The sequence below is a fragment of the Novosphingobium tardum genome (assembly GCF_042652045.1).
GTDB classification, from domain to species: Bacteria; Pseudomonadota; Alphaproteobacteria; order Sphingomonadales; family Sphingomonadaceae; genus Novosphingobium; species Novosphingobium tardum.
The window spans coordinates 560,299-616,093 of sequence record NZ_JBHSDR010000003.1; the positions used below are offsets into that span (position 1 = coordinate 560,299).

Sequence of the window (55,795 nt, forward strand, 5' to 3'; positions counted from 1 at the left end):
TCACGTCGACGAGGAAGAAGTTCCACAGGCCTTGAAAGAAGTGGAAGAGGAACCCCGCGCGTCCATCCAGGAAGCCCAGCGCGAAGACGTAGCGATAGACGAAATAGCCGATGGCACGGACAAACAGCGGGGATGGCGAATAGACCATCTGCCGCAGGATTCGCTTACGGCGCACGTGCCGATTGAGCTGGCTGAGATCGATCTCGGCGGCCCGGTTCATTTCTCCCAGGATCGTCTGCACCATCTGCCGGGTGGTGTAGCCGTTGTGTTTGGCCGTCCACCAGCCGATGTCATTCAGGTTTTCGTCGATGATTGCGCCCTTTGCGATCTGCCGGGTCTCCCCCCGTTCCACGAGAACCTGCTCGTCCATCCACCGAGCCTCGATCCGCGCCATGCCGGTTCGCCACAGTCGGGTGAGGAAGACCTGGCCTATGCCGCCGAATCGCAACTGGCGTCCGGCAAAGACCACGCCGCGGCGAAGCGAAAAGGCGCTGATCTCAGCCGTAGCGGTCGTTGTCGCAGCGCGGATGGCATCAAGGCCAGCCGCATCCACGTATTCGTCGGCATCGATCCGCAGAATCCATCCCGTAGTGACGTTTGCCGCCTCCATCCCCCAGTTGAACTGCGCGGCATGGTTGACGAAAGGATGCACCAGCACCTCGGCGCCAAGATCCGAGGCGATTTCCCGCGTGCGATCGGTGGAAAAGCTGTCGATGATCAGCACGCGCTTCACGTGATTGCGAATTCGCTCGATGCACCGGGCGATGTGGATCTCTTCGTTGAAGGCGATGACGATTACCGTCACATCCATCGGCGGGAGGGCCGGCGAGACCGGACGAACGGTTGCCATTAACCGTTGGCCATCGGGCGCGCCAGCGCAACGCCAAGCGTTTTCTCGTAATGCAGAACGAGTCCGTCAATGCCCTCATCGGCGACGATCTGACGGGCTTCATGAATCTTCACGTCGATCAGCATGTAATACCAGAAGCCGTGAAGGAAGTGCCAGATCAGGCCCAGCTTCCCGTCAAGGAACCCCAGCAACACGAAGTACCGATAGAACCAGTAAAGCGCAGGGCGCAGGAAAAGCGGAAAACGCGCGTAGATGCGGTTGCGCAGAAAGCGTTTGAACCGCGCGCGCCGTGGCAACATGGCTCCTTTCGTGGCAACCTGGTGGTCGGGGCTGTGCTGCAACATCATGAAATCGATGACGTGGCGGCTTGCGTAACGGTTATGCTTGTCCGTCCACCAGCCGATCGAGTTCAGGTTTTCGTCGACGAGATTGCCGCGAGCACGGGTGATCTTGCCGCTCACCGTCGTTCGTTCGTCCATCCAGCGCTGTTCGACGCGGCCCTTGCCGGTCCGCCACAGCCGGAGAAGGTCAGTCGAATAGTAGCCTCCGAAGCGGAGGTGCTTGCCCTTGAAGATCACCTTGAGCCGCAGTTCCACTCCCGCGACGTCGTCGCTAAGCCGGGGCATGTCGCGATGCAGCCAACGTAGCGCTTCGTCATCGAGATATTCGTCGCAATCGAGCCGCAGCACCCACGCCGTGTCGATCTGAACGGCATCGAGCGCCCAGTTGAATTGCTGCGCCTGGTTGACGAAGGGATTTTGCAGGGTCTCGGCGCCCATCGCCTGGGCCCGGGCGATGGTGTCGTCGGTCGAAAAGCTATCGACGACGACCACGCGGCGAACATGGTCGCGTATGCGACCGATACAGCGTTCGACGTGGATCGCCTCGTTGAAGCTCAGCACGATTACGGTGATGTCGAGAGGCGCGGGAACGGACACGGATAGCTCAGACAAAGATTTCTGCGGCCTTCTCGACCGGGACGGAAAAGAAGTCCTCGCTTGGCGGATCGTCGCTGACTGCGATCCAGCTTCCGGCGTGATATTGACGGATCTCATAGTCCTGGTCCGCCAGCGCCCTAAACACGGACGGCCGGTTGTCGCGATGAACCTCGATATAGAGCGCGGGGCGGATATCGCCCAGCAGCCGCCGGGCGCCCTTCATAAACATTCCCTCGCCGCCCTCGAGATCGACCTTGACCACCGTTGGCGCTGGAAAGCTATCGAGCAGCCGGTCCGCCGAAAGCGTCGGCACCAGGCGAACCTCGCGACTTTCCCCGTGCTGGGTACTGATCTTGCCCTCGACAAGCCCGTTCGTGCTGCGCCCGCGACCAGCGATTGCGAAGCGGGCCACGCCTTCGGATTCGCCCACGGCACAGCAGAGAACCTCGATGGGCAGATCCGGATTGCGGCGCGCACTGTCGCGCAGCAGATCAGCAAGGAAGGCGTCGGCCTCGACCATCAGCACCGGCGCACGGGTGCGCGCCGCAGCGCATAGTCCGAATGCCCCGACATTGGCGCCAAGGTCCCACACGACGTCTCCCGGGCGGGCGAGCCGCTCGACCGCGAAGACCAGCGCACTTTCATCGCGCCAGGGATCGCGCCGCAGCCAGCGCAACGAGGCATCCGGCGAGACGACCAAGGGGCGGGCGGCGAACTCGCCGGGCAGATGCCGTACGAGGCGCCGGTTGCGCATGGCGAGTTCGGCAAGGCGACGCAGCGTAATCACGGCTCGATTCCCGCCATGAGCAGGGTGACGCGCGAGACCGCGGAGAGGGTGGCGTAAGCGATGGGCGGTGGTCCTCCGCTTTTGCAGGCATCGAGGAACCGGTCGACGAGGGCCCGCTGGCCCTTGTCCTGCTGCCGCGCCTTGGTCGTTTGAGTTCGCCCGCTGCGCGTGATGCGCAGTTCGCGGAAGTCGTCGAGCGAAATCACGAGATTCTGCCCGAAGGCCTCGATCCTCTCCTTGGGCACGGACGGGTCGCCCAGCGAGGTGTAGAGGATGTGGCCTGTCGACCCGTCGGCAAAACGCACGATGGCCTGGATCGCATCATCGTGTCCGGGGGTCGCCACCACCGTGACATCCAACGGATCGGCCCCGCACAGCGTGCTCAGGGCATCGACGAAATGGCACGCCTCCCCCGCAATCCGTCCCCCGCCTTCGCTCCCGTGCACCCAGCTTTCCGGCGGGATGTACCCCGCGTTGACCCGATAGTGCATCAGCAAGGGGCCGCCGGTGCTGGCCGCGGCTCCGCGCGCCGCAACCAGCAGCGGTGCGAACCGGCGGTTGAACCCGACCGTAAGGATCCCGTCCGACGCCTCGGCCGAGGCCATGACTTCCGCCAGCGATGCGTGATCGAGCGCCAAGGGCTTTTCCACGAAGACATTGCGTCCGGCCTCAAGCGCCGCCACGGCCAGGGCGGCGTGGGTATCGTGCCGGGTGGCGACGAACACCGTCGCGACGTCGGGATCTGCAAGTGCTGCCGCAGGATCGGTCGCTGCAACCGCAAAGCCGAACTTCTCGGCCGCATTGCGTGCCGAAAGCCCCGAGGCGGTAACGACGCTGTGCAGATGGGCCTTGCCGCTGGCAGTCACCGCCGGGAGAAGCACCGAGCGGGCATAGTTCCCCATGCCTATAAACCCGATGCCAGACCCCGGCACGGCGTCGCCTCCGGTGTGGGTCGGCGCTACGCGGATGGCGTGCTCTGGCGGCGACTCCTGCTGCGGATAATCAAGGAGGACCGCGAGGTATGGCTCACTCGAGGCGAGCAGGGCGTAGGCGTCCTCGGCCCGGTCGATCGGGAAGCGATGGGTAACGAGCTTCGCAGGGGTGACGCGGCCCTGGGCGATCAACTCGAGGAACGCTTCCATGTTGCGCTGCTCGGTCCAGCGGACATAGGGGAGAGGATAGTCGTGGCCGTCGTTCTCGTAGGCCGGATCGTACCGTCCAGGGCCGTATGACATCGACAGCCGCAGATCGAGTTCGCGCTTGTAAAAGGGCTCGCGGTCAAGCTCCAGGCCGACCATGCCGACCATCACCACGCGTCCCTTCATCCGGCTCAGTTCCGCCGCTTGGTTTACGGGCGCGGAGGACTTGCTGGACGCGGTGATGATCACGAAGTCGGCACCGACGCCGCGGGTCTCGTTCGCGACGAGAGCCGCCGGATCTTCGCTCGTGACAGCGTCGGCTCCCATTTCCAGCGCCAGCCTGGCCCGGTCCGGATGTGGGTCGTACCCGATCACACGGCATCCGTTCGCCTTGAGCAGCTGCACGGTAAGCTGGCCCAGCAGGCCGAGCCCGATCACCAGCGCCCGCTCGCCCAGCGTCGGCTGCGCTACCCTTACCCCCTGCATGGCGATTGCGCCAAGCGTAACGAAGGCGGCATCGTCATCGCTCACCCTGGCAGGGATCGGGACGGTCAGATGCTTTGGCACCGCATTGAACTGGGCATGATTGGCCACCGCCGCGCCGGCGCAAGCGACGCGTGTGCCGGGGGTGAAGTTGCCTGCGTCCCTGTTCGACTCCATGATGGTTCCGGCGAGGCTGTAGCCTAGCGGTATTGGCGTATCGAGCTTGGCAAAAACCTTGCGTGCGGTGTTCGCGACGCCTTCCTGCCGCGCCTTGGCAATCACCTTGCGGACAAGGTCCGGTCGAGCGCGAGCCTTGCCGGCCAGCGAACTTTTGGCCAGGTCGATGATCTGGCGCTCGGTGCCGGCCGAGATCAGCGAAACCTTGGTAGCGACCAGATTCTGGCCGGGCAGCGCCTGCGGCGCGGGGACATCGACGACCCGCATTGCGCCGGTCCGGTAGCTTTGTTCGACTTGTTGCATTTCGTGCCTCAGACCGCGGCGAAGCGGATAGTCAGGGATTGATGTCCGGCGGGCCAGCGAAAGACAATCCGGCGAGTTGGCAGGGCTATCCCCATGTCGGGCCACCACCAGGCATCTTCGACTTCTCCCGCGAGATCCGCTTCGCAGACCAGGCGCACGCGGCCCTTGCCAATCACCAGCCGGGAATCTTCATGCGAGCAAGCCCACGCCGGGTGAAGTAGGAAGCGGCTGGCCCAGGGGACGTTCGGTGCCCGGGACAAGCTGTCCTCGATCAGGACAGTTTCTGGCGTTGCGCGTAGTGTCCTTCGCACCCGGTTGCAATGGCCCGTTTCGGCGCCGCGAAATCCATCGTGGCTGACAGTGACGTTGAGGCCCGAGCCATTGGCATGGGCCTGCTCGACACAGGGGACCGGCCGCCAGCCGCACCGGAAGGCTCCAAAGAAGTCGGCCATCGGCTCGTTGTCGGGCGAAGTCACGTTGTGGCTTTGCGCCGCGCGGCTGGCATCGCGCCGTGAGCCCTCAACGTATTCGTAGACCCCTTGGTCGACGACAAGCCGGTCGAGGCCGAACGAAAGTTCGATGCTGCCGATATCGCCGTGTGCATGTGCGGGCAGGGCTTCTGCGCCGATCTCGCCGAACTTGATGAAGGTCGAAAAGCCCGGGCTCAGCAAGGCGCCGAAGCCGCCTTCGGGCAGGACGCAGCCGGACGAAAGGGCAGGTACGGGGTATGGCCAGCTCGCGGCCAGCTTCCCGGCGGCGTAGGCCATCGAAAGGCCGGCGTCGTTGAATTGCGCCGGTCGTCCGTCGGGATGGGTCAGGGCGCCTGCGACTGCGATCATTCGGGAGACAAGCGGTGCGAACTCCTGCCGCTCTGCCGCCGGGAGCACGGAGCAGCACTCGATAAGGTCGGCGGCCACCTGGTTGTGGTACGACGGGGATCGTTCGAAATGCACCCCGTCGGATAGGACCTGACGCCGCAGCTCGGCTCGCAGGATGCCGGTCGCCCGATTTTGCCAGCGGATGGCCACCGGGCCCTCGAAGCAGGCGGCGCCCCAGAGCAGCGCCTTGATGTTCTTGACCAGGTGGTTCCCGCCGAGGTCGGTTTCCGGAAACCGCGCCAGCCACCCTAGCTGCGCCGACAGCGAAAGCTCGATGCGGCACAAATCAGATGGGCAGACCGTCTCGCCATGGCGGCTGAGCCATTGCATCCAGCACACTACCCGCAACGAGAGAGCATAAGCGTTCCATCCGGCACGGTGGGCGCCCTTCGCGCCGGCCGGGTTGGCGGCGATCCAGGACAGGATCGCAGCCAGCCCGCAGTCGGGCGCGAGCACCTCCAGAAACTCCATGTAATGAAGATTCATCAGCCACAGCTGACCCAGGGCCGGGTCATCGGGGTGCCACGCGATGTCGGGACCGAAACTGCGGCTGGTTCCGAGGAAGGTGAAGTGCCAGCCATCCGGGCCGGAGCTGGCAGCGATAGAGCGGGGCGCAAACGCTGGCGCGGGCAGCTCCGCCGCCCGTCTGAGCCGCAATGCCGGCGGCGGCGCCGCGCGGCCTGCAATACCCGTCGCCTGTTCGATGCGGCGGACAATGCGCGTGGCGATCCGCCGCGGAGGGAGCCGCCGGGCGAAGGCAAAGCGCGGAAACGTCTGGTCCAGGCGGTCGAGGATCATGGCCGCAGCGCTGCGATCGCCGCAACCATTTCGCCGGCAAGCCGCGTCCGATCCAGCCGTTGCACCACGAAAGTGCGGCCGTTATCGCCAAGCCGGACTACGCGCTCCGGATCGCTGGCGAGCGTGCGCGCGGCTTCTGCCAGTTCCCCGGCGTCCTCGGGTCGGATCGCGATGCCGGCGTCAGCCTCTTCGAGGAGCGAGCGCGCCTCGCCGGCAACTCCGAGGACCACGGGGCGCGCCATGGCCATCGCCTCGATCATTTTGCTCGGCAGGACCGACAGGAAGGTTTCGCTATCCTTGAGGAGCACCAGAGCGGCATCGCTCGCGGCCCAGATTGCCGGCACGGCCTCGCGCCGCTGCTGTCCCAGCATTGTCAGGTTCGGCAAGTCGTTGCGCGCGGCAATTGCGGCGACACGCCCGCGGTCGGCGCCGTCGCCAACCAGCAGGAAGTGGATGCGCGGATCGTCGCGGCACAGTGCTGCCGCTTCCACCACGGTTTCGAGCCGGTGCGCCATCCCGTGGGTGCCGAGGTAAGTCAGCACGAATTTGCCATCGAGGCCATATTGCGCGCGAAATGCCGCGCCGGCTCCCGGTGCAGCGACCAGGCTTTGAGCGGTGACGCCATTGCGCACGACGATCGCCCTTTTTCCCGGTGCCTGCGCAAGCACGTGCGCCCGGTGGGCATCGGTCGTCACCACGAGCAGATCCGCGGCTCGATAAGCCGCGCGCTCCAGCAGTTCGAGGCCGCGAATGACCGGATTGCGCCGCATTGCACCCACCGCGACAATGCTTTCCGGCCACAGATCGCGAATCTCGAGCACCCACGGCCGGCGAGGTGATTTCAGCAGCCAGCCGGCCAATCCGCTGAAGAACTGCGGACTGGTCGAGATGACCACGTCGCTGGCAGGCAGCCGGCGCCGGGCGTGGGCGACCGCGGCAAAAAAGCTGACAAAGGCAAGGCTGCGCCCGACTATTCCGCGATTCGCCGCGATGAAGGTCTTCAGCCGGATCACCTCGATCCCGTCCACCGTCTCTCGCGCGAAGCGATTGACGTAGCCGGGGTAGACTCGTCCCCCGGGGTGGCTTGGCGCGGCGGTGACGATCGTGACTCGATGCCCCTGCGAAATCCAGGCGCGCGCATGTTCGATCGCGCGATTGGCGGGGGCGTTGCTTTCTGGCGGAAAGTAGTGGGTGACGAGGAGCAGGTGCATCTTCGCTCACCAGGACAGCCGCTCGGCCGCCATATAGTCGGCGAGCACCTGCCGCGCCCACCCCTCGGACAGCCGGGTGCCGGCCTTGCCGCCGATCCACCGTTCGACCGGGATCCCGAAGCCGGTCTTGGCGCGGTCTACGATCGCGGACGGCACGGGCAGGAGCGGCGCCCTGGCGAGCAACCGCTTGCCATCGCCGGGTCCGAATCGGGCCACGTGAGCGGCCATCGTGCGCGACAGTGCCACGTCGACCAGGGGGAGTCGGATCTCGAGAGAATGTGCCATTCCCGCCCAGTCGCTATCGCGGAGCAATTGGTTGCGCATGTAGAAACTGCTTTCCAGCGCGCTGATCGTCAGCGGCGTGCAGGGATGGGTAAATCCATCGGCCACCGCCGCGACCGGATCCAGCAGTCCAGCGCGCGAAAGACCGGCATCAATGACGTGCTGGGGAAGAACTGACCCAAGATCTCTCGGCAGCAGCATCGATCGCCGGGCGAGGTAGGCGCCGGGAAGGGTGCGCGCATAGTCCAGCACCTGCCCGCGCTTGCCCGGGAGCAGCCGTGACGAGGCCGCACGCGCCAATGCTCCCAGCAGCGGAATCCTGCCAAGGATGCGCGTCGCACGGTGCGTGCGCGGCACCGTCTGGAAGGTGGAATAGCCCGCCAGAAGCTCGTCGCCCCCCAGGCCGGACAGCACTACCTTCAGGCCGGCCCGGGCGGCGGCACGGCTGACGAACCAGCTGTTGACGCCGTCGATGCTTGGCTGGTCCATCGCCGCCTGGATTGCGGGCAGGCTGGCCCGGAAATCGTCGGCGTCGATGGTCTCGACGATATGCTCGGCGTGATAGCGATGGGCAATTTCCGCTGCCAGCGGTGCTTCGTCGCGGGCGGTGCCCTCAAATTCCGAAAAGCGCAGCGTGATCGCCTTTACGCGGTCCGCACCGGCATCTCGCATCAGGGCAAGGATCGCGCTCGAGTCCACCCCTGCCGACAGGAAACAGCCGACTTCGACATCGGCGAGAAGGTGATGTGATACGCTGTCGCGGAGCGCCGCCGCAGGATCGGCAGGCGCCGCCTCGGCCCCGCGCACCATGAGATCGCCCAGGGTCAGGAATGGTTCGGGCGTTTGCGCGATGCCATCGGCATCGACCATCAGGCTGTGCCCAGCGGGCAGGGCGCAGATCCCCGCAACGATGGTCCGGGGCTCGGGCACCGCGCCCCACACCGCATAGCCGACCGCTGCGGCGGGATCGACGCGCCGGGACGAATCCGGATCTGCCAGGAGGGCACGCACCTGCGAAGCGAACGCGAAACCCCGGCCGGGCCCGGTACCCGTCGCCGGCCGATAGTAGAGCGGCTTTATCCCGTGGGTATCGCGCGCCAGAAGCAGTTCGTTACTGCGGCTGTCCCACAGCGCAAAAGCAAACATTCCGCGTAACTGGGCTAGCGCGCCCCGGCCATCGCGCAAATAGAGATTGAGGATGGTCTCGGTATCGCTGTCCGAATGAAACCGGAAGCCATCGCGAGCCAGCCCCTCCCGCAGTTCGGGATGATTATAGATTTCACCGTTGTAGACAATCGTCAGTACGCCCGTGCTGTCCGTCATGGGCTGATGCCCGGCCGGGCTCAGGTCGATGACAGACAACCGCCGATGGCCAAACTGGAGACGGCCATCGAGCAGCTCGGCAGCGCCGCAATCGTCAGGGCCGCGGCTTTGCATCCTGTCGCGCATGACGACCAGTCGTTCGCGCTCGCGCGCGCCTCCAGCGGAGGTGAAAAAACCGACAATCCCGCACATCGATCAGGCCGCCTGGTCGATGCGTCGCCGCGAAACAGCCGCATTGGCCAAGGTCAGGACGAAATGCCCGATTACCCCGAACGCAATCGGTCCCAGAACATCGGCAACGAAGAAACCGTCGAAGCGGGAGCCCATCCGCACGCCAAGCAGCACGATCGGGAAAAGGTGCCAGGCGGAATTGAGCTGAACCGAGAGGTTGTAGATCGACCATGTCGATACGACCGTGCCCAGCAGCATCGCGATCAGCACCACCCCCAGCCAGCCCCCGTTCCAGTAGGCTTCTGGAGCCAGTCCCGGCGCCAGGCTGTTGTTCCAGTTCCCGGTCATCTGATAAGACAGCTGCCGGGCGTCATCGGTGATGATCGGTTTGTCCGGCCACAACGCCCGCGGAACGAAGATCGCAGCAGCATTCTCGTAGGTCGATCCGCCCTGGCCCGTATCGCGAAGTGCAACGACGAACGAGCCGACGTTGACATAGCTGAAGCGCAAGGCCGCATAGTTCACATCCTCGTCTCCGGATGCCATTGCCCGGTCATCGAAGTATGTACCGAGCATTTCCAGGCGCTCGGACAACGGCGCGGGCGCGTCGATTCCGCCGTAGCGGACGCTCATCAGCATCCGCCCCTGGTCGACAAGCGGCGCCGAGAGGAAGAACAGTGCGACGATCGAGCTGGCCATGATGACCGCACGCCGCAAGGTGGGCCGCAGGTAGAAGTAGGCCAGGCAGAGCATGACCCAGGGCATGACCGTGGATGACTTGGAAAAGGCCAGCAAGCCAAGCAGAACGAAAAGGAGGCCGAACATTATCACGGGCAGAAGCAGCGGCGAACGCCGCCGCGCCAGCGAGACCGTCGTCAGGAACAGTCCGATCATCGAGGCCTGGGCGACTTCGCTCAGGAAGGCGGGGAAGGTCGTCCGGACATAGCCGAACTGGTACGGAATGATGAACATGAAGTTCGCCGCGGCCCCGAGCAGCAGGAACGAGAGGCCGATCACGCTCAGGTCCAGCGACGACTTGGGCAGGTCGAAAAGGCCCCTGCGCTCGCCGGTATAATCCGGCCGCGCCGTTACTATGCGCACGACAGCAAGCATCACCAGCGTGAACAGGACGAGGATGACGTTGTATTCAAGAATGTCGTGCGCATAGACCGTGAAGAACATCTCTGCGTAATCGCGGGAGGCGTCGTTGGCCACGATCAGCACGACCGTACCGAAGCCGCCATAGAAGAAGATCGCGGCCCGCAACCAGAGAAGGGGGGTCCAGACGGTCGCCACGCTGACCCGCAGCATCCCGATCGTCGCGCGGGCCATTGTGAACATCAGGACGACTGGCACGAGCACATTCATGATCGTCAGCCAGAGGCCTCCCAACAGGAGCGCAACCGCGCCCAGGGCGCTGGCCAGCAGGAGCAGCGCCAGCTCGTCGAACGAAGGTGCCAGCATTTGGTGCGCCGTGAGGGGCGCGGCCCGATTGGAGGTTCGGACCCCGCTAGCGGGGATAGAGAGGGTGGCCATCGCGCGGGGAGTTGCCATGTCGGTGCCCGGCTGGCAACGGAAACCTAACAGGGGCGCAATCTGGAGCAGATACGTAAATGTGCGGGATCGCAGGCACTTTGGGCCTCACCAAAGCCACAACTGGCGCCAGCGCCGAAGAGATGGCGGCCCTGCTGGCGCACCGCGGACCCGACGATCAGGGGGTGGTGACCGACGGTCCGGTAACCCTCATCCACCGCCGCTTGGCCATCGTCGACCTGAGCCGCGCCGGTCATCAGCCGATGAACGATGCCTCGGGGCGGTTCATTATGGTCTACAATGGCGAAATCTACAATCACCGCGAATTGCGCGCAGCCTATCTGCCGGGCCATGATTTTCGCGGAAGCAGCGACAGCGAGACGCTTCTCGAACTGTTTGCCTGCCAGGGGCCGGCCGCGTTCGGGCGCCTGAATGGCATATTCGCCGCTGCGATCTGGGACCGGCGCGACCGGCAACTGATGCTTGCCCGCGATGGCGCGGGCGTCAAGCCACTCTACATCTGGGCCGCGCCTGGGGGCGGGATTGCCTTTGCTTCGGAAATCAAGGCGCTTTGCGCCGCGCCGGAATTTGCCTCGGCCCTCGATCCGGTCGCTGCCGCGGCATATGCAACCTATCTCTGGTCCCCAGGCGAACGCACGATGTTTGCCGCAGTGCGCAAGTTCGAAGCGGGGCGCTGGCAGCGTTTCGATGCGGCAGGCCGCCTGCTGGGGGGCGAAAGCTTTTATAACCTCCCGCCCTATCGGCCGATTGCGATGACGCCCGAGGAAGCGGCCCGAGAAACCGCCGATGAGCTCGCGCGTGCGGTCGAACGCCAGATGCTCGCCGATGTCGAGGTCGGTGCCTTTCTCTCCGGTGGGCTGGATTCAAGCGCAATCGTCCACTTCGCCCGGAAGCATTCGGCGCGTCCCCTGCAATGTTTCACCTTGGCCTACCCCGATGGCCACGATGCCGAAATGGTCACCGACCTACCTTATGCGCGGCAGGCGGCGGCGCATCTTGGCGTATCGCTGCATGAGGCGGAGATCACGCCGCGCATGGCCGACGACCTGCCCCGCCTGGTCGAGATGCTGGACGAACCGCAGGCCGATCCTGCCGCGATGGGCAATTTCTATATCGCCGCTGCCGCGCGCGAACGCGGGATCAAGGTGCTGCTCGGCGGGTCGGGCGGAGACGATGTCTTCACCGGCTATCGCCGCCACAGCCAGTTCGCCCACGATGGTGCGCTCGGCGCTGTCCCCGGTGCCGTGCGCGCCATGCTGCTGCGGGTTGCCGGCTCGCTTGGCCGGGGCGAGAGGGCGCGCCGGATCCAGAAGGCGCTCCGGGCCATGCAGGGGGATGCGGATGCACGCCTGTGCCGTGCGTTCGAATGGCTCCCGGTCGAAACTGCCGCCGGCCTGCTCGCCCGGTCTCCTTCGCCTGCCGAAGTGACACGTCCCTTCACCAACGCCGTTGCCAGCAGCGGTTCTGCGCCGCAGGTGGAACGCATGCTGCGGCTCGAGCAGCAATTCTTCCTGCGCGACCACAACCTCAACTACGTGGACAAGACAGGCATGGCCGCCGGGGTCGAGATCCGCGTGCCGTTCCTCGATCCCGAGCTCATGGCGTTTGCGGCCACGATGCCCCTCGATTGCAAGATGCGCGCAGGCCAGACGAAATGGGCATTGCGCAAGGCGATGGAGCCCCATCTCCCGCGTGAGATCATTTATCGCCCCAAGACCGGCTTTGGCGTGCCTCTGCGCGCGTGGATGCGAGGTCCGTTGCGGGACATCGTCGGCGATCTGACTTCCCGGCAGACGGTTGCGCGGCGCGGCCTGTTCGAGCCGGGGGCGGTGGCGGCCCTCCGCGATGCGCACTTCGCCGGGAGGATCGACGCCGCCTACCCCTTGCTTGCCATCGTGATGATGGAGCTTTGGTGCCGCCGCTTCGCCGACCCCGCGCCAGCTCAGTTGGGCTGGCTGGCTTCCGCGTAGATCATCGAGCCCCGATGGGCGGCAAGCGCGATCTGGTGCTTGCGCGGAATCAGTGAAAGGAAAGGCCTGCGGACCTGCCGCGGCAGCATGACCACGTCGGCGTCCTGTCCGAAAACGCGAACTTCGACCTTGTCGAAGAATGCCAGCAACAGGTCAGACCATGCATCCCTGGTATAGAATCGCGCGGTGAATCCGTCCGCGTCCTTCCACAGCATGTCGTCGAGCGCGCGCCCCATCCAGAAGCCGGCGAGATAGCGGCGAACGATGGTGTAATACGCGCTCATCCCGCCCAGGTGATAGACCATGAGCTTGAGCCTCCCCTCGGGCTTCAGCAGACCATGAAGCCTGCGCACGATCCGCGCGGTGTGCGCACTGTGATGAATCACGCCCCACGACCAGACCAGATCGACGCTGCTCGCCGGGATCGTCTGGTCGACCGATTCCGCATCGAGCAGTTCGACCTCGGCCTTCAATCCGCGCAGTTCAAGGCGGCGGCGAGTAGCCTCGACCGAAGTCGGCGAGATGTCGAAACTGGTAAGGTGCGCGCCGGACCGGGCCAGAAGCTCACTATGGTAACCCATCCCGCAGCCGATTTCGATGACCCGCTTGCCGGCAAGCGAGGCGAGATCCATCAGGCCCGAAAACGGATTCTCCTCACCGGTGAAAAGGCGCGCGGCATGCAGAAAACGTGCGTCGCTGGCATCGAACCATTCAGCGCTGAACGGGTCGGCCGGGATCGGTGCCTTCCAGTCGTAACTCATCGTCTGGTCGGTCCACCAGCGCGTGTTGCCTTCCTGACGGCTTGCGCGCTCGAGCGCTTCGCGGCCTTTGATGCTGTATTCCACGAAAATTCCCCCGCGCGTCGTGACGAAAAACGCGTCTGTGGCAGTTTAACGACAACTTGCCTGAAATTCCAGAGTTCTAGCTGCCGGAAAAATCCCGAAACAACGCGCGTTAATCACCTTGACGGCGAAGGGAGTAGTCCGTGGGGCCGCGGCTCACGCCAGCGCGATGTCCGGTGCATCTTCCTGCTTCATGCCGACGACGTTATAGCCGCCATCGACATGGTGGATCTCGCCGGTCACGCCGCTGGCGAGATCGGAGAGCAGATAAAGCCCGGCGCCGCCGACGTCCTCGATTGTCACGTTGCGACGGAGCGGTGAGTTCAGCTCGTTCCACTTGAGTATGTAGCGGAAGTCGCCGATACCCGACGCGGCCAGCGTCTTGATCGGGCCGGCGCTGATCGCGTTCACGCGGATATTGCGGGGGCCTAGGTCGTTGGCGAGATACTTCACGCTGGTTTCCAGCGCCGCCTTCGCCACACCCATCACGTTATAGTGGGGGATGACCTTTTCCGCGCCGTAATAGCTCAGCGTAAGGATGCTGCCGCCTGCCTCCGGCATCATCGCCGCCGCGCGTTGGGTCACCGCCACCAGGCTGTAGGCGCTGATGTTCATCGTCATCAGGAAGTTGTCGAGGCTGGTGTCGAGATAGTGACCGCGCAGCTCGTTCTTGTCCGAGAAGCCGATCGCGTGGACCACGAAATCAAGGCTGTCCCAGCGCGCTTTCAGCGCGGCGAAAGCTGCATCGAGCTTGCCCATGTCGGAAACGTCGCAATCGATCAGGAAATCGCTGCCCAGGCTGGCCGCCAGCGGCCGCACGCGCTTTTCTAGCGCTTCGCCCTGGTACGAAAACGCAAGCTCGGCCCCCTGGGCGCGCAGTGCTTGGGCAATCCCCCAGGCCAGCGACTTGTCGTTCGCGAGACCCATAATGAGGCCTCGCTTGCCATTCATCAGTCCGCTCATTCGGGCGCTTCCCCGCTGTTGTTGTTGTGCGAAGCAACGGCGGCGCGCAGCTTGCGTTCGCGATTGTCGGCCTGTCCCAGCATGTCGCGTTCCTCCGGCGTTTCGGCCAGCGCGGCATTGAGTTCGGCCCCGATCACCATCCCTAAGCCGACGAGCCAGAAAAAGAAAAGTGCGATCATCACCCCTGCAAGGCTGCCGTAGGTCAGGTCGTAGTTGAAGAACGCGCGCAGCACCGCGGGGAGCGAGACGGTGACCGCCACCCACCAGAGTGTCACCAGGAGCGCGCCGGGCCACTTGGGATAGAGCCGCCTGCGATAGACGCCGGGGGTCAATGACAGGAACAGCAGGTAAATCGAGAGGTAGAGGCCGAGCGCGGGAATGAAGCGCGACAGCGCCAGCTTGCCGACAAGGTCGATCAGTTGCGGGAAGAACGCATCGATCACTTCCTGCGCGGTGCCGATCACGACCTGCAGCGCCAGGCTGAAAAGGAGCAGGAGGACGGCGGCCAGGATCACGCCGGTGGAGCCGATGCGATAATGCCAGAAGCCGTGTTCGAAAGTCGTCCCGTAGGCCCGGCGCAAGATGTCGCGGATCGTCTCGACCAGGCTGCCCACGGTCCACAGTCCCACCAGCCCGCCGATCCACAGCAGCCACCCGCTGCGCGCCTCGATCACGTTGCGCGCCACCGGCTCCAGCGCATTGGCGACGACCGGCGGCACCGCCAGCAGGAACGCGTTGATCGCGGCCGCCCGCTGCGATGCCTCGCCGATCAGGGAGAATGCTGCGGTCACCGTGATGAAGAACGGGAACAGCGAGAGGATCGCCATGTAGGCGAGGTTCCCGGCATGGATGAATCCGTCGTTGTAGGCGCCCGTCAGGACACGCTTGGCGATTTCGAAGAAGCGGCTCCCGGGACCGAGGCGCGAGCGCGCGCGCTCCTGCAACCCGGCGCGCCAGCGCAATGCGTCCTTGCGCCGCGCCTCGGGCGAAAGATCCGGGATATTGACCAGCGGCTTGGCGCCGGGGGGGAGTCCGGGCGGGCGGCGTATTTCGTGCGGATGTGCGGGCGCGGCGCCTGGTTCGGGGTCGGGCCCCACGTCAGACGCCGAGCTTGCTGCGCAGCGCGCGCGAATCGCTCCAGCCTTCGAGCCGGCGGGCCAAATCGGCATCGTCGGCCGGCAGCTCGATCTGCACCGTGACCAGCTGGTCGCCGCGGCCTCCCGCCTTGCTGGAGAATCCCTTTTCCTTGAGGCGCAACGTCTTTCCCGAGCTGGTGCCGGGTGCGATCGTCAGCATCACCGGCCCTTCGACGGTAGGGACGCGCACCTTGGCGCCGTTAACCGCCTCGTCGAGGGTGATCGGAAGGTCGAGCCGGATGTTGTCGCCGTCGCGGCGGAAGAACGGGTGCGGGCCAACCTCGATCGTGACGATCGCGTCGCCAGCGCCCCCGGGACCGGGCTCGCCCTTGCCGGAAAGGCGCATCTGGGTGCCCGATTCCACGCCGGCCGGTAGCTTGAGATCGATGGTCTTGCCGTCGCCCAGGGTGATCCGCTGGCTGGCACGCGTGGCCGCGTCGAGGAAGCTGACCTGGAGGCGGTAGGACACGTTCGCGCCGCGCGGTGGCGGTCCGGGGCGGCGTCCGCCGCCCATGCCGCCCGAAAAGCCGCCGGCGCCGCCGCGCCCACCAAACAGGCCCTCGAACAGGTCGCCGAGGTCCACCCCTTCGTCGGCGCGTCCGCCTCCCGGGAAGCCGCCACCGCCGAAACCGCCGCCATATCCGCCGCCGCGAGGGCCTCCGCCGCCATATCCGCCGCCCATGCCGAAAGGCATCGCGGGATTGCCGTCGGCGTCGATCTCGCCCCGGTCGAACTTGGCGCGCTGATCCTTGTCCGACAACAGGTCATAGGCCTTGGTGACGTCCGAGAACCTCTCCGTCGCCTTGGGATTTTCCTTGTTGCGATCGGGGTGCAGTTCCTTGGCCAGCTTGCGATAGGCGGACTTGATGTCCTTTTCGCTCGCGCCGCGTGCAACGCCAAGGGTGGTATATGGATCAGCCATGCGCCTTAGCTAGGCGCGGCATCTGCGCCGGGCAAGCGGGGCTGGATCAAAAGGGTTTGCTCGTCCCGCTGAACGAAGTCGACGCCACAAGTCAGCGAATCGCGGGGATGCCTCCCCACGTCCCATAAACCACAGCGACTCACCAGAATTTAACCATCGGACCGCCTTTTGACCCAAGCCGGCAAGCATCTCTGGCCGTCATACCCCGCTTCAACATAAGGCGATATCAATGCATTCTCGATTCTCAGTTTCCGCAATAGTTATTGCGGGCTGCGTGAGCTTCCTGCCGAAGGCTTATTCAGCAAGCCCAGAGTGCAATCCCGTGGCCGGAACTTCTCTCTGTTCAACCACAGAGGGCGTCGTCATCGTCGGGAACCTGGAAGTCGATGCGTCCATTTTTAACGAAACGGATCTCCCCGATGATGCAGTTGTGGTTACGTCGGGATCGGGCCATCTCGACCGCGGAGTGGTCATCAACGGCACCGGAAATTCGCTCAGCGCCCTTGATGTCACCAAAGATACCTTTTCTGGTTCCTTCGCTAGGTTTGTCGGTCCGGACGGACGGCCGATCACCCAGGTCGGAAGCGGCGGGCAAATCGAGACTGTCGCCTGGGTGACGATCTCGGGGGTTGTCAGCGAGGCGGGACCGAACCGCACGTTCCTGCCTCCCACCGACAGGCCGTACATGCTTGGCGTGTGGTCAGACGTCTACGGGCCCACGGCTGTCTTCAGATCCAACCAGTACGGCGGCCCGACCGGCGATTCCTGGCCAATTTCCGTCATCAGCGGCGCGGGTCGGGAGAAGCTGCGGATCGATGACGGCGGCAACATCTTGCTCGGCGATGTCTCGGGCAACACCGTGACGGGCGAGCGATTGCAGCTCAGCCTTGGTCGCAGGGGCGATACCGGCTTGCTGCTTCGAGCCAATGCGGGCGGCGCGCCGGCACATTTCCTAGTGGAGTCAGGAGGCTGGTACGGAGCGCTTAACGAAGTGGGCGAAGAAGTTCAGATCCTCAGACTTGGCGGCTCGAGCATAAAGCTGGGCAATGGTTCCGGCAGCATCGACCTTCTGTCCGACAGCGTCCGTCTGCAGGGTTCACTAGTGCTCGGTGCGGTCGGTGGGTCAGTAGCTGGGCAGGCAGGATCCATAGGATATTGCCGGGACTGCGGTCCTGGCGGGGCAGTCCTTTACTCCGACGGCTCTAAATGGGTGCAGCTTGGCGGCAACACGCCGGCCGGGCTAGCCGCGGTTGCAACCGGACCCGGCGTGGTTGCCGCCCAAGCGGCTGGAACGGCGGCGATAGCTGTCGGGAGCGCTGCCTCGGCCGCAAACGAGCATGCACTGGCCCTAGGGTCGAATGCGAACGCCAGCGGCTATGGAGCTTCGGCTGTTGGCATGGACAGCCAGTCAACCGGGTATCAGTCGGCAGCCATGGGTGTGCTGGCTCGGGCGCTTGGCGACCGTTCCGTCGCGATTGGGCGTGCAGCGGCCGCATCGGGCAATCAATCGACTGCCCTGGGTGCCCTTGCCAACGCCAGCGCGGCGAATGCGACTGCGGTCGGCGGCGAGGCGAAAGCCAATGCAGCAGGCGCGGCCGCTATTGGCGCGCGCGCTGCGGCCAGCGGCATAAATTCGGCTGCACTGGGCAGCTACACGCGCGCGGATCAGGCCGGTTCCACGGCGCTCGGAGCGGGTGCGGTCACAACCGCAGCCAACCAAGTCACCCTCGGCGGCGCCGGTAGTTCCGTGCGCCTTGGCGATCTCGCGGCGTCGACGGCGGCGCAGGCCGGTCCAACCTACGCCGTCACAGTCGATGCCCAAGGCACGCTGGGTCGTCAGCAAGTGATCACTACGGCGTCGCTAAACCGCGTACAGACAGAACTGGTCAGCGCGCTTGCAGTCACCGATCAGCAGTTCGCTGATCTCTCGGGCCGCGTGGACCTGCTGGGCGGGCGGCTGGATGCCATGGAGAAGGATGCGCGTGGCGGCATCGCGGCGGCAATGGCTCTCGGTGGGACGATGGTCGTGCCCGACAGTTCGGTCAGCTTGAGTTTTAATGTGGCAACGTACCGCGGCCAGCAGGGCTTCTCGGGTGCGCTGGTCGCCCGGGTTAGCCGAAAAGTGTATGTTTCGAGCGGGTTTGCCGGTTCAACAGCGGAAAGATCGACTGGCGGTCGGGTTGGGCTTGCGATCGGCTTCTGAGAATCAATCCGTGGGCGGGGCGTACGGCGTAAGCCGCCTACGCCTCGCTTCCCGCGCTCCCTCGCGTCGAGCTGGTGAAGAGCCCTTTCCCTCCTACTTCGACCACGGTTGCTCCAGTGGCCGACCACCGCGGTGCACCATCGCCAAGCGCCAGATAGAGCGCCTTGGCGTCGGTCGTGACCGGTCCGCGCGGACTGTCGAACGTCAGCCGGCGGCCCTCTTTGTTCAAGAGCACCAGTTCCCAGGCCTGCGGCCCGCCCAAGGTGACCACGGCAAGACCAGGCTCATCGCGCAGGACATGGATCGCCCTTGCTAGCGGGGCCGCTTGCAATCGCGGTGAGTGGGGCAGGAGGATACTGACGAACTGGAGCCTCGCACCCGGTTGGACAGCGCCATCCCAAGCGTATTGTATCTCCTGAAAGTGTTGCAGCGCGGCCTGCTGACTGTCTGGCGCATAGCCGGACGAATCTGCCGGCACCGTGCGCAGCAGGGTTTTTGGGCGTGGTGAATAATAAAGAAGAAGATTGCCCGGAGGATTGCCATACAGCCGCAGCTTAGCGTTGTACCAGTGTCCGGAAAACGAGGTATCCACCCAGTTGGAACCACGTTGCCGGCCGATGTCCTGTGTGTTCCATACCGGTCCGACCCGCGCGGTCATGCCCTCGGCAAAGGCCGTCTCGTCGCGGACCAGGACGAGTCGGTTTTTCACGAACAGAAATTCGCGGGTCTGCGTGGCGCGAAAACCCATGTAGTTACCGACTGAGATTTCGGCATGGGTGACCAGCGGATCGTCTCGCACGATCCGGGCTCGCGTGTCCATGCGATCATAGCCTGTCGGCAGGCGGCGATGATCTGGCGGACCCGCCTGGGTGACGCCGGCGATCGGCACGGCCCGTTGAATCGGGTCAATGCGCACCGCGTTTTCGCGTGACACTTCCTTTTCGGAAATCGCTTCCGCAAATGACGATCCCCACCGCTCGAAGCCTAAGATCGCGGTCGGATTAAGTGGGTCATGGCGGGCGAAGGCTTCGACCAGCATAAACATGTCGCCTTGGTTCCAGCCCGACCGCAGGATCAACTTGCTCGGCATCTGCCGGTTAGTCATTGCCATGCGCGCATCTAGATCTCCTGCGCCGGGATAGAGCGCGCGGACCTGCGGAAGATCGAGCCGAACGATTTCGGGCCGCTCGAGGATGCGCGAACCGGCCTCCGGCCTAACGGGCTCGACCGCGTCGTCGCACGCGATGGCTGCCATTGCGATTGCTTCGATCGACTGCCCTGCCCAGTGCTCCTGCCCCGGCGAAAAGCCGCCGTGTGCCAGCGCATAGTTCATCAGCTGGCCGGCGGCGAAGCGATAGCGGCCGTCGCCGGTTTCGCGCGCCGCGAGCTCCAGGGCCCAGATCCGTACCCCGGCGAGGCCGTCCCATCCAGCATGCGAGCCATAGGGTATCAGCGCACCGTCGGGGCTCGTTTCGAACAGCAGGCGGTCCCAAACGTTCGCGCGGACGCGCGGATCGGTGAATACCTCCCGGCGGTGGAGGACGTCTGCAGTCCGCAGGAAGATGGCGAGGCTGTCTGAAAAATAGGCGATGTCGTTGATGCCGACATCGCGATAGGCCCACCAGTCGTTCCAGCCCCGCTCGCCGGCCGCGCGCCATTGGGCAGCCTTGGGCGCGTTGGAATAGAGACTGCCGGCCAGTAGATTGTTCGTTGCATCAACCGCGCCGCGGTGTTGAGATCCTCGCCACGGCCCGTCGCCCGGCTTCAATCCGTAGGAATATCGGCGCAGTTTCAGCAGCATGTCGCGGAGCCATTGCTCGTCCTGAATGCCGACCTGGCCACGCTTGCGCAACTCGCGGAAATGTATTGCGAGGAGTGTCGCGCCTTCCATCGATTGGACGCCGCCCCGCTCCGCTATCTCCCGGTCGACCCACTCGCCATAGTGCCGCAGGGTGCGTTTGATCCCTTGCGCAAGAACCGGATTGCCGATCCGGCTGACTACTGCAAGCGCAGGGAGTGCGTGGCGAGGCCCATATTGGCCTTCGTCGGGCCCCGCCTCGAACCCGCGGGCTTTGGGCTCGAGGAATGCTAGGTAATCATCGCACGATACCCGGCGGTACGGTTCTTGCAGCGTACCGGTTCCGTCCGAAGCCAAACCAGGAAATGGCTCGGCATGAGCCGGATGCACACTAGCCCAAAGCAAACAGGCGCCGCCGAAGGACGCTCTTAGGAATCCAGGGATCATGGTTTAGGTGAACAAAGGCGAATGAACCAAGCCTGACGTTGGGGGCACACCGCTGGAAGATCGAAATCGCAGTGATGACGCAAGCCCCTTTGTTTGCCTGCCTACTCCTATTTTCTGTCCATCGCCCGCCACAGCCCCGAAGCCACCGTGCGAATGAGCTGGCTGACCACCTTGAGCGAGGTGGCTGCAGCCAATGACCAGCAGCGTTCGGCCATGTCCTCGAGCTCGGCGATGAGCGCGTGGAGCCGCTTGTAGACCTGGAGGTCGTCGAGCCGGTCGGCACGGAGGGCTGGGCGGGGCGGAGTGAACTTGTCAGGGCTGTGGGTCATCGGACGTCTCCGGGTAAAGCTGGCAGGAGCGATGGAGCGTGGGGGCCAGCGCGCGCCAGTGGGGCGAGCGCCGCGCGAACTCGGCGGCGAGCGCCTTGAGATCGAGGCCGTGGCGCCGCTCGAACGCGCGCTCGCCGATCCGGTGCTGCTCGCCGTGGTGCTCGCGGCACAGGCTCAGGGTCCAGCGGTCGGACGGCTTGAGTCCCGCGCCGCCATCGGTCCCGCAGCGGACGTGGGCGCACTCGACCGGGCCGCGGGTGCAACCGGGCACGCAGCAGCGGTGACGCCGCACCCAGGCGCGGTGTGCGGAGCACGCGCGCGCCTTGCCCGCCTCGCGCCCTGTGCGGGGCGGACGCAGCAGCGGCGGCAGGTGAACCCTAGCCACGCGCCCGGGCCTTGCCCTGCCGCGCCGCGCGCGGCTTGGCCGCCCGGGGCGCGGCAACCGGTGCAAGCGGAGCTGGCGGTGCCGGCCGGGAGAGCGCGGCGCGGCGCGCCGCGATCGCCTCGCCGAGCGCGGCGTAGAGCGCGGGGCGCTCGCGCGCCAGCGCGTGCAGCGCCGGACGGTGGCGCTCCTGCACCCGGTCGAGCGCCTCGGCGGTCTCGCACACCCTGATCATCTCGGTGAGGTCGTCGCGCCACTGCTCCCAGCCCTGGACCGGCTCGGGCGCGTGCCGGGGCTGGACCAGCCGGGGCGAGGCGGCGTCGGCATCGTCGCTGCCCGCCGGGATGCAGAACGCCTGGATCATCGCGTACTTGTAGGCCGCGGCCATCGCCTTGCTGGTGGCCTTGTCGCCGCTGTCGAGCGCCTCGCCGAACGCCTCGACCGTGTGGCGCGAGCCGTCCTCGACGCTGACGAGGTCGAACGCGCTGCGCAGCGCGACATGGACCAGCACCTCGCCTGCGCTCCCCGCACGGTCGGAGCTGACCCGCTCTAGCGCGCGCGGGAGCACGCACAGGCGGTGCGCCGCGAGCAGCGGGGCGAGCCGGGCGTAGACGTCGTCGATGCTGCGGTAAGCATAGCCATCGCCCACGTTGACATGGCGCTTGGCGATCCCCGCGGCGGCCAGCGCCGCGGTGACCGCGTTGATCGCGGCGTAGACCCGCGGCAGGGTCATGGCCCCACCGCGCGGATGGTGATCGCCCCGGCCTTGCTCCGCCTGGCCTCGATGCCATGTCCGAACGCGCGCGCGACGTCGTCCTCGACGAGGCTGCGCAGGCTCGTGCAGGCCGCGGCGTGGGCCTTGGCCGCGGCGCCGTGCGCCAGCCAGTCGGCGGCCGAGGCGGCCCACAGGTTGTGGCCCTCGAGGCAGACCTCGCGCACGCCCACCGGGCGCGGGGGCAGCGGGGCCGGCGCGGCGACGGGCGGCTCACCCGACTGGACGCAAGCCCAGAAGCGGGCCTCGGCCTCGAGCAGGTCCTGCTGGTAGAGCCAGTCGGCGGCGATCTCGAAGCACTCCCACTTGCCGTTGCCGAACAGGATAGAGAGCAACGCCCGCTGGCAGCCGGCGACCGCCATGTTGTGCTGGAGCTGGGGCATGTAGCGCTCGACCACCTCGGCGGGCTTGGCGAACCCGCTGGTATGCTTGGCCTCCCACACCGCGCCGAGCGGCTCGACGAAGCCGTCGAGGGTGCTGCTGCGCCACGGGTTGAGTGCGCAGCGCACCACCTCGCCGACCCGCGTCACAGGGTAGCCGCTGGCCTTCTCGTACCACGCCCGGTTGAACGGCTCTGTCCAGCAGCCGAGCATCACTGCCAGCTTGTCCGACAGGTCCTCGCCCTCGCACTCGCCGCGCTTCTCGCGCCACAGCTGGAGGATGCGTTCGTCCGAGCCCGACAGGATGGTGTTGGCATCGCTTCCGCCGATCCCCGCGCGCCGCGCGGCGCGCTCCGCCGGACCCAGCCCGAGGCTGGCCAGCGGCGGCCACGCCCACGGGCCATTACCCGCTTGGGTGTCGTCCCGGTCCGACCCGACCGACTCCTCGTTGCCAAAATAGTCGTCGCCAGCCACGTCCCGCGGCGGGTCCATGACAAGGCCCGCGGGGAACGGGGAATTAGATTTGCATATTGTCATCACATGGCCTCCTAAACATTGCGCTGCAGTGAGAATCGCAGCAACATTGCTCGCACCGGATTGCCAGGTGAATGGGTAAATAGTGTTCCTAGAGAGATATTTCGGGTCGCTAATGGTTTATTGAGACAATATATATGCCAACTACCCTACCGATGCCACGACTAGAAAATATCGGATTTTGAGATCCCGAAGATTAATTTGACCGAATGTTCCAGTCTTTAGGTTCTCGTCCGTCTTCTTCCAGCTTCAGGGTAAATTCGATCAGTGGATCGTCTGTGCCGCCGGCAAGGCTAGAATCCTCACACTCAAGAACATGCTTAAGCGCCGCAGGCTTACCGTTTGCCGCATCCTGAACCAACTTCGTCGCGATAATCTCCCTGACCGTCATTATCTGCTTGGTTTTCTTTCCGGGCATAGGGACTGCGACCTTACGATCCAACTTCAGCATAATTTCCTCACGAAGGCTCCGCGGACGGGTACGCCTGCCACCGGGGTTGCCCGACTGGCCCTTCTTGAACTGGCTCTTTTTTGGCGGCTTCCCGAAACCCACCTCGTAATCAACATCGTCCATCACACGCGCTCCCCCACACAAATTCCCAAACTGCTCAAGAATTTCTCCCGCGATGGTGCTCGCTTGGCCGCCCGGAACCTCGCCGCGCACAGCGGACGCCTCGCGCCTAGTTGAAGCGAAAACTAACCGCGGTATAAAGTCATGCTTACCCCCACCAGACGCACGCGGCGCCAACTCGCAACAGGCAACACCGCGGCGCAAAACGAGCGAACATCGAGGGGGGATTTTGGCTGGTCTGCTGCGGCAGACTGCCACCGATGTTCGCACAGCGTGATAGATCAAATCCTCGACCCCAGCAAGTACAAAAAGAGAACAATTCGGTCCGCTTTTCGTTTAGATACGCCGGAATACCCTCAGGATTGGACGCCCGGTCGTCAAATAACCCCAGAATCCCCAAGGCCATCCCGCAGCCGCTCGCCCCTTCACGCAAAGCGATTGCCAGATGATTTCCCTGAGAACAGGGAATCAGGGTGTTCCTTTGGCCAAGTAGCCCTAGTAGGCGAATTGGGCCGGTCATCAGGCGACGCTGGTTCGCTGGAGTTCATCATGACAACCCCCCAGGACGTTTCCGACGCCATCCCTGCCGACGATCCGCTTGCGCTGTTCGACCTTTGGTATGCCGAAGCGCGCCATTCCGAGCTGAACGATTCGAACGCTATGGCGCTGGCTACCGCCACCGCTTCGGGCGCTCCGTCCGTGCGCATGGTATTGCTGAAGGGACATGGCCCTGACGGGTTCGTTTTCTATACCAACCTCGACAGCCGCAAGGGCGGGGAACTGGCCGCAAACCCGCAGGCCGCTCTGCTCTTTCACTGGAAGTCGCTGCGTCGCCAGATCCGCATCGAGGGGCGGGTCGAAAGCGTCGACGCCGCGACCGCGGATGCCTATTTCGCCAGCCGCAGCCGCGATTCGCAGCTTGGCGCGGTGGCTTCTGACCAGTCGCGCCCGCTGCCATCGCGCGAGGTTTTCCTCGATCGGGTCGAGGCGGTGAGAAAGCGCTTCGACGGACGCGCGGTCGAACGTCCCCAACGGTGGTCGGGCTTTCGCGTGATCCCGGCGGCGATCGAGTTCTGGCAGGACCGCGAAGCCCGGTTGCACGAGCGGCGCCGATTCGTGCGCGACGCGAAGGGGGAGTGGTCAAGCTCCCTGCTTTATCCATGACGGCGGAGCACGGCCTCGACGCGCAGGCCTCGCTGAACCGCAGCGCGGCCATGGCCAGTTCGGCTGTCGCGCTGCTTCTGCTTGGGCTCAAGCTATGGGCTGTGTGGTCGACCGGGTCGGTCGCGATGCTCGGCAGCCTTGCCGACACGATGCTCGACCTGCTCGCCAGCCTGGCAACGCTCTACGGCGTGTGGCTCGCGTCGCAGCCGGCGGATCGCGAGCACCGCTTCGGCCACGGCAAGGCCGAGGCACTGACCGCGATGTTCCAGGTCGTCCTGATCTCGCTTTCCGCTCTGGGAATCGCGTGGCGGGCGGTGCAGCAGCTGATGGGCGGCGTGCGGACCGAGGATGCCGAGGCGGGCATTGCCGTGTCGCTCATCGCGATGGTCGCGACGATTGCGCTCCTGGCATGGCAGCGCCATGTCATTCGGCGAACGGGCAGCCTCGCGATCTCGACCGATCACGTCCATTACCAGTCCGACCTGCTGCTCAACCTCGCGGTGATCGCGGCGCTCGTTCTCGACCAGTACGTAGGGGTCAGCGGCGCCGACCCGGTGCTGGCGCTGGGCATTGCCGCATGGCTGGCGTGGGGTGCCTGGGGCGCCTCGCAGGCGGCGATCGAGCAGCTGATGGATCGCGAATGGCCCGAGGACAAGCGTGACCGGTTCCTTGCCGTCGTTGCCCAGCATCCCGAGCTGCGCGGGCTTCACGACCTGCGCACTCGGACCGCCGGGAACCGGGATTTCGTGCAGTTCCACGTCTGGGTCGACGGCCGGATGACCGTGACCGAGGCGCATCGCGTGATGGACGAGATCGAGGACAAGCTGATGGCCGAGTTCCCGGGGCTCGAAGTGCTGATTCACCCGGATCCCGAAGGGCTGGTCGACGAGGGGCCGATGGGCGCCGAGGACCTGCTCCTGGGGGCCGCACCAACAGTTGAACAGGAAGCGCTGTGACCAAGGTTCTCTACTGGCACGTGGATGCCTTCGCCGACCGTCCCTTTTCCGGCAACCAGGCCGCGGTGATGGTCCTGGACGCCTGGCCCGACGATGCGGTGCTGCAGGCGATCGGCGCGGAAAACCTGTTCGCCGAAACCGCGTTCCTCGTCAGGGACGAAAGCGGCGCGGCGGAGTGGGAGTTGCGCTGGTTCACCCCGGAATGCGAGGTTCGCCTGTGCGGACACGCGACGCTGGCCTCGGGCCACGTCTTGCTGTCCGGTGCGGCGGCACTGGACCAGGTGCGCTTTGCCACGCGCCAGGCGGGCGTGCTCGTCGTCCGGCGGGCCGAACGCGGATACGAGGTCGGCTTGCCCGCGATCCCGGTGGAGGAAGGCGAATTTGCCGAGGCGGTTGCAGCGCTCGGCAAGCGGCCGTCGCGCATTTGGCGCAGCCCCGACCGCTACAACGTCTTCATGTTCGCGAACGAGGATGAGATTCGCGCGCTTTCACCTGACATGCGGGCGCTGGCGACGCTGGGCGATCACCAGTTCATCTGCACTGCGCCCGGCGGGGCGACCGACGTGGTCAGCCGCGTGTTCGTGCCCGGCGCCGGGGTGGACGAGGACAGCGTGACTGGCTCGGCCCATGCGGCGCTTACCCCGCTGTGGGCCGCGCTGCTGGGCCGCGACAAATTTACCGCGTTCCAGGCTTCGGCTCGTGGCGGACGGCTGAGCTGCCGGCTCGACGGCGCGACCGCGTGGCTCGGCGGCGATTGCGTGACTGTGGTCGAAGGGACGTTCGCGCTCTAGCGCGCGGGGAACAGGTCAACCAGTTTCGCCAGCCCCGCGACCATTGGCGCGCGATCACCGTCGTTGGTCTTGCCCAGCCGCACGATCACCAGGTCCTGACGGGGCGAGACGATCACGTACTGGCCGAGATGGCCGACGCACGAAAACAGGCTGGCGGGGCCGTGACCCGGGAACAGCGTTCCCTCGGCGCCCTTGCTCGGCCTGTGATTGAGCCAGATCTGCGCCCCGTACGCGGCGTTGCGGGGGCTGGGATGGGTCATGAAATCTATCCAGCCGCGCGGGATCAACTGCGCACCGCGCACCGATCCGCCCGCGCGCAGAAACTCGCCGAACTTGGCCCAGTCGCGCGCGGTCCCGTGGATCAGGCTGCCGCCGATCAGGGTGCCGAAGCGGTCGTATTCGGGGACCATCGAATGCATGCCGATCGGCTCGAACAGGCGGGTGCGCAGGAACTCATCCATCGCGCGCCGGCGAATCGCCGGATTCTCGGCAAGCGCGGGGTTCTCGACCAGCGCGCGCGTGGCGATGTCGGCGAGGATCACCGTGGTCGCGGTCGAGTATTCGAACTTGGCGCCGGGCTCCGCCTCGAGCGGCTGCGCCTCGGCATAGGCGGCCATGTTGTCGCGCCCGTCGCGGAACAGCATCCGCACCTCGTCAGACGAGTAGATCGGGTCGCCCGCCTCGGTGTGATTGAGACCCGAGCGCATTTGCAGGAGCTGCTTTAGGGTGATCTCGCCGCGCGGATCGCCCGGGCGTTGCCAGGCGGGCACGGGCGCCGATTCGTTCAGCCGCAGCCTTCCGTCGGCGATCAGCATGCCGATCATAACGCCGGTGATGCTCTTTGCCATCGACCAGCTCACGAACCGGGTCTGCGGAGTGTAACCAGGTGCATAGCGTTCGGCGACCATGCGGCCGCCGTGCATCACGATCACTGCGCGTGTTTCGGCCATCGCGGGGTCGGTGAAAAGCCGGTTGACCGCACGGGCGAGCCGTTCGCGGCCCACCCCGGGGTCGGCCTTGACCGCGGCAAGTGCCGCCGGGCTCAACGGCGAATCGGACGCGGGCGCGGCGGAGTGGCTACAGCCCCAAAGCGCTGGCAGGAGCAACAGGGGCGCGATAAGGGGGGCGAGGAAGCGGGGCATGTGCGGTGCCCGCAACTCGCGCAACGGATGGGTAATGGCAACTGCAAACAGCCGCGCCGCGACTGCCGGTGCTCAACCGCCGGTCCGCCGCCGGGGCCGGCGCATCCGCTGGATCGTCCTCACCTTGGTGATTCTCGTGGTGACGTTGTTCGCGGCATTTCGCGCGCCGCTTGCCGGCTATGCGGGGGTCGGCACCGCCTACGCCGCGCGCGTCGGCTGTAGCTGCCGCTTCGTCGGCGGCCGGTCGCTGGAAGACTGCGCCAAGGATTTCGAGCCGGGCATGGAAATGGTGAGCCTGAGCGAGGATGGCGCTGCGCGCAGCGTGACCGCCAGCTTTCCGCTGATCCGAAGCGATACCGCGACTTTTCACGAAGGCTGGGGCTGCGTGCTGGAGCCCTGGCACTAGGCCAGGCTCGTCAGGCTGAGGTCGAATCGATCCAGCCGCCGCCGACCACGCGCTCGCCGGCGTAGATCACGGCCGCCTGGCCGGGGGCAACGCCGAACTCCGGCGCCGCGAAGCGTAACGTCACCGTCGCACCCTCGCCGAACGCGCCGTCGATCGTGACCGGAACGGGCTTTGCCAGCGAACGCACCTTGGCGGTGAGCGCTTCCGCCGGATTGAGTGGGCCGATGCGGTTGGTCTCGATCACCCGGGCCGAGGCGACGGCGAGCATGCGGCGCGGGCCGACCATCACCCTTGCCGAGGGCGCGTCGAGAGCGGTCACGTAGAGCGGCTCGGCCTGGCCGCCGATCTCCAGCCCACGGCGCTGGCCCACGGTGAAGTTGATCACTCCGCCGTGACGGCCCAGCACCTCGCCCGATTCGGCATGGACGACCTCGCCCGGCGCCGCGCCTTGGGGCCGGATCGCGCGCACGACCCGGGCGTAATCGCCGTCAGGCACGAAACAGATGTCCTGGCTGTCGGGCTTGGCCGCGACCCGCAAGTCCGCCGCGGCGGCGAGCGCCCGCACCGCCGGCTTGGGCATTCCGCCCAGCGGAAAGCGCAGGAAATCGAGCTGCGCCTCGGTCGTTCCATAAAGGAAGTAACTCTGGTCGCGGGCCGGGTCGAGCGCGCGGTGCAGTTCGGGGCCGGCCGGTCCGGCCACTCGGCGGACGTAGTGCCCCGTCGCCAGGCAGTCGGCGCCGAGTTCGCGAGCCATCGCCAGCAGGTCCGTGAACTTGGGTCCCATGTTGCAGCGGATGCACGGCACCGGCGTTCGCCCGGAAAGATAATCGTCGGCGAAGCGGTCGATCACCTCTTCGCGGAAGCTCGATGCGTGATCGAACACGTAGTGAGCGATGCCGAGACGGTCGGCGACGAGGCGCGCATCGCGGATGTCGTCGCCCGCGCAGCATGCGCCCTTGCGACCGGTGGCCTCACCGTGGTCGTAAAGCTGGAGCGTTATCCCGATGACATCGGCGCCCGAACGCGCGGCAAGGGCTGCCACGACCGAGCTGTCTACCCCTCCGGACATCGCCACGACGATCCGCCGATTCGCGATCGGCCCGTCCAGCTGGAACAGGCCGGCAGGGTCGATCGCGCCGATCGCGGCGTGGAGGTCGGGATGGTGAACGCTCATTGGCCGGCCCTATAGGCCAATTGCCGCCAAAGGGGGCGAAAATCTCGGTTTCGCGTGGATAAGGTTGCCTAACGCGAGGTGAAGGCCGGGTTTACCTTGCCTTATCCAAGTCGCGCTAGAACGCTTGGAATGAATATCGATCAAGCCTTACTGCGCCTGCCGCAGCCCGTGCCGGCAATGCCCGGCGACGACGAAGGGTTGCGCCCGGTGGACTGGTCGGCGCTTTGCGCCACCCTCACCGCGGCAAGCGACCTTCGCGCGGTCTGGAACACCGTGGTGCTCCAGCGTCCGCAACCTGGCCAGGCAAGCTTCGCTCCGGCCGACGTGGGCGCGATCCTCGCCGCATCCGCTCGCCGGCAGGATGGTAGACGGGAAATTAACCCTGAGCCTTCAACGAATGGAAAACCCTGGGCACGCATGGCTCGCACTGAAGCGGGACAATTCGAAGACCGCGCCGATTGCGATCGAGGACTGCAATGATCGAGAACCAGAAGATCAAGCCGGCCATGGTTATTGGGCCGCTCGGCGAACCGCTCACTCTCGATTCGCTGCCCGCGCCGGAAACGACGCGCTGGGTGGTTCGGCGCAAGGCCGAGGTCGTGGCCGCGGTCAACGGCGGCCTGCTGACGATCGACGAGGTGTGCGAGCGCTACAACCTCACGCTCGAGGAGTTCGCCTCGTGGCAGCGCGCGGTCGACCGCTCGGGGATGCAGGGCCTGCGGGTCACCCGGATACAGCATTACCGCGATCTCTACGAACGCCAGCTCAAATACTGACGCCGGCCGCGAAACGGCCTGGAGGGGCGCCCAGCCATCTGGCCGGGCGCCCTTTTTCGTTTGGCGGCGTTGAACCGGCCCGAGCGCGCGCGATTGCCAGCGCCCAACGCGGCGGCTATGTCGCATCGCAGGGGCGAGCGCTGTGGCGCGCGATGACGACTGCCGGCTTGCCGCCAGTGACTTGTCGATGTAATACACCTCGCGTCATATCGCCGTCAGGGCGACGAAAGAGCGGCGGCATGGGCTGTCGGGGCCAAGGCACGTGAAACCTATGAACGACGAAACCAAGATCGACGTAGCGACGGCGGAACCCGTGACGTCTTACGACGATCTCGATCTCGCGGGCGAAGCTGCGCCGCGCCGCCGGCGTTGGCCGGTCATCGCGGTAATCGGGCTGGCGCTGGCGATCGGGGCATGGCTTCTGCTGCGCCCGGGCAGCGATGCCGCGCCCGCCGACAAGGCCGATCAGTCGCCGACCGTCACCGTGGTCAGCCCCGGGCGCGGCACCGTTCAGGGCGTGATTTCGGCAACCGGGACCCTGGCGGCACGCCGCGAGATTCCGGTCGGATCGGTCGGCGAGGGCGGGCAGGTCGTCAGCGTGCTCGTCGATGCCGGCGACTGGGTTCGTCAGGGCGAAGTGCTGGCCGTGGTCGACCGCTCGGTCCAGAACCAGCAGGCCGCAAGCCAGTCTGCCCAGATTTCGGTCGCTCAGGCCGATGCCAACCTCGCCCAGGCTAACCTCGACCGGGCGCTCAAGCTCGTGGCCCGCGGCTTCATCTCCAAGGCCGACGTCGACCGGCTGACTGCGACGCGCGATGCCGCCGTCGCCCGGGTGCGCGTCGCGCGTGCCCAGCTTGGAGAATTGCAGGCGCGCGCCAACCGTCTCAGCATCGTGGCTCCCGCCGCGGGTCTTGTGCTCGAACGCAATACCGAGCCCGGCCAGGTGGTCGGCGCGGCCAGCGGCGTCCTGTTCCGCATCGCCAAGGGCGGCGAGATGGAGCTCATGGCGCAAGTCAGCGAAAGCGACCTCACCGCGCTTTCGGTAGGCGAAACCGCCAATGTGACGCCCGTGGGCACCGACAGGTCGTTCACCGGGCAGATCTGGCAACTTTCCCCGACCATCAATCCGCAGACCCGCCAGGGGATGGCGCGCATCGCGCTGGCCTATGACGCTGCGCTGCGCCCGGGCGGCTTCGCGTCTGCCAACATCGACAGTGGCACGGTGGTTGCGCCGCTGCTCCCCGAATCCGCCGTGCTGAGCGACGACAAGGGGACGTTCGTCTATATCGTCGGCGGCAACAACAAGGTCATCCGCCAGCCGGTGAAGACCGGTCTGGTCACGCGCGACGGCATCGCGATTACCTCGGGTCTCAGTGGCAACGAGCGGGTCGTGCTGCGTGCTGGCGGCTTCCTCGCTCCCGGCGACAAGGTCATTCCCAAGGCGGCGGCCTCGCAGCCCGCCGCGGGCTGATCGCGCCATGAATTTCCGCAACATCTCTGCCTGGTGCATCCGCAACCCGGTGGTTCCGATCGTCCTGTTCCTGGGCCTGACCCTGGCCGGGATCGTCGCCTTCATGCAGATGAAGATCCAGAACCAGCCGGACATCGAGTTCCCGATGGTGATCGTTACCATCTCGCAGCCCGGCGCCGCCCCGACCGAGATCGAGACCCAGATCACCCAGCGGATCGAATCCGCGGTGCGGGCGATCAGCGGCGTCGACACGATCAGTTCGACCGCGTCCGAAGGCAACAGCCAGACGATGGTACAGTTCCAGATCGGGCAGGACATCTCGGAAGCGGTCAACGAGGTGAAGAACGCGGTCGACCAGGCCCGCGGCGACCTTCCCGACGGCATCCTCGAACCGCAAGTGTTCAAGGCCCAGACCTCCTCCGATCCGATCGCCTATTTCGCCGCCGCCGCCGACGACATGACGATCGAGCAGCTGAGCTGGTTCATCGACGATGCCGTGGCGAAGCGCCTGCTGACCGTTCCAGGCATGGCCGAAGTCAACCGCTCGGGTGGCGTGAATCGCGAGATCGCCGTTACGCTGGACCCGGCGCGGATGCAGGCGCTGGGCGTGACCGCGAGCCAGATCAACGCCGCGCTGCGTTCGAGCAACCTCAATGCCGCTGGCGGCCGCGCGGAAGTTGCGGGATCGCGCCAATCAGTCCGCGTGCTCGGCAACGCCAAGACTGCGTTCGACCTGTCGCAGACCGATATCGCGCTCAGTGGCGGACGCACGGTCAAGCTGGCCGACGTTGCCGATGTGAAGGACAGCTTCTCCGAGATCACCAGCCTGGCAAAGGTCGACGGCAAGCAGGTCGTGACGTTCAGCATCGCCCGCGCCCGCGGCGAATCCGACGTGAGCGTTTATGACGCCGCCGTCGCGACGCTCGATAAGATCCAGAAGGAGCAGAACGGCCGGGTCCGCTTCACCCGCCTGTTCACCGAGGTCGACTACACCAAGGCGCAGTACGAGACATCGATGGAAGCGATGGTCGAGGGCGCGGTCCTGGCGGTCATCGTGGTGTTCTTCTTCCTGCGCGACTGGCGCGCGACGATCACCTCCGCGATCGCGATTCCGCTGTCGGCAATCCCGACCTTCTGGTTCATGGACCTGCTGGGCTTCACTCTCAACACGATGTCGCTTCTCGCCCTCGGGCTGGTCGCAGGTGTGCTGGTCGACGACGCGATCGTCGAAATCGAGAACATCGTCAGACACATGCGAATGGGCAAGACTGCCTACCAGGCGTCGATCGACGCGGCTGACGAGATCGGCCTTGCGGTCGTCGCGACCACTTTCTCGATCGTCGCGGTGTTTCTGCCGGTCGGCCTCATGCCTGGCGTCTCGGGCCAGTTCTTCAAGAATTTCGGCCTGACCGTCGTTGCCGCGGTGCTGATGAGCCTTGCAGTCGCGCGCATGATCACCCCGATGATCGCTGCCTATTTCCTCAAGGCCAAGGGTCACGCCGAACACGGCGAGGGGCCCTTGATGGACCGCTACATGGCGGTGCTGCGCTGGTCGGTCGATACGGACGCGGCCCGAGCCTATCGCGCGCAGCACCCGCGCCGCCGGTTCCGCGCGCGGCTGCGAGATCACCGGGTCTGGATGATGGGCGTCGGCCTCGGCGCCTTCGTGCTGACGCTGATACTGGGCGCCAACATTCCGATGCAGTTCTTCCCCGACAGCGACAGCGATTTCAGCCGCATACAGATCGAGATGGTGCCCGGCACCACGATCGCGCAGACCGAAGTCGTCGCCGACCGGGTGCAGAAGATCATCGCGGCGCAGCCCGAAGTGCGCAAGGCCCTGGAGCGCGTGGGCGAAGGCAACGCCCGCGTCTTCATCAACTTCAAGGACGATCGCGAACGCACGAGTATGGAGTTCGAGCGCGAGCTGACGCCCGTGCTGCAGAAGATCGCCGATGCCCGGGTCACCTTCCAGAGCGATCAGGGCGGCGGTCCCGGCGGCGGTTCCGGCCGGCCGATCAACGTGATGCTGTCGGGCTCCGACCCGGTCCTGCTCAACAAGACCGCGCAGACCCTGGTCCAGCAGATGAGCACGCTCAAGGAAGTCGTCGCGCCGCGCGTGTCGGCCGACATGCGGCGGCCCGAAATCGTGATCAAACCGCGGCTCGACCTTGCCGCCTCGCTGGGGGTAACGACCCAGGCGCTGAGCCAGGCGATCCGCATCGCCACGATCGGCGAGATCGACCAGAACAGCGCGAAGTTCTCGCTCTCCGACCGCCAGGTGCCGATCCGGGTGAAGCTGCCGGTTTCCTCGCGCCGCGACCTTTCGACCATCGCCAACCTGCCGGTACCCACCTCCGCCGGCGGGTCGGTGCCGCTGGGCCGGGTGGCCGAGATCGGCTTCGGCTCGGGACCCACCTCCATCCAGCGTTACAACCAGAACCGCCGTGTGTTCATCGGGGCCGATCTTGCGCCCGGCGTGGTCAAGGGCACCGCCGACAAGGCCATCGCGGCGCTGCCGATCATGAAGAATCTTCCACAGGGCGTGTCCGACGAAAAGGCCGGGCAGGACAAGTGGCAGCAGGAGATGCTGTACAACTTCATGGTCGCGCTCGCCGCGGGCGTGCTGCTCGTCTTCTCGGTCCTCGTGCTCCTCTATCGCCGCTTCGTGTCGCCGCTGGTCAACATGGGCTCGCTCTTCCTTGCCCCGCTGGGCGGATTGATCGCGCTGATAGTTACCGGCCAGGCGCTGTCGCTCCCGGTGTTCATCGGCGTCCTCATGCTGTTCGGCATCGTTGCGAAGAACTCGATTTTGCTGATCGACTTCGCGATCGAGGAAATGGCGACGGGCCGCGACAAGGCCGGCGCCATTCTCGAGGCCGGCCACAAGCGCGCCCAGCCGATCGTCATGACCACCGTGGCGATGGTGGCGGGCATGGTCCCGACCGCTCTTTCGCTGGGCGGTGACGGTGCCTTCCGCGCGCCGATGGGCACCGTGGTGATCGGCGGCCTGATCCTTTCGACGATGCTGACGCTCCTGATCGTCCCCGCCGGCTTCAGCCTGGCCGACGGGATCGAGAAGCGCCTGGGGCCGTGGCTGGGCCGCAAGGTCCTCAGCTACGATCCGTCGCATGCGCTGGGCGGCGCCGCTCCGGTTCAGGGCCCCGCAGCGGCCAGCGTCGCGGTTCCCGCACGCAACAGGGGTGACGTCGGCGATCATGGTGAGGTAATGCCCGCGGAGTGAACGCTCCGGCCCTATCGTCGCAACGGCCGTCCGGCCGGGTCGCCATGCCCCGTCGGCTTACCCAGGCCCTGGTTCCGGTCGATCGCGCGCGGCGCATGCGTTTCGTGGCGACCGGACTGCTCGGCGCAATGGCCGTGCTCTTCCTCATCGCCCGGGCCTTTCGCGACATTCATCCGGCAATGGGCTATGTCCTTGCCTTTGCCGAGGCCGGAATGGTCGGCGGGATGGCCGACTGGTTCGCGGTCACCGCCCTGTTCCGCCACCCGCTCGGGATTCCGATCCCGCACACCGCGATCATCCCGGTGAACAAGGATCGCATCGCCGACACCATGGCGGCGTTCCTGCAGGACAATTTCCTGACGCCGCCCGTGATCGCGCGGCGCATCCGCACGATGAACGTCGCCGCCGCGCTCGGGGGATTCCTGGCCGACCCGCGCGACGGTTCGCCCGAGGGCGAGCAAGGCTCGCGCCTGCGCGCCGGCGTCGCCAACCTCGTCGGCGACGTGCTCGAATCGCTCGACCAGGAGAAGCTCGGTGGGCTGGCCAAAGGTGCGCTGCGCACCCAGCTCGAGAAGCTCGACCTTGCCCCGCTTCTGGGACAGCTCCTTGGCGCGGCGATCGCCGACAAGCGGCACATGCCGCTGTTCGAGGATTTCATCCGCTGGGCCGGCGGCGTCCTGGAAGAAAACGAGGAGCTCATCCGCGGGATGATTCACCAGCGCGCGAACGCGATCCTGCGCTGGACCAAGCTCGACGAGACACTCGCCAACGCGATCCTCGACGGGCTCTACAAGCTGTTGGCCGAGACCGTGGTGGTGCCCGATCATCCGGTCAGGCGGAAGGTCGAGGAGGGGCTCGAAAAACTGGCGCAGGACCTTGCCCACGACCCCGAGATGCAGCGCAAGGTCAACAACCTGAAGCTCGAAATCCTCGCCAACCCCGCATTCGCCCGCTGGCTCGACGGGATCTGGGAGCGTGGGCGTGCGGCCCTGCTGCGGGCTGCGCGTAACCCGGAAGGCGCGTTGTCGGGCCAGTTGGGTGAGAGCCTGGCCGAACTGGGCGGGGCGCTGCAGCGCGATGCGCGGCTGCAACTCCTCGTCAACCGCTTCGCCCGGCGTACGCTCGTCGGCACGGCGACGCGCTATGGCGGACAGATCGTGCGGCTGGTGTCCGAGACCGTCCGGCGCTGGGACGCGCGCACCGTGACCGACCGCATCGAGGGCGCGGTAGGGCGCGACCTCCAGTTCATCCGCGTCAATGGCACGCTCGTCGGCGGACTGGTCGGCGTCCTCATCCACCTTGTCGACAACCTGATCTAGCGATGGACACGTCCGGCCCGCTGCTCGTCACCGAGCGTCTCGAACTGTGGCGGCCCCGCGTCGGCGACCACGAGGGCTTGCACGATCTGCTCCAGCCAGAGGAGACGCGGCGCTTTCTCGGGGGGATGGGGGCGGACCGCGCCGACAGTTTCGCCCGGCTTCTGCGCAACGCCGGAAGCTGGCAGCTTTACGGCTATGGAAGCGTCATCATCCGCCTGCGCGGAAAGCAGCCGATAGTGGGGATCTGCGGCGTGTTCCATTCGTGGCGCGGGTTCGGCCAGGGGATGGACGATGTGCCCGAGGCGGGATGGATCGTGGGCCGCGACCATTGGGGCCAGGGCATCGCTGGAGAGGCGATGCACGGCATTCTCGACTGGTTCGACAAGTCGCCTCACGCCGGGCGCGTCGCGTGCATGATCGAGGAGGGCAACGCCCCGTCGCAGGCGCTGGCTAGGACGCTGGGCTTCGTGGAATACGACCGGCACTATATGGAGGCCGACGCCGTCCTCGTACTTTACGAGCGCGGAAAACCAGACGTGTAGGTCGCGAGGGGAGCGCGCGCCTTCGGCGAGCGCTCCCGAGTACGGATATCAGAGCTTGCTGGTCAGTTCGGGCACCAGCGTGAACAGATCGCCCACGAGGCCGAGATCGGCGACCTGGAAGATGGGGGCGTCCTCGTCCTTGTTGATCGCGATGATGGTCTTGGAGTCCTTCATTCCGGCAAGGTGCTGGATCGCGCCGGAGATGCCTATCGCGAGATAGACCTCGGGGGCGACGATCTTGCCCGTCTGTCCGACCTGGTAATCGTTGGGAACATAGCCAGCATCGACCGCGGCGCGGCTGGCGCCGACGCCGGCGCCGAGCTTGTCGGCGAGTGGGATGATCACTTCCTGGAACTTCTCCGCGCTGCCCAGCGCGCGGCCGCCCGAGACGATGATCTTGGCGCTGGTGAGTTCGGGACGCTCGGACTTCGCGATCTCGCTGCTGACGAAGCGCGAGATGCCGGCATCGCCCGGTCCCGATACGGCCTCGACCGCGGCGGAACCGCCGGTTGCGGCAGCCTTTGCGAAAGCCGTCCCGCGAACGGTGATGACGAGCTTGGCATCGCTCGATTCGACGGTCGCAATCGCATTGCCGGCATAGATCGGACGGGTGAAGGTCTTCTCGCCCTCCACCGACAGGATGTCCGAAATCTGCATCACGTCGAGCAGCGCGGCAACGCGCGGCGCAACGTTCTTGCCGGTGGTCGTGGCGGGCGCGAGGAACGCGTCATAGTCGGCCATCAGGCCCGCGATCAGCGGGGCGACGTTTTCGGCCAGGGCATTGGCATAGGCGGCATCGTCGGCCTTCAGCACCTTGCTCACGCCAGCGATCTGCGCCGCGGCCTGCGCTGCGCCGTCGCAACCCGAGCCCGCGACGAGCGCGGTCACGTCGCCCAGCTTCGCCGCGGCGGTGACGACGGCCAGCGTCGCGTCCTTGACGGTGTTGTTGTCGTGCTCGACCCAGACCAGCGCCTTCATGCGACGACTCCCATTTCCTTGAGCTTGGCAACCAGCGCATCGACGTCGGCGACCTTGATCCCCGCGCTGCGCACGGGCGGTTCGGTGACCTTGTGGGTCTTGAGCCGCGGCGCGATGTCGACGCCGTAGTCCGCCGGGGTCTTGTTCGCCAACGGCTTGGACTTGGCCTTCATGATGTTGGGAAGCGAGGCATAGCGCGGCTCGTTAAGCCGGAGGTCGCTGGTGACGATCGCGGGCAGGGTCAGGGAGACCGTTTCCAGCCCGCCGTCGATCTCGCGCTTCACGGTGACGGCATCGCCCTCGACCGTGATCTCGTTGGCGAAGGTGCCCTGCGGACGACCCATCAGCGCGGCGAGCATCTGCCCGACCTGGTTCGAATCGTCGTCGATCGCCTGCTTGCCGCAGATGATCAGCCCGGGCTGCTCCTCGTCGGCGATGGCCTTCAGAATCTTGGCGACGGCCAGCGGCTCGACCTCGTCGTCCGTCTGGACGAGGATCGCGCGGTCGGCGCCCATCGCCAGCGCGGTGCGGAGCGTTTCCTGAGCCTTCGCCGGCCCGATCGACACCGCCAGCACTTCGGTCGCGGCGCCCTTTTCGCGCAGCCGGATCGCTTCCTCGACGCTGATCTCGTCGAACGGATTCATGCTCATCTTGACGTTCGCAAGATCCACACCGCTGCCATCGGCCTTGACCCTTGGCTTCACGTTGTAGTCGATCACCCGCTTGACGGGCACCATGACCTTCATCGCAACCATCCCTTCATCTGTTTAGCCGCGCGATTAAAATGCTGGGCCCGCCATTGCCGCAGGTTGCGGCAAGGTCAAGCGCCAGCCAGCGCGGATGCGGCGGTTCAGGCCGCTTTCTTCACCTCGGCAACGATCTTGCGCGCCGCATCGCCCAAGTCGTTGGCCGATACGATCGGCAGGCCCGAGTTGGCGAGGATGTCCTTGCCTTGCTGCACGTTGGTGCCCTCGAGGCGCACGACGAGCGGGACCGAGAGATTCACGTCCTTCGCCGCGGCGACGATGCCGTCGGCGATGATGTCGCACTTCATGATCCCGCCGAAGATGTTGACGAGGATGCCCTTAACCGCCGGGTCGGACAGGATGATCTTGAACGCGGCAGTAACCTTTTCCTTCGAGGCGCCGCCGCCGACATCGAGGAAGTTGGCCGGGAAAGCCCCGTTCAGCTTGATGATGTCCATCGTCGCCATGGCAAGACCGGCGCCGTTGACCATGCACCCGATATCGCCGTCGAGCTTGATATAGGCCAGGTCCGACTTCGAAGCCTCGACCTCGGCCGGGTCTTCCTCGGTCTCGTCGCGCAGCGCAGCGACGTCGGGGTGGCGGAACAGGGCGTTCGAATCGAAGCTCATCTTGGCGTCGAGCACCAGGAGCTTGCCGTCGGTCGTCTCCACAAGCGGGTTGATCTCGAGCATCTCGCAGTCGAGAGCCATGAACGCTTCGAACAACTGCCTGCTGAGCTTCTGTGCCGCCTTGTTGAGGTCGCCTTCGAGCTTGAGAGCATAGGCGACCGCACGCCCGTGATGAGGCATGAAGCCCTGCGCCGGATCGACCGTGATCGTGGCGATCTTTTCCGGCGTGTTGTGCGCCACTTCCTCGATGTCCATGCCACCTTCGGTCGATACGACCATCGCAACCCGGCCCGAAGCCCGATCGACGAGCAGGGCGAGATAATATTCCTTCGCGATGTCGACACCGTCGGTCACGTAGAGCCGGTTGACCTGCTTGCCGGCTTCGCCGGTCTGGATCGTTACCAGGGTATTGCCCAGCATCTCGCGGGCATTGGCTTCGACTTCGTCGATCGACTTCGCCAGGCGGACACCGCCCTTGGCGTCGGCGCCGAGTTCCTTGAACTTGCCCTTGCCGCGACCGCCGGCGTGAATCTGCGCCTTTACGACATAGAGCGGCCCGGGAAGCTTCTTCGCCGCGGCGACCGCTTCCTCGGCGTTCATCGCGGGGTAGCCGGTGGGCACGGCGACACCGTACTTGGCCAGCAGCTCCTTGGCCTGGTATTCATGGATATTCATCGCTCGGGAATCCTGCTGGTTGGCGGCGTAACCGCAAGGGTCGGGAATGCGGGCCGCTTAAGCACAGCGGTTCGGGCTTGAAAAGTCCCAGAACGCGATGTTCGCGCTTGCGCCGGCGCGTTGAAACGCACAGTCGGCAGCGCGAAGCCATGATCGATCGCGCGCGCCTTGAAAGCATCGTGAGCCAGGCGGGTGAAATCGCCCTCGCCAGCTGGCCCGGCCATGGGCATTCGCCCGAGGTCTGGGACAAGAGCCCGGATAACCCGGTTAGCGCCGCCGACATCGCGGTAGACAACTTCCTTCGCGAGCGGCTGGGCGAACTGCTCCCCGCGGCGGGGTGGCTGTCGGAGGAGACCGCAGATCATCCCGAGCGGCTGGGCCGGGGGCTATGTTGGCTGGTCGATCCCATCGACGGGACGCGCGACTACATCCGCGGAAGGACCGGCTGGGCGGTATCGGTCGCGCTGGTGAGCTCGGGGCGGCCGCTGCTGGGGCTGCTGTCCGCCCCGGCGCGCGGCGAGTTGTGGTCCGCCGAAGCCGGACGAGGGGCTTGGCGCAACGGCTTGCCGCTGCGGGCGAGCCAACGCGGCGACATCGTCGGGGCACGCGTCCCGGTCGATGCGCTTCCTGCCGATTCGGACCTGGCGATCGTCGACAAGCCCAACGCCATCGCGCTGCGCATCGCGATGGTCGGCGCGGACGAGGCCGATCTCGTCGCGACGCTGCGCTGGGGATTCGAGTGGGACATAGCCGCTTCTACCCTGATTGCGCGGGAAGCGGGGGCGGCCGTCAGCGACGCATTCGGCAACGCACTTGCCTTCAACAAGGCCGATCCGCGCGCGTTCGGGGTCCTTGTCACTGCACCGGCGATTCACGCCGCGGCGGTCGACCGGCTGGCCGAGCGTGCCGAACGGCTTGCCCGCCCGTCGGCGGATTAAGCCGGCCCCAGGCTCAGGCGAATACCTCGGTATCGATGGTGCGCTGCATCGCCGGGGCATAGCGCGGGCCGGTCACCGTTTCGTGGTTGATGAGATCGTTGAGCTCGCGCTCCACCGCGATCGGCAGCTCCCAGTCCCAGCGGGCGATGTTTTCTTCAAGGTGCGCGATGTTGGCAGTGCCCGGGATCGTCACGATGTGATCGCCCTGTGCCAGGACCCAGGCGAGCGAAAGCTGCGCCGGGGTCACGCCTTCGCGCGCGGCGACGGCGTTGAACTTGTCGATCAGTACCCGGTTGGCGCGCCAATTGTCACCGGTGAAACGCGGCATGTTGCGGCGCAGGTCCTTCTCGCCAAGCTCGCCGTCCGAGCCGATCCCGTTGGCCAGCGCGCCGCGCGCGACCGGGGAAAAAGCGACGAAGGTCGTGCCAAGCTCGCGGCACGCCTCGAGCACGGCGATCTCGGGATTGCGGGTCATCAGCGAATATTCGGTCTGCATCGCGGCGATGGGGTGCACTGCGTGGGCGGCACGCAAGGTCTCCGCCGACATCTCGGACAGGCCGATGGCCCCGATCTTGCCTTCGCGGACCAGATCGGCGAGCGCGCCGACCGATTCCTCGATCGGCACCGTGAAATCGCGGCGATGCAGGTAATAAAGGTCGATCCGATCGGTCTTGAGCAGATCGAGCGAAGTTTCCAGGGCGGCGCGGATCGTCTCGGGCCGACAGTCGATTCGCCGCTTGTCGCCGTCGACGATGATCCCGGTCTTCGAGGCCAGGAAGAACTGGTCGCGCCTGTCGGCAAGGGTCTGGCCGATCAGCGTCTCGTTATGACCGAGGCCATAGATCCGCGCGGTATCGAGGTGGTTGTATCCCAGCTCGAGCGCGCGGTTGAGAAGGCGGGCGCCGTCCTCGTCTGATGGCGGCGTGCCATAGGCCCAGCTCAGCGACATGCAGCCGAGGCCCACTGGGTTGACGGTGCGGCCGGAAATCGAACGGCTGGCTATCGGCATTGGCGAAACTCCTTCACCCCTGCCGATGCCAGCCGGTTCGTTGTCGGGTCAAGCCGGGCGCGAAACTTCGTTCCATGCGCCCGGCCGGATGCGCGATCAGCGGCCGCTGCGAGCGGCGGCGACGTCTTCCTGCGTAATAGGGACGATCTTGATCTCGACCCGGCGGTTGCGGGCGCGACCTTCGGCCGTGTCGTTGCTGGCGACGAACTGCGTCTCGCCAAAGCCCTGGCTGCGGATCCGCGAAGACGAAACGCCGCGCGAGATGAGGTAGTTCGCAACCGCGCTGGCGCGCTGTTCGGACAGCCGCTGGTTGAACGAAGGGCTGCCGGTCGAATCAGTGAAGCCGTAAACGTCGATCAGGCTGTTGGGATAAGTGTTCAGGCTCTGCGCGACCTGGTCCAGCGTGCGCTGGAAGGTGGCGTTGATGGTCGAACTGCCGGTCGCGAAGGTGACGCCTTCGGGCAGGTTAACGAGGATGGCGGAACCGTTGTCGGTCGGCGTCACGTCGACCCCGGTTCCGGCGGTCTGCTCCTTCAGCTCCTTGATCTGCTTGTCCATCTGGTAGCCGACCGCGGCGCCTGCGACACCGCCTACGCCGGCGCCGATGATACGGCCGGTCTTGCCGCCGATCAGGCCGCCCAGCAGCCCGCCCGCCAGCACGCCGCCGACGCCGCCGATGGCGGTGCGGGAAACCTTGCGCTCACCGGTGTTGGGATCGGTGACGCATGCCGAAAGGCTGGCGAGCGAAAGCGCGGCGAGGCTCGTTGCGAGCAGGCGTGTGGTCTTCATGGAGAGATGGTCCCTTTGATTATTTATAGTTTTGCCGCGCGCAGTGCGACCCGAGCGGGCGCGGCGGATCGGTAAGACAACGTACCGCATCCCGACAAGGTTCCCGAGACACTGGCTGACTCGTTCCCGCGCCACACCTTTTGCACGGGGCGTTTTGTCTGCTAGCGGAGGATGGTGACCCCGTTTCCCTGGCCCGACGTCCTGATCATTGCGGGACTTATCCTGCTCAATGGTCTGTTCTCGATGTCCGAGCTGGCGATCGTGTCGGCGCGCCCGGCACGGCTGCGCGTCGCGGCCGAAGCGGGCAGCATCGGGGCGAAGACCGCCCTGGCTCTGGCCGCGGACCCGGGCAAGTTTCTGTCCACCGTCCAGATCGGGATTACGCTGGTGGGCATCGTCGCCGGTGCTTTCTCGGGATCGCGGCTGGGCGGACCGGTCGGCCAGCGGCTGGCAATGCTCGGCGTGCCGCCCGACTGGGCCGATCAGGCCGGGTTTGCGCTGGTGATCGTGCTGACCACCTATTTCAGCCTGGTCGTGGGGGAACTGGTACCCAAGCAGGTCGCCCTGCGCGCAGCAGAGCCGATCGCGCTCATCATGTCACGGCCCATGGCGCTCGTCGCCCGGCTGACGGCACCGTTCGTGTGGGCGCTGGACCGCTCTTCCGGCCTCCTGATGCGGATGCTCGGCGTTTCGAGCCCGGGCGATCATGACGTGACCGCCGAGGAACTGCACATGATCTTCGCCGATGCGACCCGTTCAGGGGTGATCGAGGAGGGAGAGCGTGCGATCATGAGCGGGATCATGCGACTTGCCGATCGTCCCGTGCGCGAACTGATGACCCCGCGGATCGAGCTCGACTGGATCGAGGCCGGCGCCGACACCGCCCAGATCGCGGAGGCGATCGGCGCCAGTCCGCACAGCCTGATCCCCGTTGCCGACGGGTCGATCGACAACATCGTGGGCGCGGTGAAGGTGCGCGACGTCATGGCCGTGATGCTCCGGGGCGAGCCGGTGAACCTCGCCAGCCTGATCCGCAAGGCCGAGATCGTCCCCGACCAGCTCGACGCGATGGACGCGCTGCGCGTTCTGCAGCAGTCCGACATCGCGATGGCCCTCGTCCATGACGAATACGGCCACTTGGAGGGAATGATCACCCCGGCCGACCTGCTCTCCGCCATCGTCGGCAATTTCGTCAGCCATCGTGATGAAGGCGACGAGCCGATGGTGATCGAGCGTGAGGACGGATCGCTGCTGATCGCGGGTGCCTTGCCCGCCGACGCGTTGGGCGAACGGCTGGCCATCGACCTGCCGGACGACCGCGATTACGCGACCGCTGCGGGCTTCGTCCTGTCGGTGCTCAAGCGCCTGCCCAGCGAGGGCGAGCGGTTCGACGAGCAGGGCTGGCGCTTCGAGATCGTCGACATGGATGGCCGCAAGATCGACAAGCTGCTCGTCGCGCGGCTGCGCAAGTCCGTGCCTAAGCCCGATCTGGACAACTGAGATATCTTAAGCAGGCCGGAGCCCGCAGACCGTTCGTCAGCCGGGAACGACTGCCTGCGCTTCGCGGCCGTCGCCTTCGGGGGCCGCGAGGATATCGCGGGTCACCGAGCCCTTGGCGACAGTGTTGGTCGCGGGATCGCCGACCGTGCTGCGGATACCCGGAGCGGCAGTTCCCGCGCGGCTGATCGTGTCGCTTTCGACGCTGCTGCGCGGCGCCGGGCCACCGAACAATGCTTCGAGCGCCTGGCTGCTGGCGTCGCTGTCCTGCGGGCGCGGGGCACCGGGATTGGGCGGAACCAGGCTGAAATCGGGCGGGATCACGAGCGGAGCCTGGCGCGAGACGGCAAATTCGTCAGGCCGGTCGCGATTGAGGATTCCGCCGCTGGCGCAGCCCGACAGGGCGGCGACGAGGAGGACGGGAACGAGGGCCTTGCGCATCATGGAATCTCCGTGGCGGGCGCGTCGTTGCTGGTCGCCGCGCCCGAATCCGCGCGCTTGTCGCGCATCAGGAGCGAACGGGCAAGCAGTAACAAAACCCCGATGGTGATCGCCGCATCGGCGATGTTGAAGATGAGGAACGGGCGGAAATCGCCGAAATGCAGATCGGCGTAATCGATCACGAAACCTAGCCGCGAGCGGTCGACGATGTTGCCCAGCGCGCCGCCAAGAACGAGCGCCAGCGCGACGATTTCACCCAGTAGCTTTTCGCGCAGCAGCCACACCACGACCCCGGTCGCAATCGCTGCGGTGAGCGCTACGAGCAGCCATCGGCTGGCGTTCGAATCGGCGGTTAGCAGGCCCAGGCTGATCCCGTGGTTCTCGGTATAGCGCAGCGCGAAGATCGGCAGCAGCTCGATGGCCCCTCGCTGCGGCAGCGCGAGCGGGCCCATGACGAGGAACTTCATCGCCTGGTCGAGGAGGAAGACGATCCCGGCGAGGCCCAGGCCGATCATGCGGTAAGCGTTGGCGGTCATGCCGCAGCGTCCATGCTGGCGACGACATCCTCGCAGCGATCGCACATGTCGCCGTCTTCGCTGACTTCGGGCAGGAGCCTCCAGCAGCGGCCGCACTTGTGGTCGGTTGTGCGAGTCACGGTCACGCCCGCGCCTTGCGCCCGTGCCACTGACGCGCTGATGAACAATTCGGCAAGATCGGCGACGGCGACATCGGGGACGGCGCCATCCGGCACGGTCACCGCGGCTTCCAAGCCCGATCCGAGCACCTTTTCGCGGCGCAACGGCTCGATCGCCTCATTGACCGTGGCCCGCAGCGCGCGCAGCTCGGCCCAACGCTCCATGTCGGCGTCGCCGGCGGGAAACTCGGGCCATTCGAGCAGGTGAACGCTGTCCGCATCCGGATAGCGCGTCGCCCACACCTCTTCGGCGGTAAACACCAGCACGGGCGCAGCATAGCGGACCAGCGCGTGGAACAGCGTGTCGAGCACCGTGCGATAGGCGCGCCGCTTCACGTCGGTCGGCGCATCGCAGTAGAGGCTGTCCTTGCGGATATCGAAGAAGAAGGCCGAGAGGTCCTCGTTGACGAAATCGGTCAGGCTGCGGACGTAGGTATTGAAGTCGAAGTCCGCGACCGCCTGGCGCAGCGCGGCGTCCAGCTTGGCCAGGAGCGCCAGCATGTAGCGTTCCAGCTCGGGCATCTCGTGCACCGCCACGCGTTCCGCTTCCTCGAATCCGTCGAGCGCGCCGAGCAGATAGCGGAAGCTGTTGCGCAGCTTGCGGTACTGGTCGGAAACCCCGGCGAGGATTTCCTTGCCGATGCGGTGGTCCTCGGTGAAATCGACTGACAGTGCCCACAGCCGCAGGATGTCCGCGCCATTGTCGCGCATCAGGTCTAGCGGGTTGATCGTGTTGCCCAGGCTCTTGGACATCTTCAAGCCCCTGGCATCCATCGTGAAGCCGTGCGTCAGGATGGCGTTATAAGGCGCGCGGCCGCGGGTCGCGCAGCTTTCGAGCAGGCTCGACTGGAACCAGCCGCGATGCTGGTCGCTGCCTTCCAGGTAGAGATCGGCAGGCCACGACAGTTCGGGCCAGCGCCCGCTTTCCAGCACGAAGACATGGGTGCAGCCCGAATCGAACCACACGTCGAGAATATCGGTCACGCGCTCGAAATCGGCGGCATCGTGGGCGTGGCCCAGATATTCCTGCGCACGCGCATCGGACCATGCATCGACCCCGCCCTCGCGCACCGCCGCGACGATACGTGCATTCACGGCGTCGTCGACGAGGTACTGGTTCGTCCCCTTGCGCACGAACAGGGTGATCGGAACCCCCCAGGCGCGCTGGCGCGAAAGCACCCAGTCGGGCCGCCCTTCGACCATCGAGCCCAGCCGGTTGCGGCCCTTGTCGGGGACAAAGCGGGTGTCCGCGATGGCCTGCACGGCCAGTTCGCGCAACGTCTCGCCTTCGCCCTGCGCGGCGCGGATTTCGGCCTCGTCGGCGCAGCGCGGAACCTGGCGGTCGACGGGAAGATCCATCGGTACGAACCACTGCGGCGTGCAGCGGTAGATGACCTTGGCCTTCGAGCGCCACGAATGCGGGTAGGAGTGCTTGTAGTCGGCCGACGCGGCGAGCAGCCCGCCGCTTGCCCGCAGGTCTTCGCAGATCGGCCCGTCGGATGCGTTGAACTTGGGGTTGATGACGCTGCCTTGGCCGGGAAGCCAGCCCCAGTCGGCGCGATACTTGCCGTCGGCTTCGACGGCAAAGACCGGCTCGATTCCGTGCGCCTTGCACAGCGCGAAATCGTCCTCGCCATGGTCGGGCGCCATGTGGACGAGCCCGGTGCCGCTGTCGGTGGTGACGAAATCGCCCGGCAGGAACGGACGCGGCTTGGCGAAGAACCCGCCCAGATGGTGCATCGGATGGCGGGCGATCGCTCCGGCGAGCTGGTGTCCAAACCAGCTGCCAATTTCGCCTGCGTCTCGCAGCCAGCGTTCGGTGACCTGATTCTTCAGTTCGACGGCGCAGAGATACCGCTTTCCAGTCTCATGCTCGTAGAGCCCGTAAAGCACCTCCGGCCCATAGGCCAAAGCCTGGTTCACCGGGATCGTCCACGGCGTGGTCGTCCAGATCACCGCATGGGCGCCGACCAGTTCTCGGATCGGGCTCTCGGTGATCTCGAAGGCCACGTCGATCTGGGTCGAGACGATGTCCTCGTATTCGATCTCGGCCTCGGCCAGCGCGGTCTTTTCGACCGGGGACCACATCACCGGCTTCGCGCCGCGATAAAGCTGGCCGGACTCGGCGAACTTCATCAGTTCCGAGACGATCGTTGCCTCGGCCTCGAAATCCATCGTCAGGTAGCGATTGTCCCAGTCGGCATTGATGCCGAGGCGCTTGAGCTGCTCGCGCTGCACGTCGACCCAGTGCTGGGCGTAGGCCCGGCATTCGGCGCGGAACTCGACCGGATCGACCTGATCCTTGTCGAGCTTCTTCTTGCGGTACTGTTCCTCGACCTTCCACTCGATCGGCAGGCCGTGGCAGTCCCAGCCGGGAACGTAGGGCGCGTCCTTGCCCAGCAGGGTCTGGGTGCGCACCACCATGTCCTTGAGGATGTGGTTCAGCGCGTGGCCGATGTGCATGTCGCCGTTGGCGTAAGGCGGACCGTCGTGGAAGATGAACTTTTCACGGCCCCGGCGCGCCTCGCGAAGGCGTTCATAAAGGCGGGCTTCCTGCCACCTGGCAAGAATGCCCGGCTCCTTGGCGGGCAGGCCGGCCTTCATCGGGAAATCGGTCTTCGGCAGGAAGACGGTGCCGCGATAGTCGCGGCTGTCGGTTCGGGTCTCGCTCATCACCCGCGGGCGCTTAGGAGTTTCCTCGCCTCCTCGCAATCCGCGTCCATCTGGCGGGTCAGCGCGTCGAGGCTGTCGAACTTCTCCTCGCCGCGCAGGAAGTGGTGGAACGCCACCTCGATCTCCTGCCCGTAGAGGTCGCCCGAAAAATCGAAGAAGAACGGCTCGAGCAGTTCCTTGGGCGGGGTGAAGGTGGGACGGATGCCCATGCTCGCCGCGCCGTGCAGCACGCTGCCGTCGGGCAGGCGACCCGTGACGGCATAGATCCCGTAATGCGGACGCAGGTAATTGCCGAGCGCGACGTTGGCGGTGGGGTAGCCGATCGTGCGCCCCACCTTGTCGCCATGCTCGACGATCCCGCGTATCGCGAAGGGCCGCGTCATCAGGCGCGTGGCGGTGGCGGGATCGCCGGCCTGCAGCGCCTCGCGCACCCGGCTGGAGGACACCGGCAGGCCATCGTCAAGCACCGCGCCGACCGATTGCGCCCTGACGCCGCATGGGGCGCCAAGTTCGACCAGCCGCTCGCGGTTCCCTCCCCGGCCCTTGCCGAACGTGAAATCCTCGCCGGTGACGACACCCCTCGCGCCGATCCGGCGCGCCAGGAGGTCCTGCACGAAATCTTCCGCGCTCATCCCGGCCAGCGCGCCGTCGAAATGGAAGACCAGCATCGCTGCCGCACCGAAAGCGGCAAACAGCTCCTGGCGCTGGTCCAGCGTGGTCAGCCGGAACGGGGGAGCGTCGGGCACGAAGTGACGCACCGGGTGCGGATCGAAGGTAGCGACGATGCAGGGGCGACCCTCGTCACGCGCCCAGGCGAGCGCCTTGCCGACGACGGCCTGATGGCCGAGGTGGAATCCGTCGAAATTGCCCAGCGCGAGGATCGCGCCGCGCAGTTCGTCGGGCACCGGATCGCGATGGTCGATGCGGATCAAGGCCGCGCGCCCCTGCGGATGAGAGTCACGAAATCGAACCCAGGACGGTCCGCCTCCGTCGGGTGCCGCTCGCGGTTCACCTCGCGCCACTGGTTCGGATCGAATGGCGGCATGACCGTGTCGCCGGCATAGTCGGCATGAATCTCGGTCAGCTCGATTCGCATCGCCTTATCGAGAAACGCGGCGAACACGTCGGACCCGCCGATCACCGCCACTTCGGGTGCATCGGCCAGCGCCAGCGCACTCTCGGGATCGGGCGCGCTTTCCACCCCGGGCGCAGACCATTCGGGGTCGCGGGTCAGGACGATGTGCCGGCGCCCCGGCAATAGTCCCGGCAGCGATTCGAAAGTCCGGCGGCCCATGATCATCGGCCGGCCCATCGTGAGCGCCTTGAAATGCTTCAGGTCGGCCGGCAGGTGCCAGGGCAAGGTGCCGTTCGCCCCGATCGTGCCGTTCGCCGCCCGCGCGACGACGAGGAACGCTTCGGGCGCGCTCATGCCACGGTGATCCGGGTGACGTGGCCCATCTTGCGCCCGGGGCGGGCGGCGGCCTTGCCGTAAAGGTGGAGGCGGTTGGCCGGGTCGGAAAGGATAGCCGGCCAGTCCTCCGCCATGTCGCCGATCACGTTGCGCATCTCGACCCGCGCGGCGGCGAGCGAGGTGTCGCCCAGGGGCAGCCCGCAGATCGCGCGAATATGATTCTCGAACTGGCTGGTGATCGCGCCCTCGATCGACCAGTGGCCCGAATTGTGGACGCGCGGTGCCATCTCGTTGAACACCGGGCCATCCTCGCAGGCGAAGAACTCCAGCGTGAGGACGCCGACGTATCCGAGCGCGTCCGCCACCTTGCGGGCGAGTTCGCGGGCCTCGGGCACCTGCGCCAGCACGAGCGGTGAGGCGGGCAGGGTGGAGCGCGCCAGGATACCGCCCGCGTGGACGTTTTCCGCGCTGTCCCAGAAGCGGATGTCACCATCCATTCCGCGTACCAGGATGACCGAGAATTCGGCGACGAAGGGGACCAGCTGCTCGTAGATCAGCGGGGTGCCGGGCAGGCGAAGCGCGGCGGCATCGGCGGAGCTTGCGATGCGCCATTGGCCCTTGCCGTCGTATCCGTCGCGCCTCGTCTTGAGGATGCCGGGCGTGCCGACCGCGGTGATCGCGGCGGCCAGGTCGTCGGCAGTGTCCACCCGAGCATGGGCCGCAGGACGTCCGCCGAGATCGGCTACGAACCGCTTTTCGACGAGGCGGTCCTGAGCGGTCTCGAGCGCGCGGCCCGAAGGCAGCAAGGGAGTGGGCGCCAGCGCGGCGAGGGGCGCAACAGGCACATTCTCGAATTCGTAGGTCACCACCGCGCAGTCCTGCGCAAACCGGCGCAGCGAGGCGGCGTCGTCCCAGGGCGCGCAGGTGAAGGCGGCGCAAACCTCGGCGGCGATGCTGTCGCGTTCGGGCGCATATACGTGGCAGCGGTAGCCGATCTGCGCGGCCGCCATGGCGAGCATGCGGCCAAGCTGGCCGCCGCCGAGTATCCCGATCGTCTCGCCCGGAGGGATCATCGTGGTCGGGCGCCGGTCAGGACGGCCGCTCGGCCACGCCGTCGGTCTGCGCCGCGCGGTAGGCGGCCAACCGCTCGGCCAGTGCGGGATCGCTCCCGGCCAGGATTGCGGCGGCGAGAAGTCCGGCGTTCGTCGCCCCGGCCTGGCCGATGGCGAGCGTGCCGACCGGGATGCCTGCCGGCATCTGGACGATGGAAAGCAACGAATCCATGCCGGACAGCGCCTTGGACTGTACCGGCACGCCAAGCACCGGCAACGCGGTCATGCTGGCGATCATCCCGGGAAGGTGCGCCGCGCCGCCTGCCCCCGCGATGATCACGCGAAACCCCTCGTCCGCTGCGCCCGCGGCGAAATCGTGCAGGCGCTGCGGCGTGCGATGGGCCGATACGATGCGGCAATCGTGAGCGACGCCCAGTGCATCGAGAGCGACCGCAGCATGGCGCATGGTCTCCCAGTCGGACTGGCTGCCCATGACGATTGCGACGAGTGCTCGGTCCAATTGCGCTCCTCCCCCCGGTGCGATGGCGTTTCAGCGTTCCGCGAGGTAGTAGCGGTCGTTGACCGCAAGGTCATCCGCCAGTTCGTAGATCAGCGGCTGGCCGGTCGGGATCTCGAGAGAGCTGATCTCGGCGTCCGAGATGCCCGACAGATGCTTGACCAGCGCCCGAAGCGAGTTGCCGTGGGCCGAGACGATGACCGTCTCACCGGCGGCCAGCACGGGCGCGATCGCGCTCTCGTAGTAAGGCAGCACGCGGGCGATCGTGTCCTTGAGACTTTCGGTCGCCGGGACCGGGATTCCGGCATAGCGGGGGTCCGATGCCAGGTCGAACTCGCTGCCGGGCGCCAGCGGCGGCGGCGGTACGTCGAAGCTGCGGCGCCAGATCTTGACCTGGTCTTCGCCGTGAAGCGCGGCCGTCTCCGCCTTGTCGAGGCCCGTAAGCCCGCCATAGTGCCGCTCGTTGAGCTTCCAGCTCTTGTATTCGGGGACCCACAGCCGGCCCACATCCTCGAGCACGAGGTGCAGCGTCTTGATCGCGCGGGTCTGGAGCGAGGTGAAGGCGACCGTCGGCAGGATACCGCGCATCTTCAGCAGCGCACCCGCCGCGCGCGCTTCGGCGGCGCCCTGCTCGGTAACGTCGACGTCCCACCAGCCGGTGAAACGGTTTTCGAGGTTCCACTGCGACTGGCCGTGGCGGATAAGGATAAGGCGGGGCATCGGAAGAATCCTCGACGACGCTGGAGAGATGCGGGGCACAGGCGGGAAGTGGGGCCGGCCCTAGCCAAGCGGTGCCGGTTTGGAAAGGGCGCGCCGGTCAGGCCGTCAGTCCGGCTCGTCGTTGGCTTCCCCACTGTCCCGCGGTTTGAGCGCGCGCGCCTGCGCCTTGCGGCGGCGCAGGTTCTCGCGCAGCTGCGCGGCGAGGCGTTTCTCTCGCGACGGAGCAGCGGGAGACCGGGGCGGCGGCGAAGTCATTGCGCAGGCTCTGCCCAAGCCGCCCGCCAAGGGCAAGCGCGGCTTGACAAAGCAGGTGCCCCCCGCCAATGCGCGCCCCTGCCCGGCCGGCCCGCTCCTGCGATGGAACAGTCCCGCCGGTTCGCCCGAAAATGGTGGGCTGCTGTAGCTCAGTGGTAGAGCGCATCCTTGGTAAGGCTGAGGTCGGGAGTTCAATCCTCCCCAGCAGCACCATTTTCGTCGGCGACCATTCGCCCCTTTCGTGCGTTGGTCCGGCGTGAAGCTGGCAACCTACAACGTCAACGGGGTGAACGGCCGCCTGCCCGTGCTGCTGCGCTGGCTGGAAGAGCGCGCGCCCGACATCGTCGCCTTGCAGGAGCTCAAGGCTCCCGACGCCGCTTTTCCCAGCGATTCGCTGCGCAATGCGGGCTACGAGGCGATCTGGCACGGCCAGTCCCGCTGGAACGGCGTCGCGATCCTGTCGCGCGTCGGGGAGATCCACGAGACTAGGCGGGGGCTGCCCGGCGATCCCGACGACTCCCACAGCCGCTACCTCGAAGCGGCGGTGAACGGGATCATCGTCGGCGCGCTCTACCTACCCAACGGCAATCCCCGACCGGGGCCCAAGTTCGATTACAAGTTGCGCTGGTTCGACCTCCTGATCGACCATGCGCAGGGACTGATCGACCATGGACTACCGGTGGCGCTGATCGGCGATTTCAACGTGATGCCGACAGAGCTCGACGTCTACAAGCCCGAGCGCTGGCTCGACGACGCGCTGTTCGCGCCCGAGGTCCGCGCTGCCTATGCCCGGCTGCTGGAGCAGGGCTGGACCGACGCCTTGCGTGCGCTTCACCCAGGCGAGGTGATCTACACCTTCTGGGATTACTTCCGGAACGCCTTTGGCCGGGATGCCGGCCTGCGGATCGATCACCTGCTGCTCAGCCCGGCGCTGGCCGGGCGGCTCGCGTCGGCGCAAGTCGACAGCCATGTCCGCGGCTGGGAAAAGACCAGCGATCACGCCCCGGTATGGATAGAACTTGCCGATGCTCCCGCGCGCACGCCTCGGAAGACAAAGGCGAAGGCATAGCCATGGCCCGCAAACTGAAGGTGTTCCGCACCGCGGTCGGCTTCCACGATGCCTATGTCGCCGCGCCGAGCCGCAAGGCCGCGCTGGCAGCATGGGGCACCGGCAAGGACCTGTTCGCGCGGGGCGCGGCGGAAGAGGTGACCGATCCCACGCTCACGGGGGCCCCGCTGCGCCAGCCGGGAGAGGTGATCAGCGTCCTGCGTGGAACTGCAGCCGATCAGCTTGCCGCGCTAGGCCCCATGCCGAAATCAGTACCGCGCGATTGGGCCTCCGCTCGAAAGAAGCCCGCCAAGGCGCAGATTTCCAAGCCTAGGCCCGTTCCGCCGCCACCCAGCCGCGACACGCTCGACGCGGCGGACGCGGCGCTTAAGGCGCTCCGCGATCGCCAACTTGGCGAACGCGAGGCGCTGCGCAAGCAAGCCGCTGAACTCGACAATCAGCGCCGCGCGCTCGCCCGACGGCATGGACAGGAGCTCGCCCGGCTGGAAAAGGAGCGCGCCGCCGCCGAGCGGGCCTTCACCCGGGCGCGCAAGGCGTGGGAAAAGGCCGCTGCGAACAAGTAGGATTCAGGCCTGAAGGTCAGCCCATTCAGGGTGGCGTTTGAACGCGACGGCGACATAGCTGCACTGCGGCTCGATCGTCAGCCCTTCGCGCCGTGCATCGGCGATCATCGCCTCGACCAGCTTTGCGGCGATGCCCCTGCCGCCGATCTCGGAGGGCACAAGCGTATGCTCGGCGACCAGAGTGTCTCCGCGGCGCACATAAGTCAGGCGTCCGGTATGGTCGCTGCCGTCAAGATGTGCCTGATATTCGCCGCTGCCGCCCTGATCGTGGCGCGTGATGGTAAGCCCGTCCATGCTTCTGTCTCCTTGGCGGGGAAGGCCCCGCTTGACCGTCAACGCACGGCCCCTAAGGGCGTTTCGCAATGAGGTTCTTTTCCGATAACGCCGCCAGCGTCCACCCCCGGGTGTGGGACGCACTGCGTGCCGCCGACTCAGCCGACAGCGCTTATGACGGAGATACGCTCAGCGCACGGCTCGACGGCGCGTTCTCGGAACTGTTCGGCAGCGATTGCGCGGCGCTGTGGGTCTCGACCGGCACTGCGGCGAACTGCCTGGCGCTCGCCGCGCTGTGCCCGCCGCACGGCGGGATCGTGTGCCACCGCGAAGCGCATATCGAAGTCGACGAAGGCGGCGCGCCCGGGTTCTACACCCACGGGGCAAAGCTGCTGCTTGCTGCGGGAGAAGGGGCGAAGCTGACCCCCGAAACCGTAACCGCGGTAATCGACCCGATCCGCGACGACGTGCACCAGGTCCAACCTCACGCAATCTCGATCACCCAGGCGACCGAATATGGCCGGGCCTACTCCCCCGCGGAGGTTGCCGCGATTGGCGCGCTCGCGAAGTCGCGCGGGCTGGCCCTGCACATGGACGGGGCGCGATTTGCCAATGCCGCCGCATTCCTCGGTTGCGCGCCGGGCGAGATCACCTGGCAAGCCGGGGTGTCCGCGCTGTCGTTCGGCTGCGTCAAGAACGGCGGCATGAACGCCGAGGCGCTGGTCCTCTTCGATCCCGAGCTTGCTGGCCTGGTCCGCTACCGGCGCAAGCGCGCCGGGCACCTGCACTCGAAGGGCCGCTTCCAGGCGGCGCAGCTTCTCGCCATGGTCCAAGGTGGGCTGTGGCTCGAGAACGCGCGCGCCGCCAACGCCGCGGCGCAGGAAATCGCAGGCGCGTGCGCCGACCGCTTGCTGTACCCGGTCGAGGCGAACGAGGTGTTCGTTCGGCTGATCGATGCGGAGGCGGCCTCGTTGCGGGCGCAGGGTTTCGATTTCTACGACTGGCCCAGCCCCGATGCCGATGCTCCCCCGGGACGCGGCGCGGCGCGCCTTGTCACCGCCTGGAACAGCGATCCTGCCGACGTGGGCAAGCTGGCAAGAGCCATCGCCGCACTATGAGCCAGACGCAGCCGGTGTCCTTCTGGACCCCGCGCATCTTCGGGCCGTTCCTCCTGGTCTCCCTTATCTGGGGTTCCACCTGGCTCGTCATCCGCGACCAGATCGGCACCGTTGCGCCAAGCTGGTCGGTCACATGGCGCTTCGTGCTTGCCGCAGCCGGAATGTTCGTCTTTGCCGCGCTGAAGCGCCAGCGGCTGGCGATTCCCGGCCGTGTGCAGTTGCTGGCGATGATCTTCGGCATGCTGCAATTCGGGCTCAACTTCCAGTTCGTCTACCGCGCCGAGCATTTCCTGACCTCTGGCATCGTCGCGGTCCTGTTCGCACTGCTTCTGGTCCCCAACGCGATCCTTGGCCGCATCTTCCTTGCCCAGCCGATCACCCGTGCCTTTTTCGGCGGCACTGTCCTCGCGCTGGTGGGGATCGTCCTTCTTCTCCTGCACGAATATCGCATCGCGCCGCCGACCGGACAGGTCCTGTTCGGCGTGGCGCTTACCCTTTGCGCGATCCTCACCGCCAGCGCCTCGAACGTGCTGCAGGCGACCGCAGGCCCGCGATCGGTGCCGATGCTCACGTTCCTTGCCTGGGGCCTGGTCTGGGGCGCGGTGTTCGATGCGGCGGTC

53 protein-coding genes and 1 tRNA gene (2 of these 54 running past the window's edge) are annotated in these 55,795 nt (G+C 66.2%); 19 read left to right on the forward strand and 35 right to left on the reverse strand.

The window, feature by feature from the left end; all coding sequences use genetic code 11:
- The 8 genes in view from ACFO0A_RS02850 to ACFO0A_RS02885 are tightly spaced (at most 8 nt apart) and all read right to left on the reverse strand, a layout consistent with a single transcriptional unit that may run on beyond the window.
- Positions 1–850, reverse strand: the 5' portion of a protein-coding gene (locus tag ACFO0A_RS02850) for a glycosyltransferase family 2 protein (protein WP_379537467.1). The gene continues 98 nt to the left of window position 1, outside the view; only the first 850 of its 948 coding nucleotides appear in the window; its start codon is at positions 848–850; its stop codon lies beyond the left edge, outside the window.
- Entirely contained in the window at positions 850–1,788 is a 939-nt protein-coding gene (locus tag ACFO0A_RS02855; protein WP_379537468.1) for a glycosyltransferase family 2 protein, read from the reverse strand. The genes ACFO0A_RS02850 and ACFO0A_RS02855 overlap by 1 nt, the downstream gene beginning before the upstream one ends.
- Positions 1,789–1,795: 7 nt before the next feature.
- A complete protein-coding gene (locus ACFO0A_RS02860; protein WP_379537469.1) occupies positions 1,796–2,575 on the reverse strand; it encodes an FkbM family methyltransferase in 780 nt (259 codons plus the stop codon).
- Positions 2,572–4,677: a bi-domain-containing oxidoreductase gene (locus ACFO0A_RS02865; protein WP_379537470.1), complete on the reverse strand. Its 2,106-nt coding sequence runs from the start codon at positions 4,675–4,677 to the stop codon at positions 2,572–2,574. The genes ACFO0A_RS02860 and ACFO0A_RS02865 overlap by 4 nt, the downstream gene beginning before the upstream one ends.
- Positions 4,678–4,685: 8 nt before the next feature.
- Complete coding sequence (locus tag ACFO0A_RS02870) at positions 4,686–6,353, reverse strand: heparinase II/III domain-containing protein (RefSeq protein ID WP_379537471.1); 1,668 nt, start codon at positions 6,351–6,353, stop codon at positions 4,686–4,688.
- Positions 6,350–7,564: a glycosyltransferase family 4 protein gene (locus ACFO0A_RS02875; RefSeq protein WP_379537472.1), complete on the reverse strand. Its 1,215-nt coding sequence runs from the start codon at positions 7,562–7,564 to the stop codon at positions 6,350–6,352. The genes ACFO0A_RS02870 and ACFO0A_RS02875 overlap by 4 nt, the downstream gene beginning before the upstream one ends.
- Before the next feature lie 6 nt (positions 7,565–7,570).
- On the reverse strand, positions 7,571–9,361 hold the full coding sequence (asnB, locus tag ACFO0A_RS02880; protein ID WP_379537473.1) for an asparagine synthase (glutamine-hydrolyzing): 1,791 nt from the start codon (positions 9,359–9,361) through the stop codon (positions 7,571–7,573).
- Between the two features lie 3 nt (positions 9,362–9,364).
- Positions 9,365–10,804 carry a hypothetical protein gene (locus ACFO0A_RS02885; RefSeq protein WP_379537474.1) on the reverse strand — a complete coding sequence of 480 codons (1,440 nt, stop codon included), beginning with the start codon at positions 10,802–10,804 and terminating at the stop codon, positions 9,365–9,367.
- Positions 10,805–10,953: 149 nt separating this feature from the next.
- On the opposite strand from ACFO0A_RS02885, the gene asnB (ACFO0A_RS02890) reads away from it, so the two are divergent.
- Complete coding sequence (gene asnB / locus ACFO0A_RS02890) at positions 10,954–12,864, forward strand: asparagine synthase (glutamine-hydrolyzing) (RefSeq protein WP_379537475.1); 1,911 nt, start codon at positions 10,954–10,956, stop codon at positions 12,862–12,864.
- On the opposite strand, the gene ACFO0A_RS02895 is transcribed toward asnB (ACFO0A_RS02890), so the two are convergent.
- The 4 genes from ACFO0A_RS02895 to ACFO0A_RS02910 form a co-directional block, all read right to left on the reverse strand.
- Complete coding sequence (locus ACFO0A_RS02895; protein WP_379537476.1) at positions 12,837–13,709, reverse strand: class I SAM-dependent methyltransferase; 873 nt, start codon at positions 13,707–13,709, stop codon at positions 12,837–12,839. The genes asnB (ACFO0A_RS02890) and ACFO0A_RS02895 overlap by 28 nt on opposite strands.
- A 153-nt stretch (positions 13,710–13,862) precedes the next feature.
- The gene (gene fabI, locus ACFO0A_RS02900; protein WP_379537477.1) at positions 13,863–14,669 is read right to left on the reverse strand and encodes an enoyl-ACP reductase FabI; all 807 of its coding nucleotides are present in this window, start codon (positions 14,667–14,669) and stop codon (positions 13,863–13,865) included.
- Positions 14,666–15,670, reverse strand: a complete 1,005-nt coding sequence (locus ACFO0A_RS02905) for a YihY/virulence factor BrkB family protein (RefSeq protein ID WP_379538148.1) — start codon at positions 15,668–15,670, stop codon at positions 14,666–14,668. The genes fabI and ACFO0A_RS02905 overlap by 4 nt, the downstream gene beginning before the upstream one ends.
- A 97-nt stretch (positions 15,671–15,767) precedes the next feature.
- A complete protein-coding gene (locus ACFO0A_RS02910; protein WP_379537478.1) occupies positions 15,768–16,727 on the reverse strand; it encodes a DnaJ C-terminal domain-containing protein in 960 nt (319 codons plus the stop codon).
- A gap of 274 nt (positions 16,728–17,001) precedes the next feature.
- On the opposite strand from ACFO0A_RS02910, the gene ACFO0A_RS02915 reads away from it, so the two are divergent.
- Positions 17,002–18,930, forward strand: a complete 1,929-nt coding sequence (locus ACFO0A_RS02915; protein ID WP_379537479.1) for a hypothetical protein — start codon at positions 17,002–17,004, stop codon at positions 18,928–18,930.
- A gap of 37 nt (positions 18,931–18,967) precedes the next feature.
- Here the strand turns inward: ACFO0A_RS02915 and ACFO0A_RS02920 are convergent, their stop codons facing one another.
- The 6 genes from ACFO0A_RS02920 to ACFO0A_RS02945 all read right to left on the reverse strand — a co-directional run bounded on the left by ACFO0A_RS02920 (position 18,968) and on the right by ACFO0A_RS02945 (position 24,236).
- Positions 18,968–21,085 carry a hypothetical protein gene (locus tag ACFO0A_RS02920; protein WP_379537480.1) on the reverse strand — a complete coding sequence of 706 codons (2,118 nt, stop codon included), beginning with the start codon at positions 21,083–21,085 and terminating at the stop codon, positions 18,968–18,970.
- Between the two features lie 197 nt (positions 21,086–21,282).
- Positions 21,283–21,504, reverse strand: a complete 222-nt coding sequence (locus ACFO0A_RS02925) for a hypothetical protein (RefSeq protein ID WP_379537481.1) — start codon at positions 21,502–21,504, stop codon at positions 21,283–21,285.
- The gene (locus tag ACFO0A_RS02930) at positions 21,488–21,889 is read right to left on the reverse strand and encodes a DUF968 domain-containing protein (protein ID WP_379537482.1); all 402 of its coding nucleotides are present in this window, start codon (positions 21,887–21,889) and stop codon (positions 21,488–21,490) included. Before ACFO0A_RS02930 ends, ACFO0A_RS02925 begins: the two co-directional genes overlap by 17 nt.
- A complete protein-coding gene (locus ACFO0A_RS02935; protein WP_379537483.1) occupies positions 21,882–22,619 on the reverse strand; it encodes an ERF family protein in 738 nt (245 codons plus the stop codon). Before ACFO0A_RS02935 ends, ACFO0A_RS02930 begins: the two co-directional genes overlap by 8 nt.
- Complete coding sequence (locus tag ACFO0A_RS02940) at positions 22,616–23,530, reverse strand: YqaJ viral recombinase family protein (protein WP_379537484.1); 915 nt, start codon at positions 23,528–23,530, stop codon at positions 22,616–22,618. Before ACFO0A_RS02940 ends, ACFO0A_RS02935 begins: the two co-directional genes overlap by 4 nt.
- A gap of 238 nt (positions 23,531–23,768) precedes the next feature.
- Complete coding sequence (locus tag ACFO0A_RS02945; RefSeq protein WP_379537485.1) at positions 23,769–24,236, reverse strand: DUF5681 domain-containing protein; 468 nt, start codon at positions 24,234–24,236, stop codon at positions 23,769–23,771.
- A gap of 456 nt (positions 24,237–24,692) precedes the next feature.
- On the opposite strand from ACFO0A_RS02945, the gene pdxH reads away from it, so the two are divergent.
- The 3 genes from pdxH to ACFO0A_RS02960 are packed head-to-tail and all read left to right on the forward strand — an operon-like array spanning position 24,693 to position 27,054.
- Positions 24,693–25,307, forward strand: a complete 615-nt coding sequence (gene pdxH / locus ACFO0A_RS02950) for a pyridoxamine 5'-phosphate oxidase (protein ID WP_379537486.1) — start codon at positions 24,693–24,695, stop codon at positions 25,305–25,307.
- The gene (locus tag ACFO0A_RS02955) at positions 25,304–26,263 is read left to right on the forward strand and encodes a cation diffusion facilitator family transporter (protein ID WP_379537487.1); all 960 of its coding nucleotides are present in this window, start codon (positions 25,304–25,306) and stop codon (positions 26,261–26,263) included. Before pdxH ends, ACFO0A_RS02955 begins: the two co-directional genes overlap by 4 nt.
- Complete coding sequence (locus ACFO0A_RS02960) at positions 26,260–27,054, forward strand: PhzF family phenazine biosynthesis protein (RefSeq protein WP_379537488.1); 795 nt, start codon at positions 26,260–26,262, stop codon at positions 27,052–27,054. Before ACFO0A_RS02955 ends, ACFO0A_RS02960 begins: the two co-directional genes overlap by 4 nt.
- Here ACFO0A_RS02960 and ACFO0A_RS02965 read toward each other — a convergent pair.
- Positions 27,051–28,196: a serine hydrolase domain-containing protein gene (locus tag ACFO0A_RS02965; protein WP_379537489.1), complete on the reverse strand. Its 1,146-nt coding sequence runs from the start codon at positions 28,194–28,196 to the stop codon at positions 27,051–27,053. The genes ACFO0A_RS02960 and ACFO0A_RS02965 overlap by 4 nt on opposite strands.
- 34 nt (positions 28,197–28,230) lie before the next feature.
- Here ACFO0A_RS02965 and ACFO0A_RS02970 point away from each other — a divergent pair, with 34 nt between their 5' ends.
- Complete coding sequence (locus ACFO0A_RS02970; protein WP_379537490.1) at positions 28,231–28,602, forward strand: hypothetical protein; 372 nt, start codon at positions 28,231–28,233, stop codon at positions 28,600–28,602.
- Between the two features lie 10 nt (positions 28,603–28,612).
- Here ACFO0A_RS02970 and mnmA read toward each other — a convergent pair whose 3' ends face one another.
- Positions 28,613–29,776, reverse strand: a complete 1,164-nt coding sequence (gene mnmA, locus ACFO0A_RS02975; protein WP_379537491.1) for a tRNA 2-thiouridine(34) synthase MnmA — start codon at positions 29,774–29,776, stop codon at positions 28,613–28,615.
- Between the two features lie 129 nt (positions 29,777–29,905).
- On the opposite strand from mnmA, the gene ACFO0A_RS02980 reads away from it, so the two are divergent.
- The 6 genes from ACFO0A_RS02980 to ACFO0A_RS03005 all read left to right on the forward strand — a co-directional run bounded on the left by ACFO0A_RS02980 (position 29,906) and on the right by ACFO0A_RS03005 (position 37,128).
- Entirely contained in the window at positions 29,906–30,256 is a 351-nt protein-coding gene (locus ACFO0A_RS02980) for a hypothetical protein (RefSeq protein WP_379537492.1), read from the forward strand.
- The gene (sciP, locus tag ACFO0A_RS02985; protein ID WP_379537493.1) at positions 30,253–30,552 is read left to right on the forward strand and encodes a CtrA inhibitor SciP; all 300 of its coding nucleotides are present in this window, start codon (positions 30,253–30,255) and stop codon (positions 30,550–30,552) included. Before ACFO0A_RS02980 ends, sciP begins: the two co-directional genes overlap by 4 nt.
- 271 nt (positions 30,553–30,823) lie before the next feature.
- Positions 30,824–32,023 (forward strand): efflux RND transporter periplasmic adaptor subunit, encoded by a 1,200-nt coding sequence (locus ACFO0A_RS02990; protein ID WP_379537494.1) that lies wholly within the window; start codon positions 30,824–30,826, stop codon positions 32,021–32,023.
- A gap of 7 nt (positions 32,024–32,030) precedes the next feature.
- On the forward strand, positions 32,031–35,267 hold the full coding sequence (locus ACFO0A_RS02995; RefSeq protein WP_379537495.1) for an efflux RND transporter permease subunit: 3,237 nt from the start codon (positions 32,031–32,033) through the stop codon (positions 35,265–35,267).
- A gap of 44 nt (positions 35,268–35,311) precedes the next feature.
- Positions 35,312–36,586 carry a DUF445 domain-containing protein gene (locus ACFO0A_RS03000; protein WP_379537496.1) on the forward strand — a complete coding sequence of 425 codons (1,275 nt, stop codon included), beginning with the start codon at positions 35,312–35,314 and terminating at the stop codon, positions 36,584–36,586.
- Positions 36,587–36,588: 2 nt separating this feature from the next.
- Positions 36,589–37,128: a GNAT family N-acetyltransferase gene (locus tag ACFO0A_RS03005; protein WP_379537497.1), complete on the forward strand. Its 540-nt coding sequence runs from the start codon at positions 36,589–36,591 to the stop codon at positions 37,126–37,128.
- A gap of 48 nt (positions 37,129–37,176) precedes the next feature.
- Here the strand turns inward: ACFO0A_RS03005 and ACFO0A_RS03010 are convergent, their stop codons facing one another.
- The 3 genes from ACFO0A_RS03010 to sucC form a co-directional block, all read right to left on the reverse strand.
- Entirely contained in the window at positions 37,177–38,106 is a 930-nt protein-coding gene (locus tag ACFO0A_RS03010) for an electron transfer flavoprotein subunit alpha/FixB family protein (protein ID WP_379537498.1), read from the reverse strand.
- Positions 38,103–38,852 (reverse strand): electron transfer flavoprotein subunit beta/FixA family protein, encoded by a 750-nt coding sequence (locus ACFO0A_RS03015; protein ID WP_379537499.1) that lies wholly within the window; start codon positions 38,850–38,852, stop codon positions 38,103–38,105. The genes ACFO0A_RS03010 and ACFO0A_RS03015 overlap by 4 nt, the downstream gene beginning before the upstream one ends.
- A 104-nt stretch (positions 38,853–38,956) precedes the next feature.
- Complete coding sequence (gene sucC, locus ACFO0A_RS03020) at positions 38,957–40,156, reverse strand: ADP-forming succinate--CoA ligase subunit beta (protein ID WP_379537500.1); 1,200 nt, start codon at positions 40,154–40,156, stop codon at positions 38,957–38,959.
- Between the two features lie 149 nt (positions 40,157–40,305).
- On the opposite strand from sucC, the gene ACFO0A_RS03025 reads away from it, so the two are divergent.
- Positions 40,306–41,094, forward strand: a complete 789-nt coding sequence (locus ACFO0A_RS03025; protein WP_379537501.1) for a 3'(2'),5'-bisphosphate nucleotidase CysQ — start codon at positions 40,306–40,308, stop codon at positions 41,092–41,094.
- Positions 41,095–41,107: 13 nt separating this feature from the next.
- Here the strand turns inward: ACFO0A_RS03025 and ACFO0A_RS03030 are convergent, their stop codons facing one another.
- Positions 41,108–42,103, reverse strand: a complete 996-nt coding sequence (locus ACFO0A_RS03030; protein WP_379537502.1) for an aldo/keto reductase — start codon at positions 42,101–42,103, stop codon at positions 41,108–41,110.
- Between the two features lie 96 nt (positions 42,104–42,199).
- Positions 42,200–42,892, reverse strand: a complete 693-nt coding sequence (locus ACFO0A_RS03035) for a YiaD family glycine zipper/OmpA-like lipoprotein (RefSeq protein ID WP_379537503.1) — start codon at positions 42,890–42,892, stop codon at positions 42,200–42,202.
- Between the two features lie 174 nt (positions 42,893–43,066).
- On the opposite strand from ACFO0A_RS03035, the gene ACFO0A_RS03040 reads away from it, so the two are divergent.
- On the forward strand, positions 43,067–44,392 hold the full coding sequence (locus tag ACFO0A_RS03040) for a hemolysin family protein (protein ID WP_379538149.1): 1,326 nt from the start codon (positions 43,067–43,069) through the stop codon (positions 44,390–44,392).
- A gap of 36 nt (positions 44,393–44,428) precedes the next feature.
- Here the strand turns inward: ACFO0A_RS03040 and ACFO0A_RS03045 are convergent, their stop codons facing one another.
- From ACFO0A_RS03045 to ACFO0A_RS03085, 9 genes are all read right to left on the reverse strand, one after another.
- Positions 44,429–44,833: a DUF3035 domain-containing protein gene (locus tag ACFO0A_RS03045; protein WP_379537504.1), complete on the reverse strand. Its 405-nt coding sequence runs from the start codon at positions 44,831–44,833 to the stop codon at positions 44,429–44,431.
- Positions 44,830–45,366 (reverse strand): signal peptidase II, encoded by a 537-nt coding sequence (gene lspA, locus ACFO0A_RS03050; RefSeq protein WP_379537505.1) that lies wholly within the window; start codon positions 45,364–45,366, stop codon positions 44,830–44,832. Before lspA ends, ACFO0A_RS03045 begins: the two co-directional genes overlap by 4 nt.
- A complete protein-coding gene (gene ileS / locus ACFO0A_RS03055) occupies positions 45,363–48,197 on the reverse strand; it encodes an isoleucine--tRNA ligase (RefSeq protein ID WP_379537506.1) in 2,835 nt (944 codons plus the stop codon). Before ileS ends, lspA begins: the two co-directional genes overlap by 4 nt.
- Positions 48,197–49,129 carry a bifunctional riboflavin kinase/FAD synthetase gene (locus ACFO0A_RS03060; RefSeq protein WP_379537507.1) on the reverse strand — a complete coding sequence of 311 codons (933 nt, stop codon included), beginning with the start codon at positions 49,127–49,129 and terminating at the stop codon, positions 48,197–48,199. Before ACFO0A_RS03060 ends, ileS begins: the two co-directional genes overlap by 1 nt.
- Positions 49,126–49,626 (reverse strand): dihydrofolate reductase, encoded by a 501-nt coding sequence (locus ACFO0A_RS03065; protein WP_379537508.1) that lies wholly within the window; start codon positions 49,624–49,626, stop codon positions 49,126–49,128. The genes ACFO0A_RS03060 and ACFO0A_RS03065 overlap by 4 nt, the downstream gene beginning before the upstream one ends.
- Positions 49,623–50,681 (reverse strand): 5-(carboxyamino)imidazole ribonucleotide synthase, encoded by a 1,059-nt coding sequence (locus tag ACFO0A_RS03070; protein ID WP_379537509.1) that lies wholly within the window; start codon positions 50,679–50,681, stop codon positions 49,623–49,625. Before ACFO0A_RS03070 ends, ACFO0A_RS03065 begins: the two co-directional genes overlap by 4 nt.
- Before the next feature lie 16 nt (positions 50,682–50,697).
- On the reverse strand, positions 50,698–51,153 hold the full coding sequence (gene purE, locus ACFO0A_RS03075) for a 5-(carboxyamino)imidazole ribonucleotide mutase (RefSeq protein ID WP_379538150.1): 456 nt from the start codon (positions 51,151–51,153) through the stop codon (positions 50,698–50,700).
- 57 nt (positions 51,154–51,210) lie between these two features.
- The gene (gene gpmA, locus ACFO0A_RS03080; RefSeq protein ID WP_379537510.1) at positions 51,211–51,897 is read right to left on the reverse strand and encodes a 2,3-diphosphoglycerate-dependent phosphoglycerate mutase; all 687 of its coding nucleotides are present in this window, start codon (positions 51,895–51,897) and stop codon (positions 51,211–51,213) included.
- A gap of 105 nt (positions 51,898–52,002) precedes the next feature.
- Positions 52,003–52,152, reverse strand: a complete 150-nt coding sequence (locus tag ACFO0A_RS03085) for a hypothetical protein (protein WP_379537511.1) — start codon at positions 52,150–52,152, stop codon at positions 52,003–52,005.
- Between the two features lie 138 nt (positions 52,153–52,290).
- On the opposite strand from ACFO0A_RS03085, the gene ACFO0A_RS03090 reads away from it, so the two are divergent.
- The 3 genes from ACFO0A_RS03090 to ACFO0A_RS03100 all read left to right on the forward strand — a co-directional run bounded on the left by ACFO0A_RS03090 (position 52,291) and on the right by ACFO0A_RS03100 (position 53,784).
- Positions 52,291–52,365, forward strand: a tRNA-Thr gene (locus tag ACFO0A_RS03090).
- A 43-nt stretch (positions 52,366–52,408) separates the two neighbouring features.
- Entirely contained in the window at positions 52,409–53,221 is an 813-nt protein-coding gene (locus ACFO0A_RS03095) for an exodeoxyribonuclease III (RefSeq protein WP_379537512.1), read from the forward strand.
- A gap of 2 nt (positions 53,222–53,223) precedes the next feature.
- Entirely contained in the window at positions 53,224–53,784 is a 561-nt protein-coding gene (locus ACFO0A_RS03100) for a hypothetical protein (RefSeq protein ID WP_379537513.1), read from the forward strand.
- A 3-nt stretch (positions 53,785–53,787) separates the two neighbouring features.
- Here ACFO0A_RS03100 and ACFO0A_RS03105 read toward each other — a convergent pair whose 3' ends face one another.
- A complete protein-coding gene (locus tag ACFO0A_RS03105) occupies positions 53,788–54,078 on the reverse strand; it encodes a GNAT family N-acetyltransferase (RefSeq protein ID WP_379537514.1) in 291 nt (96 codons plus the stop codon).
- Positions 54,079–54,146: 68 nt separating this feature from the next.
- Between ACFO0A_RS03105 and ACFO0A_RS03110 the strand changes: the two genes are divergently transcribed.
- Both ACFO0A_RS03110 and ACFO0A_RS03115 read left to right on the forward strand, forming a co-directional pair.
- The gene (locus ACFO0A_RS03110; protein ID WP_379537515.1) at positions 54,147–55,175 is read left to right on the forward strand and encodes a threonine aldolase family protein; all 1,029 of its coding nucleotides are present in this window, start codon (positions 54,147–54,149) and stop codon (positions 55,173–55,175) included.
- Positions 55,172–55,795, forward strand: the 5' portion of a protein-coding gene (locus ACFO0A_RS03115; protein WP_379537516.1) for a DMT family transporter. The gene runs 300 nt beyond the window's last position; 624 of the gene's 924 nt are visible here — the first part of the coding sequence; the start codon lies at positions 55,172–55,174; its stop codon lies off the right edge, out of view. The genes ACFO0A_RS03110 and ACFO0A_RS03115 overlap by 4 nt, the downstream gene beginning before the upstream one ends.

What these genes read in the sequence shown, in the direction of transcription:
- ACFO0A_RS02955 (WP_379537487.1), top strand. Translation starts at nt 25,304, where the DNA reads ATGACGGCGGAGCACGGCCTCGACGCGCAGGCCTCGCTGAACCGCAGC.
- ACFO0A_RS03045 (WP_379537504.1), bottom strand. Translation starts at nt 44,833, where the DNA reads ATGATGCGCAAGGCCCTCGTTCCCGTCCTCCTCGTCGCCGCCCTGTCG.
- sciP (WP_379537493.1), top strand. Translation starts at nt 30,253, where the DNA reads ATGATCGAGAACCAGAAGATCAAGCCGGCCATGGTTATTGGGCCGCTC.
- ACFO0A_RS03015 (WP_379537499.1), bottom strand. Translation starts at nt 38,852, where the DNA reads ATGAAGGTCATGGTGCCCGTCAAGCGGGTGATCGACTACAACGTGAAG.
- ACFO0A_RS02940 (WP_379537484.1), bottom strand. Translation starts at nt 23,530, where the DNA reads ATGGACCCGCCGCGGGACGTGGCTGGCGACGACTATTTTGGCAACGAG.
- ACFO0A_RS02990 (WP_379537494.1), top strand. Translation starts at nt 30,824, where the DNA reads ATGAACGACGAAACCAAGATCGACGTAGCGACGGCGGAACCCGTGACG.
- fabI (WP_379537477.1), bottom strand. Translation starts at nt 14,669, where the DNA reads ATGAGCGGACTGATGAATGGCAAGCGAGGCCTCATTATGGGTCTCGCG.
- ileS (WP_379537506.1), bottom strand. Translation starts at nt 48,197, where the DNA reads ATGAGCGAGACCCGAACCGACAGCCGCGACTATCGCGGCACCGTCTTC.
- ACFO0A_RS02865 (WP_379537470.1), bottom strand. Translation starts at nt 4,677, where the DNA reads ATGCAACAAGTCGAACAAAGCTACCGGACCGGCGCAATGCGGGTCGTC.
- gpmA (WP_379537510.1), bottom strand. Translation starts at nt 51,897, where the DNA reads ATGCCCCGCCTTATCCTTATCCGCCACGGCCAGTCGCAGTGGAACCTC.
- sucC (WP_379537500.1), bottom strand. Translation starts at nt 40,156, where the DNA reads ATGAATATCCATGAATACCAGGCCAAGGAGCTGCTGGCCAAGTACGGT.
- ACFO0A_RS02875 (WP_379537472.1), bottom strand. Translation starts at nt 7,564, where the DNA reads ATGCACCTGCTCCTCGTCACCCACTACTTTCCGCCAGAAAGCAACGCC.
- asnB (WP_379537475.1), top strand. Translation starts at nt 10,954, where the DNA reads ATGTGCGGGATCGCAGGCACTTTGGGCCTCACCAAAGCCACAACTGGC.
- ACFO0A_RS03105 (WP_379537514.1), bottom strand. Translation starts at nt 54,078, where the DNA reads ATGGACGGGCTTACCATCACGCGCCACGATCAGGGCGGCAGCGGCGAA.
- ACFO0A_RS03005 (WP_379537497.1), top strand. Translation starts at nt 36,589, where the DNA reads ATGGACACGTCCGGCCCGCTGCTCGTCACCGAGCGTCTCGAACTGTGG.
- ACFO0A_RS02965 (WP_379537489.1), bottom strand. Translation starts at nt 28,196, where the DNA reads ATGCCCCGCTTCCTCGCCCCCCTTATCGCGCCCCTGTTGCTCCTGCCA.
- ACFO0A_RS02885 (WP_379537474.1), bottom strand. Translation starts at nt 10,804, where the DNA reads ATGCTGGCACCTTCGTTCGACGAGCTGGCGCTGCTCCTGCTGGCCAGC.
- ACFO0A_RS03070 (WP_379537509.1), bottom strand. Translation starts at nt 50,681, where the DNA reads ATGATCCCTCCGGGCGAGACGATCGGGATACTCGGCGGCGGCCAGCTT.
- ACFO0A_RS03085 (WP_379537511.1), bottom strand. Translation starts at nt 52,152, where the DNA reads ATGACTTCGCCGCCGCCCCGGTCTCCCGCTGCTCCGTCGCGAGAGAAA.
- asnB (WP_379537473.1), bottom strand. Translation starts at nt 9,361, where the DNA reads ATGTGCGGGATTGTCGGTTTTTTCACCTCCGCTGGAGGCGCGCGCGAG.
- pdxH (WP_379537486.1), top strand. Translation starts at nt 24,693, where the DNA reads ATGACAACCCCCCAGGACGTTTCCGACGCCATCCCTGCCGACGATCCG.
- ACFO0A_RS03065 (WP_379537508.1), bottom strand. Translation starts at nt 49,626, where the DNA reads ATGAGCGCGCCCGAAGCGTTCCTCGTCGTCGCGCGGGCGGCGAACGGC.
- ACFO0A_RS02995 (WP_379537495.1), top strand. Translation starts at nt 32,031, where the DNA reads ATGAATTTCCGCAACATCTCTGCCTGGTGCATCCGCAACCCGGTGGTT.
- purE (WP_379538150.1), bottom strand. Translation starts at nt 51,153, where the DNA reads ATGGGCAGCCAGTCCGACTGGGAGACCATGCGCCATGCTGCGGTCGCT.
- ACFO0A_RS03010 (WP_379537498.1), bottom strand. Translation starts at nt 38,106, where the DNA reads ATGAAGGCGCTGGTCTGGGTCGAGCACGACAACAACACCGTCAAGGAC.
- ACFO0A_RS02980 (WP_379537492.1), top strand. Translation starts at nt 29,906, where the DNA reads ATGAATATCGATCAAGCCTTACTGCGCCTGCCGCAGCCCGTGCCGGCA.
- mnmA (WP_379537491.1), bottom strand. Translation starts at nt 29,776, where the DNA reads ATGAGCGTTCACCATCCCGACCTCCACGCCGCGATCGGCGCGATCGAC.
- lspA (WP_379537505.1), bottom strand. Translation starts at nt 45,366, where the DNA reads ATGACCGCCAACGCTTACCGCATGATCGGCCTGGGCCTCGCCGGGATC.
- ACFO0A_RS02870 (WP_379537471.1), bottom strand. Translation starts at nt 6,353, where the DNA reads ATGATCCTCGACCGCCTGGACCAGACGTTTCCGCGCTTTGCCTTCGCC.
- ACFO0A_RS02935 (WP_379537483.1), bottom strand. Translation starts at nt 22,619, where the DNA reads ATGACCCTGCCGCGGGTCTACGCCGCGATCAACGCGGTCACCGCGGCG.
- ACFO0A_RS03000 (WP_379537496.1), top strand. Translation starts at nt 35,312, where the DNA reads ATGCCCCGTCGGCTTACCCAGGCCCTGGTTCCGGTCGATCGCGCGCGG.
- ACFO0A_RS03035 (WP_379537503.1), bottom strand. Translation starts at nt 42,892, where the DNA reads ATGAAGACCACACGCCTGCTCGCAACGAGCCTCGCCGCGCTTTCGCTC.
- ACFO0A_RS02910 (WP_379537478.1), bottom strand. Translation starts at nt 16,727, where the DNA reads ATGGCTGATCCATATACCACCCTTGGCGTTGCACGCGGCGCGAGCGAA.
- ACFO0A_RS03030 (WP_379537502.1), bottom strand. Translation starts at nt 42,103, where the DNA reads ATGCCGATAGCCAGCCGTTCGATTTCCGGCCGCACCGTCAACCCAGTG.
- ACFO0A_RS02925 (WP_379537481.1), bottom strand. Translation starts at nt 21,504, where the DNA reads ATGACCCACAGCCCTGACAAGTTCACTCCGCCCCGCCCAGCCCTCCGT.
- ACFO0A_RS02970 (WP_379537490.1), top strand. Translation starts at nt 28,231, where the DNA reads ATGGCAACTGCAAACAGCCGCGCCGCGACTGCCGGTGCTCAACCGCCG.
- ACFO0A_RS03100 (WP_379537513.1), top strand. Translation starts at nt 53,224, where the DNA reads ATGGCCCGCAAACTGAAGGTGTTCCGCACCGCGGTCGGCTTCCACGAT.
- ACFO0A_RS03110 (WP_379537515.1), top strand. Translation starts at nt 54,147, where the DNA reads ATGAGGTTCTTTTCCGATAACGCCGCCAGCGTCCACCCCCGGGTGTGG.
- ACFO0A_RS03025 (WP_379537501.1), top strand. Translation starts at nt 40,306, where the DNA reads ATGATCGATCGCGCGCGCCTTGAAAGCATCGTGAGCCAGGCGGGTGAA.